The following is a 56,739-nucleotide window of genomic DNA, read 5'->3' as shown; positions in this document are numbered from 1 at the left end:
TCCCGCCGATGTCCATCAGCGGCGGGTCGACCGTCGCGCAGACGGGCGCGACGTCCGGGCAGCGCGAAGCGAATCTGCAACCCGCCGGCACAGCGGTCAGCGGTGGTATCTCGCCTTCGAGCAGCTGCGGGTGGAACGGCGCGAGCGGATCCTTCGGGGGAACCACGGACAGCAGGGCGCGCGTATAGGGATGGACGGGCGAGCGCACGACCTTGTGCGCCGGGCCCTCTTCGACCACCCGCCCGAGGTACATCACCGCGATACGGTCGGCGTAGTGCGCTGCCACGGCCAGGTCGTGGGTAATCATCAAGACAGCCATGTCACCGTCCCGCCGCAATCCGTCGAGCAGCGACAAGACCCCTGCCCGGGCCGACACGTCGAGCATCGAGACGGGTTCATCCGCGATCAGCAGCTCGGGTTCGAGCACCAGGCTCGCCGCGATGGCGACCCGCTGACGTTGGCCCCCCGAGAGCTGGTGCGGAAACCGATTGGCGAATAGCGGCGCCGGCGACAACCCGGTCCGCTCCAGGGCCGCGTGCACCCGTTCCAACCGCTCGGCACGGTTGGCGCCGAGTCCGTGTACGAGCAGTGGCTCCTCGATGATCTGCCGGACCCGGAAGCGGCGATCCAGGGACTCGTAGGGGTCCTGGAAGACCACCTGCATCCGGCGTCGCGTCGGCTTCAGCGCACGTTGGGTCGCGTGCGTGATGTCCTCGCCACCGAAGAACACCCGCCCGGACCGGGGCTCCAAGAGGCGCAGGGCGGTCAACGCCAGCGTGGACTTTCCGCTCCCGGACTCACCGATGACGGCGAGAAGCTCACCCTTCCGCAGGGTCAAGGACACGTCGTCGACCGCACGTACGCCAGCCCCACGACCGTAGGCCGTGACGACGTTTTCGATGCGAAGGAGCTCACGCTGGTCGTCGGTCATGTGCTCTCCCCGGGGTAGTGACAAGCCCACGAGCGCCCCTTGCCGGCCGACTGCGGTTGCGGGACATCAGTCGCGCATCGGGCTTGGCTGTGCGGACAGCGAGGTTCGAACGCGCAGCCTGGAACGACCTGGTCCAGCCGGGGAGGCGCCCCGAGAATGGTCACCGGATCCGGCCCGTCGGAGTGCACGTCCGCGGTCGCTGCGAACAGCAGTCGCGTGTAGGGGTGTTGGGGCTGGTGGTAGATGTCCGCGGGCGTCCCGGACTCAACGACCGTCCCGGCGTACATGACCTGGATGCGGTCGCACGTGCGCGTGACCAACGGCAGATCGTGGGTGACGAGTACCAAAGCGAGGTCCAGCTCGCGGGTGAGCCGGTCGATCAGGGCAAGCACCTGCGCTGCCACCATCATGTCCAACGCGGTCGTGGGTTCGTCTGCCAGCAGCACGCGCGGATCGCACGCCAGGGCCATTGCCAAGGAGACGCGCTGGCGCATGCCCCCGGAGAGTTCGTGGTTGAACTTGCGCAGAACACCTTCCGGCAGCCCGACCAGGCGAACCAGGTCGCTTGCCCGGTGCACGGCTGCCATTCCCGAGGCGACCTCATGCAACTCGAGCGCCTCGACAATCTGCCGCTGCACTCGGATCACCGGATTCAAGGCGTTCATGGCGCCTTGGAACACGATCGCCAGGTCTTTCCATCGGTGGGCGCGGAAGGCCCGTTCGCCCCCAGCAAGCAGGTCCGCGCCCATCACCTCGATTCGTCCGGAGACGCTTGCCGTCGCGGGGAGCAATCCCATGAGCGCCATCAAAAGGGTCGATTTGCCACATCCGGATTCGCCAACGATGCCGAGCTTCTCGCGCGAGTTGACCCTCACATCCGCACCGCGCACGGCGTGCAGCTCGCGTCCGTCCGGGAGGTCGAACCAGACATTGACGTCACGCGCGTCGACCAGGGGTTGGGGTGCAGACGTCATCGCCGGTCCCCCCGCTCGGCGCGCACGCGGAACGTACGGGGTGATACGTGGGCGATGGCAGCTCTGGGATTGGCGGCGTCCTGCAGGGCGTTTCCCAGCAGGCTGCTGCCGAGCACCACAAGCGCCACGCAGACGCCGGGAGGCACGATCGCCCACCAGGCGCCGCTGCTGATCGCCGTACGCTCAAACGCCATCTCGATGAGCCGACCCCAGGAGACGGTGCCCGGATCACCGAGTCCCAGGAAGGACAGCGCCGCCTCGTAGAAGATCGCCACGGATACGGTTAGCACCGTTGTCGCTCCCAGCAGTCCATAGACCTCGGGAACGATGTGCCGGAAGGCAATTCGCCAGTGACCGCAGCCGATCGCCCTCGCACGTCGGACGGACGCGCGCTCCCGGAGGCTCAGCACCTGGGCGCGTAGCAGCCGCGCGGTGGACGTCCACATCAACAGTCCGATGACCAGCACCATGTGCACGACGCTGGGTCCCCACACCGTCGCGACGACGATCATGAGCGGCAGGGCGGGAACGACGATCATGTAGTCCGTCAGGCGCATCAGTGCGCCGTCGACCCAGCCGCCCGCGTAGCCCGCGAGCACCCCGATGCTTCCACCGACGATCACACTCACCACGGATGCGGCGAAGCCGACGAACAACGACACGCGGGTCCCGGCGATCAGCAGGGTGAGCATGTCGACCCCGGCGTCGTCCAGACCCAGCGGGTGAGCCGCGGACGGGTGCGCGTACACCTCGCCCACCCGCTGGTGTACTCCGTAGGGCGTCAGTAACGGACCGACCAGGGCGAGGATCACAAAGGTCGCCAGGATCGTCGCTCCGGCGACAGCGGCCGGGCGACGGCGCACGCTCGCGAGGAGCCGGCGTGGCCGGGTGGGCTGGCTCGTTGGCGCTGCCACGGACGCAAGGGTTGTAGTAGCGCTCATGCGGTGCGAATCCTTGGGTCGAGGCGTAGATAGAGCGTGTCTGCGAGCAGGTTGCACAAGATGACGGAACAGGTCAGCAGCAGGAAGGCTCCCTGCAGCATCGGATAGTCGCGGGCCCGTACCGCTCCGTAGATCGCCAGGCCGACTCCTGGCCAGGAGAACACCGTCTCGATCAGGATCGCCCCTGCCATCAGCGTGCCCAGGGACAGCGCGATGAGCGTCGTGATCGGCAGCATGGCGTTACGCAAGGCGTGCCGACGCACGACTGCCCAGTTGCTGAATCCCTTCGCGCGGGCCGTGAGGACGTAGTCCTCACCGAGCGTCTCAAGCATCGATGATCGAATGATGACCGCGTACTGGCCGTACGAGGCGAGGCCGAAGGTCAACGCGGGAAGCAGGAGGTGCGCGATGCGGTCGCGCATCATCGTCCAGAAGTCGGCGTCGACCAGGAAGACGTCGCTCATGCCCCCGGAGGGGAATAGACCATTGGTCAGAAGGATCAGCATCAGCGCCAGCCACTGGGCCGGCATCGCATAGAACGCCAATGCGGTGCCGAGACCAGCCGCGTCGACAGCGGTTCCCCGCCGCCACGCGCCAAATAGACCCGTCGCGAATCCTATGACCAATGCGATCAGCGTCCCCACGACAACCATTGGCATGGTGTTCACGACGGCCTCGGCCAGGTTCGCCGCCACCGGCTTGCGGTTCTCGAACGAGATACCGAGGTTCCCGTGGGTCAGTTGCCGCAGGTAGCTGAGGTACTGGTTGGGCAGCGGCTTGTCGAGTCCGAACTCCGCGCGGATCTGCTGGCGCTGCTCAGCCGTCATGCCGGGAACTTTGACGACGCTGGCCGCATCGCCGGGAACCGCGCGAAAGAGAAAGAAGTTGGCACTGACGGCCACGAAGACGGTGACTACGGCGACCGCCACACGGCGCAACAGAAATGCCAGAGCTGCGGGCATCATGGCTCCTTTGGACCGACGGGTCAGCCGAGCCGCACGTCGTCGATCTGGTGCCGAGACGTGTGGTCGATGACGAAGGGAGAGCCGTTGAAGCCCTTGACCTTCTTGTTGACGGCGATGATGTTCGGGTTCGCGAACTGCGGGATCCACGGCTTTTCCTTGTCGAGGAATTGCTGCGCCTTCACGACGGCGTCACGTCGCGCGCCAGAGTCCAACGTGGTGGCCTGCTGGTTGTACAGCGCCTCGTAGTCCTGGGAGCAGTAGGCCCCTTCGTTTCGGTTGCCGATCTGTGCGCAGGTAAAGAGCGAGAGCATGAAGTCCGGGTCCCGCTTGGAGACCCAGTCGTCCATCGCCAGGTCGTACGACGGTGCCTTTTCGCTGGGAGTCACGAGCAGCTGGCCGAACGCGTCACCGTCGACGATCTTGGGAGTTACCTTCACACCGATCGCGGCGAGATCCGCCCGCACCAGGTCGACCACACGGTCGTGACCCGTGAGGCCGGTCGGCTGTAGCAGCTCGTAGGCCATCGGGTGACCGTTCGCGATACGAATGCCGTCACTGCCTCGTGCGAACCCCAGGCCATCGAGGATCGAGTTGGCCGAGGCCACGTCGAGGCCCTCTGCCCCCGTCGCCGGGTCGTACCAGGGGGCCAGGGACGGGGGGATGACGGACGTTGCCGCGGCGCCCATGCCGAGCGTCACGACGTCGACGAGCTTCTTGCGGTCGATCGCCAGGTGGAACGCCTCGCGGACCTTTGGCTCGAGCAGTTCTGGGTGCGCGCGCTGCCCGCTGCTCGAGTTGAAGATCAGAAAGTCCTCATCCATGCCGGAGGTGGTGAGTAGGTCCAATGAGGGCTCGGCCTTCAATGTCTTGGCCGCCGTCGCCGGTACGTCGTAGGCAACGTCGATCTGCCCCTGTCGCAGCACGGTGACCATGGCGTCGGCGCTGCCGAAGAACTGAAGCCCGAAGCCTTTGAGCTTCGGCTTGCGGCCATAGAAGTTGGAGTTCGCCTTGAAGAGCGCGAAGGCGCCTTTCTTCTGGTCGGTGAGGATGAACGAACCACCAGAGACCAGGGGTGCGTCGTTCGTGAAGTTCTTCAACTGACTCGCGTCACCCGACAGGGGCTCCTGCCACACCTGACGGGGAAGGATGGGAACCTGACTGATCTGGGAGAGCGCCGTCGCGAGGGGGGCGTCAAGAGTGACCGTCAATTCATCCTTGCCACCGGCCTCGACCTTCGTGACGTGCTGGAGGTAGGAAGCCAGGCGCGCGGTGGGACCGTCCTTGTGGGCCAGGATCTGCTGAAAGGTCCACGCCGCGTCTTCGGCCGTCAGATCTTTGCCGTCGCTCCACTTGGCACCGGGCCGTGTGTGGAAGGTCCAGGTAAGTCCGTCGGCGGACGCGTCGTACGAGCTGGCGAAGTCGCCCTCGATCTCGGACCCGGTGCCGTACTGCACGAGGTGCGGGTACACGTACCTGAAGATCGCGAGTTCGAAGACGTTGGACGCGACGAACGGGTTGAGGGTGCTGATGGTCGACCCTGTGTCCCCGATCCTCAGCACCCCGTCGCTCGCGCGTTCACTGGCGCCGGCGCCCTTACAAGCGCTCAACAGCAGTAGAGCCGTTGCGGCGGCGGTACAGGCGGTCGACCGCTTGCGCTTCATGCGATTCTCCTCAGCGTCGAGGTGGGCTCCGTCGGGACCGCTGGCCCGGCGTCACGTCGTACGATGTCGGCCGGGCCTTGAAAAGTCAATAGCTTTTATGTTTGGATTATTGAAGTTAGCCGGCCCGGCGCGCGACAACTCACTCGGGAGCAAACGTGCAGGTAGTAGTGCAGCGTCAGCTGCCTCCGCAGACAGATCTGGTCGCGGTCGTGATCGACAAGTCGGTGCCCGTAGAGCACCTGGCGAGCGCCTTGCCAGCCGAGATTCAGGCCCTGGCCGCCCATGAGCTCTCCCACCCCAGGGCAGATCAGACCACCGACCTGCTGCGCCTGGCCTCGACGCAGTCAGCCGTTGACGTGCTTCTGGTGTATCCCGATGAGTCCGGACCTGGAGCAGTCCGCGAGGCCCTCTTCTCGGCCGCGGCGAAGGGCCGCCTGCGCGGCAAGGTCGCGGTCATCGTTGGTGCGCACCTCCCAGCCGCTGCCGAGGGCATCCTGCTGGGCGCCTACCGCTTCAACACGGCCGGCCCGGGTACGCCCGACGCGCCGACGCACGCGGTGCTCGTGGCCCCCGCGCTGAGCGAACAGTCGTTGGCGGACACGCGCGCCGAGGTCGAGAGGGCGGCGGCGCTGGCCGAGATGACCAACTGGGCCCGCCGGCTGGTCGATACGCCGCCCGGCGAGAAGACTCCCACGGTCCTGGCGTCGACGATCGTGGAGGCGGCCGCGGCGGTCGGCGTTCAGACCCGCGTGTGGTCACCCGAAACGCTCGCGGAACACGGCTTCGGAGGAACCTTGGGGGTGGGCCGAGGCAGCGCCAACGAGCCCAGGCTCGTCGAACTCACCCTGCGGGCCGGCGAGGGATCGCCGATCGTCCTCATCGGCAAGGGGGTCACGTTCGACGCCGGCGGGCTGTCGATCAAGAACGACCGGACCCAGTCGTGGATGAAAGCCGATATGGGCGGCGCGGCCGCGGTCGCCGCGGCCGTCGTGGGGGCGGCCCGTCGCGGGCTACCGGTGAACGTGACGGCCCTCCTGCTCCTGGTCGAGAACATGCCCAGCGGCACAGCCATCCGCCCAGGCGATGTGGTGCGCCACCCCAACGGGCGCACGACCGAGGTGACCAACACTGATGCCGAAGGACGCCTACTCCTCGCGGACGCCCTCGCCTACGCGGCCACGTTCAACCCGGCCGCGGTGGTCGACGTCGCGACCCTGACCTCAGCCCTGCTCGGCGGAGACCTGTGGATGCTCTTCTCCAACGAAGACGGGCTGGCGAACGAACTACTCGAGGCCGGTGATCGAGCGGGAGAGCCGGGATGGCGCCTGCCTCTCCTGGCAGCCATGACACGCCACCTGGACTCCACCGTTGCCGACCTCAAGAACTACAGTTTCGATCACGCGCGGGTGGACACGCTGGCTGCCGCCGCATATCTCAGTTCCTTCGTGGACGCCTTCCCCTGGGCCCACCTTGACGTCGTGGGCACGGCCTTTCACGCCAGCACGGACCGTTGGCCCGCCGGGGCCACGGGATCGCCGACACGGGCACTGATGAACTTCCTCGTCGGGCGCGGCGAGCGCGGGGGTGTTCAGTGAGGACGTTGCTCGCTCCGGCACTCCCCCAGGGCGGTGTGGTTGGCGTGCCAGCCCCTGCCACCCCGTATCACAACCGGTCTCAGCTACTGCGTGGCATCAAGTTCTGGGAATCCCGTGGCTACCGAGTCAAGGTCGCCGAAGGAATCGCCGCTCGTGACGGGTATCTCGCGGGATCCGCCGAGGGCCGAGCGCGCGATCTCATGGCATGCTTCGAAGACCCGCAGATCGACGCTATCCAGTGCCTTCAGGGTGGCTACGGGTCCAACCATCTACTGCCCTTTCTGGACTACGACGTCATCGCGGCCAACCCCAAGCCGCTCATCGGCTACTCGGACATCACGTCGTTGCACGTGGCCATCCGACAGCGCACGGGCCTTGTAACCTTCTACGGGCCCGGCCTCATCGCCATGAGCGCCCCCGAGGCGACCTCGTTCACGCAGGATCGACTCATCAGCGTTCTGCGCGACGGTGGGCAGGGCCCGGTTCCCGCCGACCCCGACGATCCGTTCCTCTTGACCTTGCACGGAGGCCGGGTGACCGCCCCGTTGGTGGGCGGTGACCTGTGGGAGTTGCGAGAGACGCTCGCCACCCCCTGGGAGGTCGCGACCGACGGCGCGCTGCTCTTCTTCGAGGAGGTCAACGTCCCTACCTGGCAGATCGACGGCATGCTCGCGCAGCTGACTCACGCGGGAAAGCTTCAGCAGGTTGCCGGTGTGGTGGTCGGACAGATGGCGGGCTGCGACTGGGCACGCGACCGCGCATCGTATCCGAGCACCAAGTCCCTCGAGGACGTGCTTGAGCACTATCTGTCGCCGTTGGGAGTGCCCGTCCTCTACGGGTTGCCGTTGGGCCACGGCACCAGCCTTGCCACCATTCCACTGGGGGTGCGGGCCACGCTCGATGCCGGCAAACAGGAGCTTATCATCGAGGAGTCAGGCCTGACTGCGCGGTCAGCACAGGCAGATTAGGAAGCGGGAAATGGCAGTCGACCGGCCCAAGAAGCAACCTCCACACGACGATGTGGTCCGGAGCGTTGAGGACCAGGCGTTCGCTGCGTTCTACCCAATCAACGCTTCGCGCGCCTTCCAGGAAGTCGTCGATCAGCTGACCTACGTGATCCGTGCCGGGATCTATCCGGTGGGTAGCCGTCTGCCCACGGTCGAGGCGCTCGCACGACAGATGAACGTGAGCCGACCGACCGTCGGAGAGGCGCTGGGCGTTCTAGCTACATACGGGGTCGTGGAGACGAGAAGAGGTGCCACCGGTGGCACCAAGGTCATATCTTCCGCCATCCCAACCGATCTGATGCGACTCTCTGGACGCCGCTTCGACGTACCCTTGCGCCAACTCGCTGAGGCTCGCCGCGTTATCGAGATGGAGCTGGCACGATTGGCAGGTCTCCACGCCACCGAGGAGCACTTCGCCGAGCTGCAGCGAGCGATCGACCTGCTCGAGCCGGCACGCGGGCGACCCGCGGACTGGGTACACGCCAATGACCTGTTCCACTACACCATCGCGAAGGCAGCGGACAACGAACCTCTCGCCGTCTATTCGCACGAGCTGATGGAGCAGTTGGCAATCGTGCTTGATGGATTCGACGAGAGCTACACGGACTTCGAGCACACGGTCCACATTCATGAGGCGACGCTCGCGGCTCTTCGCAGCCGGAGCGAGAGCCGCATCAAATCGGTCATGGATGAACACCTCCGGGAAATCGAGGAGGTTGCCACCTGGTTCGACTCGCTCAGTCCGGAGGAGAAGGCGAATCGGCCCACCATTCCGTCGGTCCACCGTCGGCCCGGCGCCAGCGGCCCGACCCGGCACCGCTGAACCACGGCAGCGGAAGTCCCGACCTGCGCTACTCGCCCCGTGGAACGCTGAGCGGACACCGTCCACTTACGCCTCATGGCCGCGACGCGCCCGTGCACCCGTCGCTTGCTCCCATTCCGCTCCCCCACCGATTGACGCCCGCGCGCCGGCAACGGCCAGCCGACAAGGGATAACGAGCCACCACCGAACCGTGGGGCCTGTCCGACATCGGTGCCGCGCGCGAGGTCGAGATGAACGGAGAGCGCATCTCCGCTCCAACCGGTCTGGTGTTCGTGTCGCACGACACGCCCGGCCAGGGCGGGCTCGACGACAAACTCCGCAAGCTGATCATTTCGGAGCTGGACGCCGGACGGCCCGTAGCCGTGATGCGCGCCGCCCCGGCCAAGGACGACAACGGCAACCCGAAGGTTGCCGGGCACGGCAACATCATCGTCGGGTACAACCCGACGAACCGGCGGTTCCTCGCCGTCGACCCGGCGTGGTCGCGCGGCGCCGACGCCCAGGAGGGCGCTGTCAGGCCGGCCATGAACGAGTCCTACAAGGACTGGAAGACTCGATCCTCTATGTGCTCACGTTCGAGAAGTCGTACGGCCGGGCCAGTTACCTGACGCTCGGCGTGCCGGCCCCGACCGGCACCGGCACGCTGCGCACCGCGGCGCCCACCGCCGACTACCACCTCTCCGTCACCCGGCCGGACGGCCGCCGCGCCGGCTGGAACGCCGCGACCCAGGTGTACGACGTGTCCGGCCGGGACTTCTCGTACCGGGCGATGACCGGTGCGTCGCTCACCGGTGACACCCCGATGGGCCGGGACCCCGAGAAGCTGTACGTCGCCGATCCGCGCGCCGGCACCTACCGGTACGAGGTGGACGGCGTGACCGGCGGCGACTTCGCGCTCACGCTCGCCGACGAGGGCGGGAACACCGCCACTCGGCGCGCCACCATAAGCGGCAGCGTGACGGCCGGCGGGACCGTCAAGGTGGAGGCCGTACGCGCCGCCGACGGTACGACGACGACCACCACCGTGCCCCAGTTCACGCCCGAAGCGGTGTTCACCGCCCCCGAACGGATCGTCACCGCCCAGGACCTCCAGGTCGACGCCCCGTCGTCCTTCGACGCCGACGGCCGGATCGTGGACTGGGCGTGGGACTTCGGCGACGGCTCGACGGGACACGGACGCAGAGCGAGCCACGGCTACCAGGCACCGGGCGAGTACGACGTGCGCCTCACGGTCACCGACGACGGCGGGGCGAGTCGGAGTGTCACCCGGCACGTCAGCGTGGCGCCGACCGAGGAGTACCCGCCCACCGTGCAGATCGCACCGGCGGACGGCCCGTTCCACCGGGACGCCTTCGACGTGGCCGTATCGGCCACCGACAGCGACCGTGGCGTGCGGAGCATGACCTACCAGGCAACCGGCGCGACGACCGTGCCGGAGACCACGGTGGACGGCGGTGGGCCGGTGAACCTACGGATCGCCGCCGAGGGTGCGACCACCGTCACCGTGCGGGCCGTCGACCGCGACGGTAACCGGTCGGCCCCGGCCAGCATGGTGGTGGGCGTCGACACGGTACCGCCGGTCTCGCGCGTCACCACCCCACTCGCCGGTGGCTCGACCGCCGGGCTGGGCATCCTGGCCGGTTCGGTGTCCGGCACGACGGCCGGCGCGAAATCGGTCGAGGTGTCGCTGACCCGTACCGCCGACGGCAAAAGTTGGGACGGCTCGGCGTGGGTCGCCGGTGAGCGGTGGCTGCCCGCATCCGTCACGAGCGGGCCGGACGGCCGCTGGAGCATCGCCAATCACCTGCCGTCCGGGGGCGACCTGCCCAAGTGCGGCTACCGGGTGCGCAGCCGGGCCGTCGATGTTGCCGGAAACGCCGAGACGCCGGGCCGGTGGCCGTCGCGGGTGGCCCGTACACGGTGGCCGCCGGCATGCCGTTGCAGCTCGACGACGGCAAGTCGACCTCACCGACCGGGGCGCCCCTGACGTACTCCTGGGACCTGCCCGACGCCCAGAATCCCAACACCGATGTACGCCCGACCATCACCCTCAACCAGCCGGGCCTGTACCTGGTGTCGCTGACGGTGTCGGACGGCGCTCGCCGGTCGGTTCCGGACTGGGCGGTGATCACCGTGGTCGAGCGGCCCATCGCCGAGCAGGGCGGTACGGTCAACGCCGGTCGGGCGATCCCGGTCGTCTTCACGGTCAAGGGCGAATACGGAATGGACGCCTTCTCGGCGCCGCCGGTCAGCGTGCCCAGTAGGGCCGACGGCTCGTCGACCGGGCCGGCCGTCCCGGCGGAGACGCCCGGAAACAGCGCCCTCACCAGAAGCGGAACCGGCCGCTACCAGTGGGTGTGGAAGACCGACAAGGCGTGGGCCGGCACGACCCGCACGTTGGTTCTCAAGCTGAAGGACGGTACCGAGCACCGGGTGGTCTACCAGTTCCGCTGAACGGCGTTGCCGCCGCTGGCTGTCCTTCGACGACGGTCAGCGGCGGCACCGGCCATCGAGCGAAAGCCGCAGTCACAAGCCCAACGTCTCCGCCAGCCCGCATATGCGCAGCACCCGGTCGACGGTCGACTGCGGCCGGGTGACCCGCACCCGACAACCGCCCGCGGATGCGCTGCGGTGGGCACGTACCAGCGCCTTCACACCGCTGGAGTCCATGAACCGGACATCGGCGAGATCAACCTCGATCGCCCTCGGGCGCGTGGCGATCAAGACGGTCAGCACCTCGGACAACGGGGCGATGGTGGCCATGTCGATCTCGCCGCCAACCCGCACGCGAACCATGCCGTCCGAGGTCGTCGCGCTGGTGATGCGCAGCGGCTCGGGTACGAAGAAGTGATCGGGGATCATGCTTTCCGCCTTCCCCGGTGATGGCCGGGATTGAAGTTGCCGCACGGCGGACGCCGCGCGACGCCGGGAAGGCAAGACCCTGGGAAAGCTCCGATTGCTCGGTATGCCGCCTCGACATGGCGCTGTCGCCCACCACGCTACATGCGACCTCGGATACGGCCCAGCCGATCGCGACACGCAATTCATCGGTGACGATGACATCGGCTTCGCGGCCGAGGCCAGGAGCACCAGCCACGTGTGCGGCAGGTCTGGCCCGTCTCGCCGGGCCCACCCGACAGCAATGCAAGAAGGCGGGGCTCGGGAACCGCGCCGTGCTTTCTCCATCGCCATCAGGAGTGGCCGGCAGTACGGACGGCGCGTGTCCGCCCCCGGGAGGGGCGGAGCAGATACGCGTCAGCGTCCGCCTCGGCGGGCGCCGACCCGGCTACGTGCGGAGAACGCCGCAGCGCCCGAGGGCCGGGCGGGCACCACCGTCGCGGTACCGCCGCCACGGCCGTTTGTCGAGTCTGCCGGCGTCGCCGACCTGACGGTGCTCCGCGCCGCGGCGCGTGGCTTCGCGTTGCGACCGACGCGGCCCTGTCGCGGCTTGTCCTTCGGGGTCGCATCATCGGCCGGTGGCGAGACGAACGACCGCTCGCCCGGAGCGAGTTGCGTCAGCAGCGGGTCGCCGGGGCGCAGCCGGGTGGTGGTCGCCGTGATGCCCGCCTTGCGGGTCAGTTGGCCCACCTCGGCGACCTGGTCGTCGGTCATGAGCGTCACGACCGTGCCTTCGGCGCCGGCGCGGGCGGTTCGGCCGGATCGGTGCAGGTACGCCTTATGCTCGACCGGGGGGTCGGCGTGGATGACGAGGCTGACGTCGTCGACGTGGATGCCGCGGGCGGCGATGTCGGTGGCCACCAGCGTGGTCGCGGTGCCGTCGGAGAAGGCCAGCAGGTTGCGGGTGCGCGCGTTCTGGGCCAGGTTGCCGTGCAGCTCCACCGCCGGTACCCCGGCGGCGACCAGTCGGCGCGTCAGGGTCTTCGCCCTGTGTTTGGTGCGGGTGAACACCACCGTGCGACCTGGCGCGGCGGCGAGATCCAGCAGGATTTCGAACCGGTCGTCGTCGTGTACGTGCAGCACGTGGTGTGACATCGCCGCGACCGGGGACTGCGCCGAGTCGACGCTGTGGGTGACCGGGTTGGTGAGGAATCGTCGCACGAGGACGTCGACGCCGGCGTCCAGCGTCGCCGAGAACAGCAGCCGCTGCCCGGATTTCGGGGTCTGGTCGAGCAGCCGCCGGACGACGGGGAGAAAGCCGAGGTCGGCCATGTGGTCAGCTTCGTCGAGCACGGTGATCTCGACGGCGTCGAGACACGCGTGGCCGGTTTTCACGTGGTCGGCGAGCCGGCCGGGGCAGGCCACGAGGATGTCCACGCCCGCGCGTAGGCCGGCGATCTGGGGGTTCGGGCCGACCCCGCCGAAGATGGTCAGCGTCCGCAGTGACAGGGCTTCGGCCAGCGGCGCGATCGACGCCTGGATCTGGGTGGCGAGCTCGCGGGTGGGTGCCAGAATCAGCGCCCGTGGCCGGCCGGGCCGTCGCGGCGAGCCACTGGCCGCCAGCCGGGTCAGCACCGGCAGCACGAACGCGTAGGTCTTGCCCGAGCCGGTCCGGCCCCGGCCGAGCACGTCGCGCCCGGCCAGCGCGTCGGGCAGCGTCGCCGCCTGAATCGGGAACGGCGTGGTGACCCCGGCGGCGGCGAGCGCCTGGGTCAGGACAGCAGGCACGCCGAGGTCGGCGAACGTGGTGGATGAGGGCGAAGGTGTGGTGTGAGGGCGGCGGGCCGCCATGAAATCTCCGAACGTTAAAGGGTCGTCCTGCCCGGCGCAGACCGGAACGGTCGCGGCGCGATGGAGTCGACACCGAAGACGGCTCGAGGCAGAACTGTGCGAACCGTAGATTCATTATACGCGTACCCGGGTAAACGCCCTCGGCGGTCCGTGGACGGCCATCTCCTCCCGGCGAGTCGGAGCCGAACGCCAGCGCCACCCCGGCCAGCGCGCCGCGCCTGCGTCGAAGCGGTAACGGCCAAGCCGGGCCGCCGCCAGATCCCGTGTGGAGGTGCGCCATGGCGTGGATGGAACAACACGGCCCGCACTACCGGGTCCGCTACCGGTACGCCGGCCGCGCAGTCCTGGACGACATCGCCGAACCCCTCAAAAGCCAGCGCCTCGCCCACCAACTGCGCGGCATCCGCGGCGACTACGCCCACGCCACCGAACCCACGCAGGCACCCCTACTGACAGCCCTCCAACAGCGCTGGCTCCACTCCGGCGATCATTGGCCAACCGCGGCGAAGAACTGTTCGATACGCCGTTCGTCGGCACCGGCGAAGATCTCCTCCGGCGGCCCCTGCCGCAGCACCTTGCCGTCCTCCATGAAGACCACCCAGTCGGCGACCTCGCGGGCGAACCGCATCTCATGGGTGACCACTACCATCGTCATCCCCTCGGCCGCCAGGTCCCGCATGACCGCGAGGACCTCGCCGACGAGCTCCGGGTCGAGCGCCGAGGTGGGCTCGTCGAACAACATGACGCTGGGCTCCATGGCCAGCGCACGGGCGATCGCCACCCGCTGTTGCTGTCCACCGGACAGTTGGTGTGGGTACTTGTGCGCGTGCCCTTCGAGACCGACCTTGGCCAGCAGGTCCAGCGCCTGCCGCTCGGCCTTCGCGCGGTCGGCCAGCCGAAGGTACACCGGGGCGAGAGTCACGTTCTGCAGCGCCGTCTTGTGCGGGAACAGGTTGAACCGCTGGAACACCATGCCGATGTGACGGCGCTGGCGAGCGATGTCCCGGTCACCTGCCGGCCGCAGCCTGCCACCCTCGACCCGGTACCCGACCTGCTCTCCGTCGACGTCGATGGTGCCGCTGTCCGGTACCTCCAAGCGGTTGAGCGTGCGGATGAACGTGGTCTTGCCCGACCCGGACGGGCCGATGACCGCGACCACCTCGCCGCGATGCACGTCGAGGTCCACCCCGTCGAGCACCGTGGTGTCGCCGAAGGACTTGCGTACATCGCGGACCCGCACCACGACCTCGCCCGCGTGCGGGTGGCGCTCCCGGTGAGCGCGGGGCGCGTCGACCACGGATACGTCGGACTGCCGGCTGTGGGCGGCCTTCGTCCGCTCGCCGCGCCGCCGCACGTCCAGCCAGCGCTCCGCGAGAGCCCGGATCTGGTCGAAGATGGTCACGAGGAGTACGTAGTACAGCGCGACGGCGAGCAGGGTCTCCAGCACCTTGAAGTTCTGGGTGTAAAGGCGCTGCCCCACCAGGAGGATCTCCGCCAGGGAGATGGCGCTGACCAGGGAGGTCAGCTTGAGGATGGTGACGAACTCGTTGCCCAGCGCGGGGAGCGCCACCCGGAACGCCTGCGGGATGACGACATGCCGTTGCACTCCCCCGTACGGGATACCGAGGGCTTGGGCCGCTTCGCCCTGTCCCCCTTCGACGGACTGCAGGCCGCCCCGGTGGATTTCGGCGATATAGGCGGTTTCGCTCAGCACCATCGCGACGAGCCCGGCGACGAACGGGTTGGACAGCATCGGCTGGAGCGAGGGCACCGCCTGCGGCGCGTTGTACACGAAAATCAGCAGGACCAGCAGCGGCAGGCTGCGGAAGAACCAGACGTACGCCGACGCGATCCACCGGATCCACCGCACCGAGGAGCGCTTCATCAGCGCGACACCCATGCCGAGCACCGTTGCGATCACCCAGGAGAGCACCGCGAGCGCGACGACCACCAGCGCCGCGCGCCACAGGTTGAGGTCGACGAACAGCTTGAGGGTGTACCGCCAGTCGAAGGCGAATCCACTCCGGCTCGGCTTGGTGGGGCCCACGTCACCGAGCACCTGCTTGACCAGGGCGTCGTCCACGGGCCGCAGGTTGTACTGGGCCAGCAGCTTGTCGTACTCGCCGGATGCCTTGAGCTTGTCGAACGCCTTGACCACGGCGGCCTGGAGGTTCGTGTTCCCCTTGGCCACGGCGATACCGACCGAGGTCGGGTAGATCAGGTCGGAACTGGTGATGGCCAGCCGGCCCCCGGACTTGTCGATGACGCCCTTGGCCACGGCCGCATCGGTGGCCTGGGCATCCACCTGGTTGGAGAGCAGCGCCTGGCTCGCTTCGGGGTCGGTGCTGAACTCCCGGACGTCGATCGGGCCGCGGCCCTTGGACTGGCAGTCCGCGCTCGCCTGTCCGCGGAGTTGTTCAACGATCTGGCCGCCCTTGATCACCGCGACCCGTTTCCCGCACAGGTCCTCCACCGTCCGGGGCCCCGGGCCGTCCACCCGGGAGACCAGGGAGTTGCCCGTGGTGAAGTAGGGCACGTAGTCGACCTGCTGCGCCCGTGCCTTGGTGATGTAGAGGGCGGAGACGACCACGTCGAACCGGTGGGACTTGAGCCCGGGGATCAGTTCCTCGAACCGGGTGTCCACGAACTTCGGCTGCAGCCCCATCTGCTTGGCCAGCGCCCGGTCGAACTGCGGGTCGAAGCCCTGCGGTACCCCGTTGTCGAGGTAGTTGTACGGCGGGTACGTCAGGTCGACGCCGATGGTCAGCGCACCCGAAGCGATCACCGGCGCCTGCCCGCTGCCGGACGTGCCGCCATGTCCGCCGGTGGAGCATGAGACGAGTGCGAACAGGGCAGCGACGATGGCCAGCAGGCCCGCGCCGCGCGACAACCTCGTCCAGGGCATGGACGGTCCTCCCGAGGTGAACATCCGGTCACTGACCCACCGGCTTTTGTTGAACAATCACGGTCAGCGCGGAAAGACTGCCATGCGCGCGACGATATGAAAAGACCCACGATCCGCCCGAAACCAAGTGTTAACAGTTCGGGGGACAGACACCGGCGTCCTAGAGACTGTTGAACAAACCTGTTGTACTCTCCTCGTCGTGTCTCTGCCGACCGATCTCCCGGACGGTTCGCCGTTCGACGGCGCACTGCTCGCCGCCGAACGCGCGGCGGCGATCCTGCGCGAGCGCATCCTGGATGGACACCTCCCGCCCGGTTCGCCGTTGCGGGACGTCGCGTTGGCGGCTGAGCTGGGCATGTCACGCAACAGCCTGCGCGAGGGCCTGCGACTGCTCGGCGCGGAAGGTCTCGCGGTGCACCAGAAGCACAAGGGCGCCGTGGTCCGGACACTGTCCACCGTCGACATCCGCGACATCTACCGCGTTCGGCGCGCCCTCGAGCTCGGCGCCATCGAGGAGAGCGCGACGGCCGACCCCTCGATGCTGCGGACGCTCGAGGAAGCCGTCCGAACGGAGGAACGGGCGCTGACGGATGGTCAGCGCGTGGTCGGCACCGCGGGACTGCGCTTCCACCAGGCTCTGGTGGCCCTGCTCGGTAGCGAGCAGATCGATCGTTTCTTCCGGACCATCCTGGCCCAGTTGCGGTTGGCCTTCTTCGCCATGCCCGACGAGGTGGACTCACACCGGCCGTGGATCCCGCAGGACCGGGAGATCTGCGAGCTCGTACTCAGCGGCAGGCGGGAGCAGGCGAAGGCCGCCGCCCGCCGTTACCTGGACGAGTCCGAACTGATGCTGCTCGACGCCGTCCACGCCGCCGAGCGACAGGCGGCCCGCTCAGGGACCGTATCCCCCACATCCCCCGCCCCGACCCGATCCCGAGAGGTATGACGTGCCGGACAACCCCCGAGCCACCAGCCCCGCCGCCGCCTACCAGGCGACCAAGGGCGGAGCGCTCGACGTCGACCGCGAGTTCTACGGAAAGCTCGCCGCGACGCACGAGCAGCACGAACTGGTGGACTCCTTCGTAATCCCGATCCGCTCCGGCAAGGCCTGGACCGTGCCGCAGGGGCACCTCTGCCGCATCGTCACCATCGAAGGCCCGCAGGTCGGCGACTTCAACGTGTGGAACCTCAACGACCCGCGGGAACGGCTGTGGGCCGCCCGGACCCGTCAGCTGCAGCGCGCGCACGTGAGCACGTACGACCGCCTGTGGTCGAATCTCCCGTTCCTGCGGCCGCTGCTGACGATCACCAATGACAGCCTCGCCGACTACGGCGTCGACGAGCAGGGCGGCCGGATCCACGACCTGCTGGGCACCCGCTGCGACCCGTACGTCAACCGGATGCTCAGCGGCGAAGACTTCGACTTCCACTGCCACTCGAACCTCACCCGCGCGATCCTCCCGTACGGTCTCACCGAGTTCGACGTGCACGACGTGCTGAACGTCTTCCAGTGCACCGGGCTCAACGACGAGGACAAGTACTTCATGAAGGACTGCCCGGCGAAGCCGGGGGACTTCTTCGAGTTCTTCGCCGAGATCGATCTGCTGTGCGCGCTGTCCACCTGCCCGGGCGGCGACCTTTCTGTCCCGCTGTGGGGCCCCGACGCCCGCGACCCCATCGACGTCTGCCGCCCGCTCGGCGTGGAGGTCTACCGCCCCGCTCCGGAACTGCTGGAGGGGTGGGAGCCGCCGCAGCGGGCCGCGTACCGGAACCTGCACGGCCTGCGGCAGCCCCAGTGGGGCCAGGCCGGCTGAACTGCTCGAGAGCGTTGAGGGGAACCATGACCGACCAGCCGGTAATCGACCTGAACAGCGACCTCGGAGAGGGCTTCGGCAACTGGCCGCTGGGTGACGACGAAGCGCTGCTGGACATCGTGTCCAGCGCCAACGTGGCCTGCGGCTTCCACGCGGGTGACCCGTCCGTGCTGCGCCGGGTCACCGAGCAGGCCGCGGAGCGGGGCGTGGTGATCGGCGCCCAGGTCGGCTACCGCGACCTGCCCGGCTTCGGCCGCCGGTTCATCGACGTGGACCCGGCCGAACTGGTCAACGACGTCATCTACCAGATCGCGGCGCTGGACGGCTTCGCCCGCATCGCGGGGTCCAGGGTCCGCTACGTCAAGCCGCACGGGGCGCTGTACAACGCGATCGTCACCCATGCCGCGCAGGCGGCTGCGGTCGTGGACGCGGTCAAGCGCTACGACCCGAGCCTGCCCGTGATGGGCCTGCCCGGCTCGGAATGGCTGCGGCAGGCGGAAGCGGCCGGGCTGACCACTGTGAAGGAGGCCTTCGCCGACCGGGCGTACACCCCGGAGGGCACTCTCGTCTCCCGGCGGCTGCCCGGCGCCGTGGTGCACGAGCCCGACGAGGTCGTGAAGCGCAGCGTGCGGATGGCCACCGAAGGGACCGTGGTGGCGACCGATGGCAGCGTGGTCAGCGTCGCGCCCCGGTCGTTGTGCGTGCACGGAGACACCCCGGGGGCGGTCGAGATCGCCCGCCGGGTTCGCGCCGGCCTGTTGGAGGCCGGGGTCACCGTGAGCCCGTTCGCCTAGGTCCTGCGGTCCGACGATCAAGACATGCTGACCATCAAGCCGGCCGGCGACCGGGCCATGCTGGTCGAGTTGGCTGACCTGGACCAGGTCACCAGCCTGTACCAGGCTCTGCTGCACAGGTCGCCGGCCGGGGTACGGGAACTCGTCCCGGCCGCACGGACGGTGCTGGTCGCCTACGACCCCGAGGTGACAACGTTCGACCGGCTGACGCGAAGCATCCGGGAGTACCGGATCGGCGAGACGGCCGCGGTGACGGGACCGCTGGTGGAGATCCCCGTGCGCTATGACGGGGCCGACCTCGACGCGGTCGCCGAACTGACCGGGCTGGGCCGCACCGAGATCATCCGTCGGCACACCACGCCCGAGTACGTCGTGGCGTTCTGCGGGTTCGCGCCGGGATTCGGCTACCTCACCGGTGTCGACCCGCTGCTGCGCCTGCCCCGGCACAGTTCACCACGGACCAGGGTGCCCGCCGGTTCGGTCGCCGTTGCCGGTGAGTTCACCGCCGTCTATCCGCGGGAGTCACCGGGAGGCTGGCAACTGCTCGGCCGTACCGACCTGGTGATGTGGGACGTGGAGCGGAATCCGCCGGCCCTGCTGGCTCCGGGTACCAGGGTGCGGTTCGTGGAGGTGCCCGAGTGATCGAGGTCGTCGCCCCTGGACCGCTCAGCACGGTCCAGGATCTCGGGCGTGCCGGCTACGCCGCCCTCGGCGTCCCCCGCTCCGGAGCTGCGGACGAACGCAGCTTCCGGCTCGCCAACCGGCTGGTCGGCAACCAGGAGACCGCCGCCGGCATCGAGGCCACCTTCGGCGGTCTTCGGCTACGATTCCACGCGCCGACGACGGTCGCTCTCACCGGAGCCCCGGTACCGGTCACAGTGGACAACCGCCAGGTGGGTATGAACGCCCCACTGCGGATCAGAGCGGGCAGCCGACTGGTCATGGGCTCGCCAGCCGAGGGGGTACGCACCTACCTGGCCGTGCGCGGTGGAATCGCCGTGCCGCCGGTACTCGGCTCCCGATCCACCGACGTCCTCTCCGGGCTGGGCCCCGCCGTACTGAGTATCGGCCAGACAATTCCCATCGGGCAGGAGACCGCCCATTGGCCGAATGTGGACCTCGCACCGACGCCGCCGATTCCCGCGGAGGTCACACTGCGGGTTTCATGCGGCCCACGCGAGGAATGGTTTACGCCGGAAGCACTGACGACTCTCGTCTCACAGCCCTACCAGGTCACCACGAACAGCAACCGGATCGGTCTCCGGCTCGCCGGTCCCGTACTGGACCGGGCGCTGATCGATGAACTGCCATCGGAAGGGATGGTCGGAGGCGCTCTGCAGGTTCCGCCGAACGGCCAGCCCGTGCTGTTTCTCGTCGATCACCCCGTCACCGGCGGTTACCCCGTCATCGGAGTCGTCCTCCACGACGACCTGCACTTGGCCGCACAGCTCAGGCCGGCGCAGCAGGTCCGCTTCCGCTACGTTTCCACCTGATCGTGCGGCGCCGCGCCGCATCGCCCCGCCAGACGACTTCGGGCGTCAGCCGCCTACCAGCCAGTTCGACGCCGAAGTCGGCGAATGTTCCGTCTGCCGAGGGTTTCCCCACGTGTTCGCGGAGCACGCAGCGTTCACCAATATGCGGCCATGCCATGACTCAGGCTGTCGTCGGCAGCACCTGCGCCAGGTCGGGGGGGGCCGGCGACGCTTGAGATGTCCGTGGCGGCCGAGGTCCTGCGCTGTTTTCGCCCAGCGTACGTATGTCGGTCCGCAACGTTTGGACCGCCAGCGCCGCACTACGACTGCTTGGCCAGGCGGGCCGGGGTGTGCTCGATGCCGCCGCACCAGACGCGGCTGACCGACCGCACGGCGCGGATGTCGTGCAGCGGGTCGCCGTCGACGAGCACCAGGTCGGCCCGCCGGCCCGGCGCGATGACGCCGCGGTCGGTGAGGCCGAAGTGTTCGGCGGGCAGTACCGTCGCGGCGCGCAGCGCGTCGATGGTGCTGAGGCCGGCGTCGACGAGCAGTTCCAGCTCGTGGTGCAGGCTGTCGCCGAACGTGAAGTTCCCCGGCGCTTCGGCGTCCGTGTTGGTGTCGGTGCCGGCCAGGACCGGTACGCCGGCGCGGTACGCGGCGGCGACGCTCGCCCGCGCGCTGTCGTAGCTTGCGTCGGGCATCGCCCACTCCGCCAACATCTCCGGGGATGTCGACGGCGCCGTCAACGCCTCCATCATGACCAGCGTGGGGATCAGCATCCGGCCCGCGGCCGCCATCCGGTCCGCCGCATTGCGGTCCAGTGGCCGGTCCAGCGGCGTGTGGGTGAGCGCGTCGACCCCGGCCACCTGCGCCACCTCCGCGGCCTCGTACGAGAGGGCGTGCGCCACGACGAGCCGCCCGAGCCTGTGTGCGGTGGCGACGAGCGCGTAGACGGTGGCCCGGTCGAGGCTGGGCCCGGGCAGGTCGATCAGGACCTTCAGGAAGTTGGAGCCCTCGGCGAACCGTTCGGTCACGAACCGCTCCGCTTCGCCGGCGGTACGGATCAGGCCACGCTCGCCGATCTCCGGGATGTGCGAGTGGATGCTGCCCGGGGCGAGCGCAGCGGTGCCGGCGCTGCGGATGTCGGTGAGGCCCCGGATCCCGCGCATCGAGTCGACGAACTCGGGTGGAGCGTTGGCCATGTCCAGGGCGGTGGTCACCCCGAAGCGCACCAGCCGTTCGAGTGCGGGCCGCCCGTCGAGGTGCAGGTGGGCGTCGGTCAGCCCGGGCAGGAGCACCGCCCCCGCGCCGTCGACGACCACCTCGGCGCCCGCGGCGTCGGATCCGATGCGGTCGCCGTCGAGCACCACCGTGCCGGGCTGGAGAAGTTGCCTGCCGTCGAATACGCGGACGTTGCGCAGTGCAGTCTTCATGGGTCCGCAGCTGCCCACTTTCCGCACCTATGAACACCCGTCGGGCGATGGAAGGGCGGCTGCTGTCGCGACGAGGCCTTCGGGCGGATCGCGGCGCGTTTCGGCGCCAAGTTCGGCACCAAGGGAAGTGCCGGGTGAGGTACCGGGTGGGGCACCGGCCCCGCCGTTGACGTTGCGGGGCCGGTGCTGCTGCTACGAAACCGCGGTGATCGACCAGTCGTACCCCAGCTGAGAGCCACAACAAACCCGCGACCAGTCATCGGCGCGCAGGCTTCTGCCGCAAAGCGGGCGTCTCCAGACACGCTTGCAAGGACTCATCACAAGCGCCTTAGCCCGGTGTTGTCGTGCTCCGCTGTCAGCAAGCGGTATAAGGCTCAAGGCAAAGCTGCCGGAAGACCTGACCGAGCAGCGGGTGACGGTCTTCGGTGGGGTCGACCTCTGAACAGGGCCGACCCCGGCGGGGATGGTCAGCGGACGACGTCGTAGACCAACTTCTGGATTCCGTTGGCGTAGGACTCGCTGTCGATGAGCTTGAGGTTCTGCTTGTCCCTGTCGGTGTCGCTGAACAGCCGCTTGCCCGCGCCGAGCAGGACCGGGAAGACCAGCAGGTGGTAGCGGTCGATCATGCGCGCATCCGACAGGTTGCGGTTCAGGGTGGCGCTGCCGTGGATGATGATCGGCCCGCCCTCGGTCTCCTTGAGTGCGGCGACGTCGTCCAGTGAACGGAGGATGCTGATCTCGCCCCAGTTGGACACCAGATCCTTCTCCTGCAGCGTGGTCGACACGACGTACTTCGGCATCGCGTTGTAGCCGGCGAACTCCGCGGTCATGTCCGGCCACACCGGCGAGAATGCCTGGTAGCTGACGCGGCCCAGCATCATAGCCGCGGCCTCGTCCTGCTCTCGGCCTTTGATCTCGTATGCAGCCTCGTCGAACTCGATGTCGTTGAAGGTCCAGCCCGAGTTGCGGTAGCCCGGTTCTCCGCCAGGGGCCTCGATGACGCCGTCGAGCGAGACGAACGCGGTGGCGATCAGGGTACGCATTGGTTGCTCCTTGGTTGGTCTGACGTGCTGTCGTCAGTGCGTCGAACGGGAGCCGCCGAATTCGACACCTCGCGCCGAGAAAATTCTGACGCGCCGATCCTGCCTGCCCTGGGCAGGACTCGTAGACCAGCCCTATCACCATCGGCGGAACCTGCCTGAGCAGATCGAATTCGCCGAGTACCCACAGCTGAGCTACGGGCGGACCAACAGCTCTCCAACCGTACTCTTCTGCCGCGTGCCGCTCGTCCGTACGGAAGGTCATTCCGCTGCGCCCCATCCGCGGGCACTCAAGTCGGGCGCGGACGTGTCGGTCACCGTGCGCTTGGACGCCAAGGTCGAGACCGCGATCTCCTCGAGCCCCGAGGACGCCTGGACCACGATGGAGTGCACCGACGCCGTCTACGACGAACAGACCAGTCGTTTCTCCCGCTCGATGTCACATCCGCGGCCCGGCCGGTGTCTCCATGGCGTGACGACCTACCAACCCGTCGGCACCGCCACCGACACAGGAGGAGACATGGAGCATACGACCCGCATCCCCCCGGCCGAGATCACCGGCGTCAAGGGAGCGCTGATCAAGCGGATGATCGAGAAGAAGCTGGGCAAGGTGCCGACGGCGGTGGGCGTCTACTGGCACAACCCCAAGGTGCTGTTCGCCAGCTTCGGCCTCGGCGGCAAGCTGCAGAAATGGGACGCCTGCGACGAGAACCTGAAGTCGTTCGCCCACATGGCGGTCGCGTCGCTAGTCGGCTGCACGTGGTGCCTGGACTTCAACTACTTCGAGACCCGCAACAAGGGGCTCGACGTGGAGAAGGCGCGCGAGATCCCGCGGTGGCGGGAGGCGGACGTCTTCACTCCGCTGGAGCGGGACGTCCTGGAGTACGCCGAGGCGATGAGCCAGACACCGCCGACCGTGACCGACGAGCTGGTGGACCGGCTGCACGCCGAGCTGGGACCTCCCGCCGTCGTCGAGCTCACCTCGGTGATCGCATTCGCGAACATGAGCACGCGTGGCAACGTGGCGCTCGGCATCGAGTCCGACGGCTTCGCCGCCGCGTGCGGCTTAAAGCCGCTGGCCGAGCGACCGGGAGTAGCGTCCGCGTCATGAGCGAGGACCCCTTCGTCGCCCACCGCAGCCTGCTGTTCACCGTCGCCTACGAGATGCTCGGCTCGGTCGCCGACGCCGAGGACGTGGTGCAGGAGACCTGGCTGCGGTGGGCAGCCTTGGTCGACGCCGAGCGCTGCGAGGTCCGGGACCCCCGGGCGTACCTCGTGCGGATCGTGACCCGGCTCTGCCTCAACCGGCTGCGCACGCTCGCGCGGCAGCGCGAGGATTACGTGGGCGAGTGGCTGCCTGAGCCCCTGCTGACCAGCCCGGACGTCGCCGAGGACGTCGAGCTCGCGGAGAGCGTGTCGATCGCCATGCTGGCGGTACTCGAGACGCTGCTACCGACGGAGCGCGCGGTCTTCGTGCTCCGCGAGGTCTTCGACGTGCCGTACGACGAGATCGCCGAGGCGCTGGACAAGTCGCCGGGGGCGGTGCGTCAGATCGCGACGCGGGCCCGCAAGCACGTGGCGGCGCGCCGGCCGCGGATGTCGGTGAGCCGCACCGAGCAGGAGCAGGTGGTCGAGCGGTTCCTCGCCGTGCTGACCACCGGCGACGTGCCCGGACTGCTCGAGGTGCTGGCTCCCGACGTGCTCGTCGTGGGCGACGGCGGCGGCCTGGCCCCGACAATCCCGAAGCCGGTCCGCGGGGCCGCGAAGCTCGCCCCGGTGATGGCCCGATTCGCCGAGGTCGCGCCCGGTGCCAGGGCTTTCATCGTCGACCTCAACGGTGGCATCGCGGCGCGCATCGACCCCGGCGGCGAGAACGACACGGCCGTGTCGTTCGTCATCGAGGACGGCCGGATCACCCAGATGTATGCGATCCGCAACCCGCACAAGCTCGAACGGCTGGGCGAGGTGGCCGAGCTTCGACGTTGAGTCCAAGCGTACGCCTGCTCGCATCTGCCGCCGAGCGAGCGCCGGTGCGGACAACGCACCGTCGCCGGTGGAGGCGCTGTCGCGAGGTCACGTGCGGCCGCGGGGCGTGCCGAGAGCGGTGTGCCCGCGGGCCGGCGCCAGGGTTGTACACACGTGGTTCCGGAATGGCGGCTGGCATGGCTGCCGCGTGGCCGTACCCTCCCCCGGCTGGCGTGGCGGATTAGGGTGGCCGGCATGCCGGACCGCGACACGCCGCAGGAGATCGTCAATCGCCGCACCGTCGGTGCCGAGGTTGTCCTAGGCGGCATCGATCTCCGCTGGTACCCCTACCGCCACCTCGCAGTCGTCTCGCAGCGCCACTTCACAACAACGGGCATGAGCGAGATCTTGGCGGCCGCTGACGTGTTGGCGCAGTCCGGTTGGGAACTGGTGCAGGTTGGCGAGTTCGGCAAGGGCCCGTTGATGTGTGCCATCATGCGACGGCTGTGATCTGGTTCGCCTTGCTCTTGTCGTCGCTTCGCAGTGTGGCCAATGCGCACGTCAGGCCGACGGTGACCACTCCGGACACGACGAAACCGGCCAGATAGTAGTAGGTCCCGAAGTCGGTGAACGGCGAGTCGAAGGCGTTCTTGAAGGCCCCGAGCTGGGCTGACATCGGGATGCCTGACAGCTTCGCGCTACCGACGACCATGAGCACCGCGTACACCAGGGCAACGGCGACAACCGCGGCAGCTTGTGCGCGCCACACTATCCGCAGAACGCCGACGCGCCAGGCACCGACGGCGAAGACGACCGCCAACGCGACGATGACGCCGTCAAGGCCGACCAGCCCCCAGGCGCTCGTGCGCAGGAACGTGGCTACCGTCGACAGGTACCGGATCTGGTCGGCGACCAGAGCGTCGTGGTGAGGGCCGCAGGCCGCAACGGCCGCACAGTGCTCGTGCGCGGTTTCAACATCGCCGGTGTCCGGCTTGAACACGATCCGCGCGTAGCTGGGAGCGAACAGCAGGCCGTACACCAGTGCGTAGCCGAGCCAGACCAGCGCCTTGAACGTGACGAGGACGGCTTTCACGGTCAGCCTCGAACCGCTTGCGGCCACTGGCCGCCCGGGAACTTGGAGTGGTCGCCTACCTGCGATACCACCGTGCGGACGTTGCCCGCCACATCAACGAAACGGTTCCCCATGTCGAGCAGCAACTTGAGCGTGTCGGAGACGATGCCCGCGATGCCGTCCGACAGTTGTTCGACCGCCCACGGGATACCGACGACCGTGTCGGCATCGGCGAGTGCGGCGACCAGCTTGCCGACCGCACCGGTAAGGCCCTTGGCGAGACTGACCGCGTACTCCACGTTGCTCTTGGCGATCGCGAACAGCCAGTCGCTGGCGAACTTCGCCTTGTTGACGCACTCGTCGACGGCGGCCTTCTGGCTGGCGGCGATATCGCTGTAGGCAGAGGAAGCCGCACCGCTCCAGTTGGTCAGGTTGATGTTTTCCTTGGTGGTCGTCTTCGACGACAGCTCCGACACGGGCGTCATAACTGAGCCGATCCACTCAAAGCTGGTCGTGAACAGTGAGATCACCGGTACCTGGTGCTCCAGTGCGTACTGGACCTTCTGGACGAGCTGTTGGAGTCCCTCGCGTACCTGACCAAGCTTGTTGTGGATGTACCAGATAGTCGCGCCGCCAAGCATCCAAGCCCACTTCTTCACCTGGGCCACCAGGGCGTTGAACTTGGCGACCATGTCCCTGACGCCGGCGTGGATACTGTCCATCGCCGAGTTGAACTGCGCCTTGAGCTGTTCGATGTCGCTGACGGGTTGCGTCACGTCGTAACCCTTCCTAGTGGCCGTAGATCTGAGTCAGGTCGGTCACGGCTTGGCCGTCAGAGGCGTCGTAGAGGTCCGCAGCCTTGTCCAGCGCGGCTCCTAGCTGGTCGAACTCGGTAACTGCGCCGGAGAACAGGTGCACCATGTAGGTCCGGAACTCGTTGTAGGCAGCCGAATGCGCAACGGTGCTGACCAGGTCGCCGATGAAGAACGCCGAGTTCGACAGTTCAAGCCGGCTCGCGTTGCCGCGTACCGCGTCCATGTCTCCGGCCAGTCGTCGCCACTTGGCGGCCTCGGCATGTAACGCGTCGGTGACTACCTGGACTTCCTGGTTACTGCCCATCGTCTGCCTCCTGCGCGGCTCGGAACGCCGCGCGTGCGTCGTCGGCGAGGCCGTTCGCGCTGGCCTCGGTGATCCGTCGGGCGTCGGCCTCCACGCCGACGATATGGCGGCCCTGAAGGTGGACCTTCAGGTATCCGAAGGGACTGGTGACCAACATCTGCCGTTCCTGAGCTGCCCGCGTCCGGGCGTCCGCTTCGGCGTACCGCCGTCGGTCGGCCTCGATCTGGTCCAGTTCTTTCCACACGCGTTGGATCCAGCGGTCGTTGTCCTCTGGTTCGTGGGTTCGAGGCTGTGGCTCCTGGGCCTCATGCCCCGAGCTGTGCAGCGCTGCGATCGCAGTCGCTGCCTGGGCCTTCTGGACGGCCCCCAGGTACGCCTCGTACAGTGCCGCGCCGACATCGGATGGCTTCAGCCGTTGTTGCCAGTGTGTACTGAATCCGACATCGATCACGCGGCCGTGGCCGTCGACGGCGAGGTACACGGCGCCCGTGGAGTCGCTGGCCTCCTGAGGCTGACCAGGGCGAAGGTCGGCTCCCGATGCACGTGCAAGCTCCTGCGCATCTTGCCGTAGCTGCTCCGGATCCCCGAGAAACCCCAGGTCACTAAGGACAAGGTCGTCACCCGGTTCCATCGCTCACCCCCGTCAGGTTGTCGCCGATCCCGGGGCAGTCGAGACACGTCTGAACACCATCTGGCGAGCGAAGTAATACTGACCGTAATCGATTCCCCGTGATCGAGCCGCGCCATAATACCTATCGCCGCACAGTCAGGCGAGTAGCTCAATTGCCACGCTTATCGACACGAGCCAGACCATGAATGTCCCAAAACTCCCGACTTCACAGTACGGCGCTATTCATCCAGAAATGATTGTGCGTCACACCGTGGCTCAGGCTCGTCATCTTCTTCCGGTCAGCTTCCTTAGCCGCCAGCACTCGCTCAACAAGCACCGTCGCTCCAGCCTCGTCACCGAGCGTTCACCGCCACGAATGACCGACGGCTTCGCCCTCGCACGGCTCCAGCCTCAGCCCAGTTCATCCCGACGCGGGATGGAACACGCCCGCGCGTGCGGGGACGACACCTCACCGCTGGCATCCGGCGCGGTTCAGCGCCGTCGAACGCGCCCCGCTGCTCCCATCCTGCTCCCCTGTCGTGTCTCCGAGCCGACCCACGGGCATGGCGCCTAAACTGGCGAACCACCGAAAGGATCCAACTACGAACCGCAGACGACCGGAGCCCTGGATTCCAGCCCAACAGGCACTTCGGCCGCCGCCGGCAGGAGGCCATGACCCCGCCGACCAACCCATCGAGGTGGTCCGCGCCATCCGCGACGACATCCGTGCCCACGTCGAGAAACTCATCAGCGACTTCGCCACCGGCTCGGCGCAGCCCTGACCGACGCCTTCCCTCCCGCCCAGGCAAGAACCCCCGGCCCTCAATCCCATTCACAACCGCGCCGTGAGCACCACACTCTGGGCGAATCGCGACAGCTGGTCGACGCCCCACGGGTGGACGGACACAACGCCGACTGACACCCTGAAGGCACCCGGAACCGCTACCCGACGAGGAGCGCCCATGGCCGAGTCGCGTGAATGGACGTACGACGGGACGCAGGGCAAGCTCGCCGCCAGAACTTGGAGCGGGCCGGACCAGCCTACGCACGTCGTGGTCATCGCCCACGGCTACGGAGAACACATCGGCCGGTACGAACGCCTCGCGGGCGCACTGGTCCAAAACGGCGCGGTCGTCTACGCCGTCGACCATGCAGGCCACGGTAAGAGCGAGGGCGAGCCTGTCGTCGTGAGAGATTTCGAGGACGTCGTCTCCGATCTGCACCTGCTGGACGAGACGGCTCGGCGCGTACATCCCGACCTACCGGTCGTCCTGCTTGGCCACTCGATGGGCGGCCTGATCGCTGCGCGCTACGCCCAACGCTATGGACACACCCTCGCCGCGCTCTTCCTGTCCAGCCCGGTAATCGGCCGCTGGGACGCGGTATCGCAACTGCTCGCCCTCGACGAGATCCCGGACGTGCCGCTCGACGTCACCACGTTGTCGCGCGATCCAGCCGTCGGGCAGACCTATGCGGCCGATCCCTTGGTATGGCACGGCCCGTTCAAGCGGACCACACTTGAAGCCCTTCAGCGCGGGCTGGAGACGATCGCCCGTGGGCCGAGCGTGGGCGACCTGCCACTGATGTGGATCCACGGTGAGGACGACCAACTCGTACCGATCGATGGAAGCCGCCCAGGGATCGAACACCTACGTGGCTCCCGCTTCGTCGAGCGGACCTACCCGGGGGCCCGCCACGAGTTGTTCAACGAACTGAATGCCGACGACGTCGTCCGCGACGTCACCGAGTTCATCCACGCGCAGGTGGCGACTCGCTGACCGGCATGCCCAGCGACATGACCGGCGAACACCGACCGGATCCGCTGTCCGGCGCTACCACGCTGCACGTAGCAAGTCCTGCAGGCTGTCGCGATCGACGTGGCATGGGACCTGGCTGATGGACCGGTCAGCGAGTGCATGCTCGACGATGTCTGGCAGCGCGCCCGCCGGTACGCCGACGTCCCGCAATCGCCGCGGTACCGCACGTACAGTGAGGATCCACCCGATGGCCGCGACCGCATCGTCGGCCGCATCGTCGGACGCGGACGGATATTCGAGTCCGCTGCCACAGCCAGCGCAGACAGTCATCACCGGACACGCCTTCATGCAGAACATTCGCCGCGACCACTACGAACGGCGCCACTGGCGGAGCGGCGCAGGTAGACCGCCCAGGTGACCAGCACGCACAGTGCGTAGAAGCCGATGAACGCCAGGTATGCCGCGTCCGCGCTCCTGGTCGCCAGGAACGACTGGCGGAACACCAGGTTGACCAGCACCCCGCCGAACGCGCCGAGCGCGCCGGCGATGCCGATCACCGCGCCGGCGATCCTGCGGGCCGCGTGCTCGTCGTCGGCGTACTTGGCATTGAAGATCGCTGGGATCATCTTGTACGTCGAACCGTTGCCGATGCCGCTGAACACGAACAGGGCAATGAACCCCACGAGATAGAGCGGCAGCGAGCGCTGCTGCGCGGCGAGCAGCACGATGCCGGCGCCACCGGCCATTGCGACGAAGTTGGCGAAGGTGACCTTGGCCCCTCCCAGCCGGTCGGCCAGGGCGCCGCCGACCGGGCGGATCAGCGAGCCGAGCAGCGGGCCGAGGAAGGTCAGGTAGGCGGCCTTGATCGGGGTGCCGAACTGGTCGTGGAACTGCACCTGCAGCACCTGGCCGAAGGCGAAGCCGAAGCCGATGAACGAGCCGAAGGTACCGATGTAGAGCAGTGACATGATCCAGGTGTGTGGCTCGCGGGCGGCGTCGCGCATGGCGTGCTTCTCGTTTCTGGCCTGGGACAGGTTGTCCATGTAGAACGCCGAGCCGAGCGCGGCCAGCACGATGAGGGGGAGATAGATGCCGGCCACGATGCCGGGGTGACCGACGCCGAAGACCGCGAGCACGAACAGGCCGACCAGCTGCACCACGGCGACGCCGAGGTTGCCACCGCCGGCGTTGACGCCCAACGCCCAGCCCTTCAGCCGGTTCGGGTAGAAAGCGTTGATGTTGGTCATCGAGGAGGCGAAGTTGCCGCCCCCTACACCGGCCAGCGCGGCCAGGATCAGCAGGGTGGAGTAGGCCACGCCGGGCCGGAGCAGGAACGCCGCGCTCATTGACGGGACGAGCAGCAGAGCGGCACTGAAGACGGTCCAGTTGCGCCCGCCGAAGCGGGCCACGGCGAGGCTGTACGGGATGCGCAGCGCCGCGCCGAGCAGCGTGGGAACCGCGGTGAGCAGGAACTTGCCGGCAGGGTCGATGCCGTATGTCGGGCCGAGGAAGAGCACCATCACCGACCACAGCGACCACACCGAGAAGCCGATGTGCTCGGAGAGGACCGAGAAGATCAGGTTGCGACGCGCGACCCGGGCGCCGACGGACTGCCAGAAGCCGTGCTGTTCGGGCCGCCAGTCGTCGATCCAGTGTCCGCGGATGGTGACCGCAGGACGGGTGGCGGGCACGGTAGCGGTCATGTCACTCCCCCAGGAGAATCTGATCGCCATCGAGGCGGACGGGGTAGACGGTCACCTCGGGTTGGCCACTCAGCGAGCAGCCGGTGGTGAGGTCCCAGGCGTTGAGATGCAACGGGCACACCACCTGCCTGAGGTCGATCTGGCCGTCGGCCAGCGGCCCGCCCTTGTGCGGGCAGACCGCGGAGGTGGCGCGCAGCGAGCCGTCGCGCAGCCGGAAGACGGCGACCATCTCGCCGTCGACCGCGTACGCGCGACCCTCGCCGACCGGGATGTCGTGGACCGATCCGAGCGGCCTCATGCGCGCACCGGAACCCGGGGCAGCACGGTCAGCGGCAGGGAGGTGCGAAACTGCCCCGGCGTCACCGGGTCGGTCCGTTCCCGCCACGGGTCACGGTAGGCGGCGATCGCGGCGTCCATCGCGGCGTCGAGATCAGCCGCGATCGCTTGCGCGTCGTCGACGACGATCGCCCTGATCTTGTCGATGCCGACCCGCGGCACGAAGGCATAGGTGCGCTCGAGCCAGTTGCCGTTCTCCCGGTAGTACTGCAGGAACCGCCCGGTGAGCTGGACGACCTCCGCGGCCGAGGAGACCGTGGCGAGCAGGTCCCCCTTGCGGACGTGGGCGCCGGCGGCGCCCCCCACATAGATCTCCCATTTGGCGCCGTCGATCGCGACGACGCCGATATCCTTCACGTATGCCTCGGCGCAGTTGCGCGGGCACCCGGTGACCGCGAGCTTCATCTTGCCCGGACCCTCGATGCCCTGGTAACGCTCCTCGAGCGCGATGCCGAGCGCGGTCGAATCGCCGACGCCGAACCGGCAGAAGTCCGAGCCGACGCAGGTCTTCACCGTGCGGAAGCTCTTCGCGTACGCGTACCCGGACGGCATGTCCAGGTCCGCCCAGATCTGTGGCAGCTTCTCCTTGGGGACGCCGAGCAGGTCGATGCGCTGGCCGCCGGTGAGCTTGACCATCGGTACGTCGTGCTTCTCGGCTACCTCGGCGATCCGCCTGAGCTGGGCCGGGGTGGTGACGCCGCCCTTCATCTGCGGGACCACCGAGAAGGTGCCGTCGCGCTGGATGTTGGCGTGCACCCGGTCGTTGATGAAGCGGGCGTCGCGCTCGTCGATGTACTCGTCGCCCCACATCATCTTCAGCAGCGACGCCAGGCCCATCTTGCTTTTGGCGTCCTCGGTGCCGCCGGGCACCAGCGTGGCGAAGACCGCGGAGACCGACTTGAGTTCGTGCCGGCGGATGGCGGCCATCAGCTCCGGTTTGGGCATCGGCACGCCGGGCACGTACCAGGAGGCGGCCGGATCCTCCTCGACCTCGCCGCCGGTAGCCCACCCGACGATGCGCTGCACCAGCGGCCTGCAGGTGCCGCAGCCCTTGCCGGCCCGAGTCTTGTCCATCACCCCACCGACTGTCTTGCAGCCGGCGGTTACGGTCGCGCAGATCGTGCCCTTGGAGACACCGTTGCAGTTACAGACCTGAGCGTCGTCGGCCATCTCGGCGGGGCTCACCTCGGCCGGCGGTCCACCGAGGTCGAAGAGCAGCTCGGCACGTTCCTCGGGCAGCGGCAGCCCGAGGTCGAACGCCTGCATCAGGAACGCCGCCTTGCGCGTGTCGCCGACCAGGGTGGCGCCGACCAGCCGGCCGTCGCGGATGACGACATTGGAGTAGACGCCCTTCCCCGGCTCGGCGAACTCCAGCAGTTCGTCGTCCTCGCGCTCGGGCAGCTGCAGGCCCATCGAGGCGACGTCGACACCGGCCACCTTGAGCTTGGTGGCCACCCGCGATCCGTGGTACGCGGCGTCGGGGTCGGCGCCGGTGAGGTGGTCGGCGAGCACCTTCGCCTGCTCCCACAGGGGGGCGACCAGGCCGTACACCTGACCGCGGTGCTGCGCGCACTCGCCGACCGCGTAGATGTCGTCCTCGTCCTGGACGCGCATCTGGTCGTCCACCACGATGCCGCGCTCGACGACCAGGCCGCTGTCCGCCGCCACCTGCGAGTTGGGGCGGATTCCTGCGGCCACCACCACGACGTCGCACGCGATGACCCGGCCGTCGGAAAGCCTCACCCCGGTGACCGCGTGCCTGCCGAGGATCTCAGTGGTCGTCGCGTCGACCACCACCTCGATGCCGAGCTTCTGCTCCACGATGCGCTGCAGGGTCTTGCCGGCTCTCTCGTTGAGCTGGGCGTTCATCAGGTGGCTCGCGGCGTGCAGCAGGGTCACGTGGTCCAGGTGGTTCTGCAGGCCGCGGGCGGCCTCGAGGCCGAGCAGACCGCCGCCGATGACCACGGCCCGCTCGTGCTCCCGGGCGTACCGGATCATGGCGCGCGTGTCGTCGAGCGTTCGGAATACGAAGACGCCCTGGTGGTAGCCGCGCCCGGGAAGACGGATGCCCTTGATCGGTGGGACCCATGCGCTGCTGCCGGTAGCGATGATCAGCTTGTCGTACGGGGTGGGCGTCCCGTCGGCCGTGTACACCGTCTTGGCGAACCGGTCGATGCGCTCGATCCGGGTGCCGGCGTGCAGGGTGATGCCGTTGTCGGCGTACCAGGACAGGTCGTTGAGAAAGATCCCCGCCTCGTCCTCCACACCGGCGAGGAGGTTCGAAAGCATGATCCGGTTGTAGTTGCCGTACGGCTCGTCGCCGAACATCGTGATGGCGAAGTCGCCGCCGCGGGCGAGGATCTCCTCGACCGTGCGGGCACCGGCCATCCCGTTTCCGACGACCACCAAGCGCTGCTTCATCAGACCTCCACCAGGCCCGGGTCGACGATCACGGTTGCGGTGGCCCCGGCCGGCGCGGCTTGCGGGAAACAAGGGGTCGAGTTCACCTAGTCGGCTCCTCTCTCGAACAGGGCGATCGAGACCGCGCACACCTTGAAGGCGGGCATCCGGGAGTGCGGGTCGAGGGCCGGGTTGGTCAGTGCGTTCACGCCCGGCCAGTGGAATGGGGCGAAGACGGTGTCCGGGCGGATCCCGTCGCTGAACCGGGCCCGCAGCACCGCCGCGCCGCGGCGGCTGCGCAGCTCGACCAGGTCGCCGTCGGCGATGCCGTGCCGGCGGCCCAGATCCGGGTGGATCTCCGCGCGCGGTTCGGGAAGCGCCACGGTGAGCGCCTTCACCCGGCGGGTCTGAGTGCCGCTCTGGTATTGCTGCATGTTGCGGCCGGTGGTCAACACGTACGGGAACTCGCGATCGGGCAGCTCGGCCGGATCGCGGTGCTCGACGCGGTGGAACATCGCCTTTCCGGTGGAGGTCGGAAAGCCGTCGGTGAACAGCCGTGGCGTACCGGGGTGATCCTCGGACGGGCAGGGCCAGAACACGCCCTGCTCGGCGTCGATCCGCTCGTAGCTGATCCCGGCGTAGTCCGCGATCCCGCCGGCGCTGGCCCGGCGCAGCTCCTCGAAGACCGCACGAGGATCGTCGGTGAAGTACTCCCCGCGCCCGAGCCGGCCGGCCAGCTCGGTGAGCATCTGCAGGTCGGTGCGCACGTCCGGGGGCGGGGGCAGGGCCCGTCGGCGGCGGATGACCCTACCCTCCAGGTTGGTCATCGTGCCTTCCTCCTCCGCCCACTGCGCGGTGGGGAGCACGACGTCGGCGAGCTCGGCGGTCTCCGAGCGGAAAATGTCCGACACGACCAGGAAGTCCAGCGCGCGCAGGCGGTCACGCACCCGGTTGGTGTTCGGCGCGGAGACGGCGATGTTGCTGGCCAGCACGAGCAGCACCCGGACGCCGCCCGGCGTGCCGAGACGATCCAGCATCTCGTACGCGGACAGGCCCGGCCGGGGCAGCTCGTCCGGGTCGATCCCCCACACTCCGGCCACGTGCGCACGGGCGGCGGGGTCGTCTAGCCGCCGGTAGCCGGGCAGTTGGTCGGCCTTCTGCCCGTGCTCGCGGCCGCCCTGCCCGTTGCCCTGCCCGGTGATCGTCCCGTACCCGGCGAAGGGCCGCCCGACCAGGCCGAGCGCCAGCGCCAGGTTGAGGTACGCCTGCGCGGTGTCGGTGCCGTTGCTGTGCTGCTCGGCGCCGCGCGCGGTGAGGATCATCGCCGGGCCGGCGGTGGCGAGCAGCCGGACGGTCTCCCGCAGCCGGACCTCCGGCACCCCGGTCATCCGCTCCACCCGCTCCGGCCAGTACGCATTCGTGGCCGCGTGCACAGCGTCGAAGCCGGTAGTGCGCTCACGGATGTACACCTCGTCGATCAGGTTCTCCCTGATCGCGATGTGCAGCAGGCCGTTGGCGAGCGCCAGGTCCGTGCCGGGCAACGGCTGCAGGTGCAGGTACGCCCCGGCGACCGTACTCGTCCGCCGCGGGTCGACCACGATGTGCTTCGCCCCGGCGGCCCGGCCGGCATCCAGGTACTGCATGGACGGTGGCATGGCATCCGCCGGATTGGCACCGACCAGCAGAAGGGTCTTCGCCCCGGCCACGTCGGCGATCGGGAACGGCAGGCCGCGGTCGACGCCGAGCGACCGGTTCGCCGCGGTGGCCGCGGACGACATGCAGAACCGTCCATTGTAGTCGACAGCTGCCGACCGCAACGCGACCCGGACGAACTTGCCCAGCGCGTACGCCTTCTCATTGGTCAGCCCACCACCGCCGAACGCACCGACGCTGTCCGGCCCGTAATCCTGCTGGCTGCGTCGGATCGCCTCGATGACGAGGGTGAACGCCTCGTGCCAGGTCGCCTCGCGCAGCGGACAGCGCCGGTCACCCGGAACCTCGCGCACCAGCGGGGTGAGCAGCCGGTCCTTGTGGTCGAGCAGGTCGGTCGCGGTGAATCCCTTGGCACACAGGCCGCCGCGGTTTACCGGAAAGCCGAGCGGCTCCAGCTTGACCCGAGGGATCTCCGGGATCAACGTCATGCCGCACTGCAGTGCACAGTAGGGGCAGTGCGTTTCGGTCGCCGTCACACCCCGGATACTCGCGTGCGTTTGTTTACCACCGAGACCGTCGCCGTTGCGTATACGTTCGGGAATCCCTACATCAGGGCCGGAGCCGTTGTGAGGAGGGCGGACTCGTAGCGGCGCAGCACCAGGTCGGCGACGGCCGGCCCCAGACAGAGCGGGGCGTCACGAAATCGGCGCCAGCGCGGTGCAGCGTGCGGTAGAAGAGCCCGTCGGCGAGCAGATGCGCGGCGATCGCAAGGCGCCGCTTCCCATGGGCGACCGCGAGCAGGGTCGGTCGGTGGGTCAGGTGCTGCCTTTCTCACGGTCGGCGGATAATGCTCGTCCCGGCATCGCCGACCGGTCACCATCGTGAGCAGGAGGGTTACGCGGCCGGGTCGTCAACGCGCAGCCGGTAGCCGCGCTTCATCACGGTCTCTATGTGCCGGCCGGAGCCGAGCGCCGTGCGCAGCCGGGCCACCGCCACCTCGACCGCGTGACCGTCGTTGCCCCGCGGCAGGGCGCTGATCAACTGGTCCCTCGACACCACTGCACCGGGGCGGGTGGCGAGCGACTTGAGGATGGCCATCGCGGCCGGGGCGAGAGTGTGCGGGACCTCGTCGATCAGGACGGCGTGGCCACGTACCTCGAGGATGGACCCAGCTACCCGAAGCCGGACCGCCCGGCGGGGCAGTTCGTCGGTCACCGTCCTGATCAACGCGCCCAGCCGGTACCGCTCCGGCATCACCACCGGGACCTTCCGCTCGACGAGCGGGCCCGCGGTAACCGGGCCGACGCACGCGGCAAGCGTGCCAGTGCGGAACCTTTCCAGCACGGCGGCCTCGGCCTCGCCGGCCAACCGCAGGAACGCCTTGACCGCGGGCGCACTGGTGAACGTGACCGCATCGATCTGCCCGGCGGTGATCTGGTCGACCAGCCGGTGCACCGGGACCGGGTCGGGCGGCAGCACCCAGCGGTAGACCGGGACCTCGACCACGACGGCGCCGGCCGCACGCAGCGCCGCGACGAACTCGACCTGCGGTTCGCCGTGCTCCTGCACCACGATCCGCAGCCCGGCGACACCCTGTGCGAGCAGCCGTCGCAACACCTCTTCCGAGGCCTCGGTCGGCGCCGCCCACTCCTCGCTGAGGCCGGCAGCCCGGATCGCGCCGCACGGCTTGGACCCTCGGGCGATCAGCCGCGCCGACCGCAGCACCGAGCGCAGCGCGTCGGCCATCCCCCAGCCCTCGGCCGCTTCGAGCCAGCCGCGGAAACCAAAGCCCGTGGTAGCGATCACCAGGTCGGGGGCCAGCCCGATGCAGGCCACGGTGGCCGCACGCAGGGCGTCGTCATCGGCGAGAGGGACGATCGAGATGGCGGGGGCGGCGACGACCCGGGCGTCGCGGCGCTGCAGAAGCGCACTCATCTCGTCGCGGCGACGCTCGGCGGTCACCGCGACGGTGAAGCCGGTCAGTGCGCCCGCGCCCATCCGCTCCCCATCTCGCGCTGCTACCCGCCAGACTGACGAGGCCCCATTTCCGCGATGTAGATCAGTTGTTTCGCGCCTGAAAAAACGGCCCCACCAACCCCAGTCGGCGAGACGATCCGAGTAGCTCAACCCGGTCGAACACGGTTCAGCGCTGTTCAACGCGCCCCGCTGCTCCCATCCTGCTCGCCCACGAACCGCGTCTCATGTTGCCGCAGTACGGCATGCTCAGCATTCGCTGTTGAGCTTTGGTAGCTGCTCGGGTAGTTCTGCGAGGCTGTCGATGCGTATGTGCGCCTTCTCGACTTCCGGTTGAGTGGCGTAGTAGTAGCCCCACGGCCCACGGCGGATAAACACGGTGGTGAGGCCGGCGTTGAGCGCCGGCAGGATGTCGTTGTCGAGCCGGTCCCCCACGTACGCGATCTCGGCCGGCGCGCACCCGGCCGACTCGATCAGCTTGGCGAAGAAGGCCGGGGTCGGCTTCTCGGCGCCCCAGTCGTCGGAGGTGGCGATCAGGTCGACGCCGAGACTCAGCTCACGCAGCAGCCGGCCGGCGCGGGCGGTCTGGTTGCCGGCGACGCCGACGAAGTAGCCGTCGGCCATGAGCGCCGCCAGGCACTCACGCACGTCCGGATACAGGTCGCGGGCGTTGAAGTGCTCGGCGAGGCCGGCGTCGGCTCGGCGTCGGCGCTCGACGGCGAGGTCGAAGCCGGGTCGGAAGTGCTGGAAGACCTGCCGGTAGTCCTGGCCTTGGGCCGACGGTGGCCCGCCCGCCTCATCCGGCGAGACGCCACCAGGTTCGACGCGTTCAACGACCGCCACCTCGCCGAGTTGCCGATCTGGCGTACCAGCTCCCGACCCTGTTGGAGTCCCGATGACCCACCCCGCGCCCACCGTTACCAGCGGTCTCGGCGCCACCGCCGGGCCGCCCTGCCGGCGGCTGCTGATCACCGCCCCCGGCACCGTCGAGCTGATCGAGCAGATCCTGCCACCGCTCGGCGACCACGACGTGTACGTGCGCACTGTCGTCTCCGGCATCAGCCACGGCACCGAGCTGGCGTGGCTGCACGGAGCCGCAGCGGCGCTGCACCGCACCTGGCACACCGGGCAGCGCATCTACCTCGATGGGCCGGGCCGCGACTACCCGGTCGCCCCCGGCTACGAGTCCATCGGCCGGGTCACACAGGTCGGCCCCGCGGTCACGGCCGTCGCCGTCGGCGACCTCATCGCCGTCGACGCGCCCCACGCCGATGGGCATCGACTCACCGACACCGCCGCAGCCGCAGGCCTACTGCCGGCCGGCGTCGACCCCGAGCAGGCGGTGTTCTTCATCCTCACCCGGGTCGCACTCGGCGGCGTTCACGACGCGGCACTGTCTGTGGGCGACACGGCGGTCGTCGTAGGGCTCGGCACCGTCGGGCTGCAGGCTGCGCAGATCGCCCGTCGCGCCGGCGCCCGGGTGATCGGCGTCGACCGGTACCCGCTGCGGGTGGAGGCCGCGGGCTCCACGAAGCGATCGGCTGCCTACGCGTCGGCGGCCGGGTCGCCACCGTCGCCTCCTACCGCAACGCGCGGCCATCTGGGCCAGGACCAAGCCGACGCCGGTGGCACCTTCCTACAACGCGGGCAGAGTGAGCACTTGCGTTGCCGGTCGTGTTGCTATCCGTGGTCGGCCGTTTCCCAGTAGCCGGGAAGGTTGCGGCGCATCCGTTCGAGGGCTGCCGCAGTGCGGGCGCGTACCCACAGGCAGCCCTGCTGGTCGTCGCGCAGCACCACGTCGGGGCCGGTGAACCAGCGCACCGCCGTACCGCCGACCGGCGGGGTGGGGTAGTCGGGCAGGGCGAGTTGCTCGTAGCGCTGCTCGAGCTGCTCTGCTTCGGCGTCGTCCTGTGCCTTGTTGTCGCCGAGTTCCCCGCGAGCGTAGATCGACTCCGACAGCACCATCTCGATGCACGCCGCGGAGAACGTGCCCAGCCAGGCGTCCCAGGACTCGGCCCGCTCGTTGCGGAGGTTGAGCTTGACCACCACCGGAGGATCGGGCTTGTCCAGGTCGGCGGTCAACACGCCCCAGTGCGCGAAGCCTTGGCTTTCCACGCGGAAGATCAGCGCCTCGCCCGTCGGTTCGAGGTAGAGTTCGGCCGGGTCCAGCAGCGTGTCCTGGTTGCTGGTCAGGTCGCGGCGGCGCCCGAACAGGCCGTACGCCTCCCGCAGTGCCGCTGGCAGCCGTAGCTCCAGCCGGCGCTCGGCATCGTCCAGTTCGGCGTCGCTCCAGCCGTCACTCTCGGCCAGTGGCGTCAGCCAGGTGGCGGCGAAGTGTCGGACGAACTGCCATGCCGCCTGCCGGTCGTCGAGGCCGGTGGCCAATTCCCGGGCGAGGTCGAATCCGGCCCGCATCCTGCCGACTCTACGCGCGCGGCCGTCCGATCTTCAGCTCGGCCGATCGCTCGCCGGCCCGCGTTTCGGACCGGGCAGCGCCAGGCGGAAGACGTTCTTCCAGACGGTGGCGGTCTGGCGCAGCAGCGAGCCGGTGTTGTAGCGCAGCCCGTAGCGTGCGCAGAGGTCGCGGACCTTGGGGGCAATCTGTGCGTAGCGGTTGCTGGGCAGGTCGGGGAACAGGTGGTGTTCGATCTGGTGGCTGAGATTCCCGGTCATCAGGTGCAGCAGCGGACCACCGGTGATGTTGGCCGAACCGAGCAGCTGGCGCACGTACCACTCACCGCGGCTCTCGCCGTCGAGCCGGTCTTCGCCGAAGACCTCGGCGCCGTCGGGAAAGTGGCCGCAGAAGATGACCGTGTGCGCCCAGACGTTGCGGGCGGTGTTCGCGGTGACATTGCCCAGCAGCGCGGGCAGGAACGACGGGCCGGCCAGCAGCGGAAACGCGACGTAGTCCTTGACCACCTGGCGGGCGGCCTTACGTGCGACGCCACGCAGCTGGGTGAGGGCTTCGGCCCAGCTCTTCTCGCCGCGCCAGGCCCGTTCGAGCTCGACGTCGTAGATGGCGATGCCCCACTCGAAGAAGGCGGCCAGCAGCGCGTTGTAGACCGGCTGGGCCAGATAGACCGGGTGCCAGGGCTGCTCGGGGCTGACCCGCAACGCGGCGTAGCCGATGTCGCGGTCCTTGCCGAGGACGTTGGTGTAGGTGTGGTGCACGAAGTTGTGCGAGTGCTTCCACGCCTCAGCCGGCGAGGCGGAGTCCCATTCCCAGGTGGTGGAGTGGATCTCGGGGTCGCGCATCCAGTCCCACTGGCCGTGCAGGACGTTGTGGCCGATCTCCATGTTCTCCAGGATCTTGGAGATGGCTAGCGCCGTGGTGCCGGCCAGCCAGGCCGGCGGCAGGATCGACACGGCCAGCAGGGCGCGGCCGCCCACCTCCAGGCCGCGTTGGACGGCGATGACCCGGCGGATGTAGCGGGCGTCGGCATCGTCGAGGCTGGCGGTGATCTCGTCGCGGAGCCGGTCGAGCTCCCGGCCGATCTCCTTGATGTCGACCTCGGACAGGTGCCCGGTCGTACCGACCGCTTCGGGCACGGTGGCGCTCATCGCATGGCCTCCCACAGTTCGGTCTACAGGTCGATCTCGACGAGGCCGGCGGCCGCCGACACGCAGGTCTGGACCAGCTCTCCCTCGTCGCCGTACTCGCGGCCGGTGCGCAAATCACGCACCCGACCGGCCCGCAGCCGGGCCACACAGCTGTAGCAGATGCCCATCCGGCAGCCGCTGGGCATCAGCACGCCGGCGTTCTCGCCGACCACCAGCAGCGGGGTGACGCCGTCGGCGTCGACCTGCCGACCGCTGGCGACGAACCGGACCCGACCGCCGTCGCCGCCGGCCGTCACAATGGACCGGAACCGCTCCACGTGCAGCCGATCGCCGATCCCGGCCCGCCGCCAGTGCCGCTCCACCTCGTCGAGCATGCCGGCCGGGCCGCACGCCCAGGTGTGGCGCCGCCGCCAGTCCGGGCAGACGCGGCGCAGCTGCGGCACCGTCAGCCGCCCGGCGGTGCGGGTGTGCCGCTCGTATAGCCGCAGGCCGGCACACCGGGCGGCCAGGGCGCGCAGCTCCGCGCCGAAGATGACCTCGGCCGGGGTGGGCGCGGAGTGCACCAGCACCACGTCCGGCATCCACCCGTGCGCCACCAGACCGCGCAGCATCGCCGCCACCGGGGTGATCCCGCTGCCCGCGGTCAGGAACAGCAGCCGGCCCAGTGGGGGCTCGGGCAGCGTGAACTCCCCCTGCGCCGGCCCGAGGTGTACGACGGTTCCCGGTGCGATCTGATGGACCAGGTACCGCGAGACCAGGCCGGTCGGGTCCGCCTTGACCGTGATCGTGATGCGCCCGTCGGCGCGCTCCGGGGGCGAGGACAGCGAGTAACTGCGCCAGTGCCGTACCCCATCGAGGTCGACGCCGACCCGCACGTACTGGCCAGCCCGATGCCCCGCCCAGCCCCGCCCCGGGCGGATCACCAGGGTGGCCGTGTCCACGGTCTCCGCCAGCACCGCCTCGACCCGTCCGCGCAGCTGCCGCGCCGACCAGAGCGGATTGACCAACCCGAGATAGTCGTCGGGCAGCAGCGGCGTGGTCAGCCAGCCGATCGCCTCCAACAGGCGCCGCCGAACCGCCAGCCGGCCTTCGCGCCCGGCCCCCTCCACCACGGCCCCGCTGGACGGGTTGGACGCGACAGCCAACCGACACCCCCCTTCGCGCGGTGCGCTACCTACCCCTACGTAACCGGTGTCTAACCAGATCCCGGTCGACAGGTCAGGGGCTGCGCGGAGAACGGGGTCCGGAACCGATGACTCCGACGGCCCTGTCGTCCGGACGGCGCCACCGGGGTCAGGAACAGGCGGACGCATTCTCGCGGCCGCCTGGTCGCCGTACACCCGGCGCCACGGCCTCGGTGCACTACACCGGCAGCACCATGCCCTCCCCGTCGGCAGGGCGAGTCTCACCGACCCTCGACGCCTGAGCCGATCACCGGGTCGTCGCCGTGCCGGCGATCGCCGGGCGAGCCTGGGGTTGGCGGTTGGGTATGGCGACCGCGTAGCGACACCAGGGCAAGATCAGTCAGAAGCGCCGAGCCGGAGGAAGCGATCGCTGCGCGAGTCAGTACAGCTTCCACGCACGGTCGGAGGGATGATCCTGGCTGGGATGGTCCTGGGCTTCCCGCAATTCCGCCGGAATGGCACTGGATCCGGCGGTCGCACGAATGTGCGCCACGATCTCCCGCTGCGTGGCGTCCAGTTCAGCCCGCGCCTGCTGCCACCGCGTGTACAACGATTCCGGAAGCGCCACGCCCCGCCCATCGTCGACGGGCCGAAGGTGGAGCACCGGGAACTCCTCGTAGCCGCCAACCACATACCGCGTCATGGTGTCCGTCGCTCCGTCCACGGCCTGAACAGGTCGGTTACCGCAGCGTACCGGGCGGTGTCACGCCCGTTGCACGGTGGCTTGCCGCCCAGGCAGGCGTGCGATGGAAGGCGCGGTCCGCCCTCGGCAAGCGGGCGGAAGGTTCTCCTGACGACGGGACATGCGAAGGTACTCGTTCCAGTGGCGTCCAGCTCGCCACCTCCACGTGCCTCGGGGCGCAGCCCCCGGTCGCCGGGTACCCAAGCAACGGCATGAGCCACTTCCGCTCCCCAGCGAGCAAACCGTTTCCTGCCGTACGCCGTCGATGTCAGTGCCGGGTGGCCTCAACTCCCCGCCGGTGTCGAGGGTCCGGGGCGATGCTGAAGTCGGTCGTACGACACGGCCGGTCGGGGCTCTGTAACCATCCGGTGGGACGAGACGAGGCGAGCGGGGCGTCTGGCACCTGACACGACCCCGCGGTGGGAGTCGCGAGGCGGGGAAGCCTCAATGGCATCGATCCCCGCATTGTCGGTGAGACAGATGCGGGGATCGATGCCAGTCGGTTTACGTGGGGCCGACCATCCCGTCGTTCATTCGTGCGACCGCACGGGTCTGAGGTGCCGGCCGCACGCGCGCTTTGATCAGAGCGGGCGGACGTTCTCGGCCTGCGGGCCCTTCTGGCCCTGCGTGATGTCGAACTCGACCCGCTGGTTCTCCTCAAGCGACCGGTAACCGCCGGACTGGATGGCGGAGAAGTGCACGAACACGTCGTCGCCGCCCCCGTCCTGGCTGATGAAACCGAAACCCTTGTCGGCGTTGAACCACTTCACGGTGCCCTGTGCCATTGCCATTCTCCCTTGTCAGGCGAGGATCTGCACCACGCAGATCCGGAAGCCGTTGGTCTAGCGGCCCCACATCGCCCAACCCGCTGGCGACGCGTCTGCGATCTGCCAACCGGCCGGGATAAGGCGAACCACCTATCCAATAACTTCGTTCACTCTAACAGGTATGCCGGCGGCGCGCAGCCGTCGTGTGACTCCTCCGGGTTCGCCGACACTGGCTACTCGTCGGGTCCGCCCCGCCGACGAGTAGCCGCTGGACCGCAGCGCAGGACGCGGCCCCGCCATTGCCGAGCGGCACGGTCAGCGGCGCAGTTCAAGGACGTAAACCTGCCTGATCTGCGCGTCCTCGGGGGCCCCGATCATGGAAACCTGGTAACTCGCGACGACCTCCAGGCTGTCGTGCGGTAGGTAGGCCCGCCCGGGATCGCCGACCAGGACCCGGGCGCCGCGCGCGGCGGCGCGGTGCAGGAACGGCAACATCCGCTCGGCCATGGACCGGCTGTAGAAGACATCTCCGGCGAGCACCACCTGGGCGTCGTCACCGTCACCGCCGAGCAGATCGCCGCGGCTTACCTCGACAGCCACGTCATTGGCATGTGCGTTCAGCGCTATCGCGGCCAGAGCGTAGGGGTCGATGTCGTTGGCGGTGACGGCCGCCGCACCGGCCACCGCCGCCGCGATGGCCACCAGACCTGAACCGGAGGCCACGTCGAGCACCCGCAGACCGGCAACGACGTCGCGGTGGTCCAAGACGTATCGCGCGACCGCCTGACCACCGGCCCAGGCGTCAGCCCAGAACGGCGGCGGCAACGCCGCTCCCACCTGAGCCTCCAGCCTCGCCCGCAGCACGATCGCGTCCTCGGCGAGGTGCAGGCGGACCTCGGGCACGAAGGGCACCTCCGCGAGGCGTAGTCCGTCGTGACCGGCCACGTCGGGCACTACGAAGGGATCGAGGACGGGGCGGTCGTCGGTGGTCAGGGCAGGTGCCGTCCGATTCATCACTTACCCAGCATGCCGCACGAATCGGAAACTCATCGAACTCGTTGCCGACGTCGGGCTTCTCGTACCCCGCGCGCCAGGCCACGCTGCTGGCGTGCGACGGCTGGAACAGCGCCGACCGGGGCAAGTCCGTTACCGCAGCGGTGGGCTCTGCCGCGAATCCGAAATCGGCATTCTTCATTCCGTCACGGCAGGCACGGCCGTGCGCGGTCCCGATCGACGACGCAGACCGGGGGCACTGCCGTGCGGGGTGTTACCGGCAGAGCGTGTACAGTCCGCAGAACGGTTTCTAATTTTGTGGTTGCCTTCCGCCCGGTTTCGGCCCGGATCGGTCTGCTTGCGGACTCGTCTTGGTTCGCCGCTGCTTGAGACGGCCATCCGGCCCTCGCAGCGCGAGGGCCGTGACCGCGCAGAAGGAGATGTCCTTGTCCACTGGCACCGTGAAGTGGTTCAACGCCGACAAGGGTTTCGACTCCATCAGCGTCGGCCGCGACGGGCCCGACGTGCTCGTACACCACGCCGCGATCCAGACTGACGGCTTCCGCGAGCTCCAGGAAAGCCAGCGGGTCGAGTTCGACATCGTCCCGGGCGCCAAGGGCCCGCACGCGGAGGCCGTCCGCCCGATCTGACTCAGACTCCCGGGCCCACTGTGGTCCGGGCGGCGCCCCACGGCGCCACGGTGCTCGGGCCCCGCATTACTGCCCTGTGCTGCGGGGCCCGACCTCACCATCCGCCGACGGTGGGGCCGGGGTCCACCCCACTTCCCTTGCCGAGGAACCGAGTGCCGGGCGCAATGCGGTGCACGACTTCTCCTTCACGCGTGCGGCGCGTTCCCGTGCCGGCACGTTGACCGGCTACGACCGCACGGCGTTGACCGAGCCAGGATGGTGGCACCACCCTGTGCGGGCGGGACTGGACAATCACAGTCGGCGGCGACGGCGGCGTTGTGAGCGGATGCGGCGAGGTCGCGTTCGCTCCGACCTGTCACCGTTGCCTAACCCTGCTGGACCTGTGCTTTCCGAAGCCGGCAGCCGACCCACGACTTCCGCTGGTCGCCCAACTCGCGGCAGTACATCGTCGACGTCATCATGAACCGGACCGGGCCCGGATCCATCATCCGGGACCACGGCGGCGACGGAGACCGCCGGCAGACAGTCGACGCGTTGACCATCGTGCTGCCCCACCCACTGGCCGCCGGGTACCGGTTCACCCAGCCCTGAGCCCCGACTGCCGGACCCGCGCCGACTCAGCCGGGCCCATGGCTTGCGACGGAACCGGGGTCGGGTGGGGTGCCGGGTCAGCCGTCCACGCCGCCGGTCACCGTCGAGTCCCGGCCGTCGACGCCGCTGGTCACCCGCGCCCTCGGGCTCCATGCCGCCGACGTATTCCAAGGTCATTTAGGCTCGTCGGTTCGCACGTAGTGCTATACGGTCGGCAGGTGAGAATCGAGCGTCACTGGTGGAACGGGGACCGGAGTCCGCGGGGGCGTCGCGACGTCTACATCCGCACCGACGGCCAGCGATGGGAGGTCGAGGCGCAGACCGGCGGCATCGCGGGCCGGTCGAAACTGCACCCCTGTCCGAGTCGGGCGTCGGCGGAGATCCTCGCTGACGCGTGGCTGGGCGGCCGTCCGGAGTGGCGGGAACTGACGCCCTGACCGCGGACGTCAGGAACACTCCTGGCAGACCTCCCGGCCGCCGGGCTGCGCGGCGAGCTGGCTGCGGTGATGCACCAGGAAGCAGCGGGAGCAGCGGAACTCGTCCGGCTGCATCGGCACTACCGCCACAGTCAGCTCCTCGTCGGTCAGGTCCGCGCCGGGCAACTCGAAGTTCTCGGCAGCCTCGGCCTCGTCGAGGTCAACCGTCGGTGACTGCGCCGCCGTGCCGCGCGCCGTGAGCTCCTCCAGGCTGTCGTCGTCACCGTCAACCGCGGGCCGGCGCGGTGCGTCATAATCGATGGGCTTACTCATCGTGATGGCCTCTCCGGCTTCATCCATGGGTGCCACGACGGTAGACCGCACAGGGGCGTTACGGCGCGCCAGGTCCGAAATCTACGCCCGCCCAACGCCGCCTGCCCACCACCGGCCGACCTCGCCACGGTCCGCGGCGCGGCCCAGGAAGATCCTTGATGGATTGACCAGCCGATATCCGCAGGCACACAGCCCCGAACCGGATTTCCGAGCGGCACAGGCAGAAGACGCCATTGTCCGATGCCGGCCACGACGGCGGCACGGCCAGCGGGCATTAGGGCACGCCGCAGCAGGGGCAGTACCGGGCTCGCCCGACAACGGCAGGCCGCGCGTCCTGCCCGGCGCAGACCACGATGATCCTCTCGGTTGACTGGGCCGGCCGAAGGACCGACACCGATGCTCGGCCCTGTTCAGGTACACTTATGAAACACGGCTCGCACCGTTCTGCCTCGAGCCGTGTTCCATGTCGACCACCACGCGCCGCGACCGGTCAGGTCTGCGCCGGGCAGGACGACCCTTTTAACGTTCGGAGACTTTATGGCGGCCCGCCGCCCTCACACCACATCTTCGCCTTCATTCACCACGTTCGCCGACCTCGGCGTACCCAGCGCCATCACCGAAGTGCTTGCCGCCGACGGCATCACCACGCCGTTCCCCATCCAGGCGGCGACCCTGCCGGACGCGCTGGCCGGGCGCGACGTGCTCGGCCGGGGCCGGACCGGCTCGGGCAAAACCTATGCGTTCGCACTTCCCGTACTGACCCGGCTGGCCGCCAGCGGCTCACCGCGACGGCCCGGCCGGCCGCGGGCCCTGATTCTGGCACCCACCCGCGAACTCGCCACCCAGATCCAGGCGTCGATCGCGCCGCTGGCCGAAGCCCTGTCACTGCGGACGCTGACCATCTTCGGCGGGGTCGGCCCGAACCCCCAGATCGCCGGCCTACGCGCGGGCGTGGACATCCTCGTGGCCTGCCCCGGCCGGCTCGCCGACCACGTCAAGTCCGGCCACGCCCGCCTGGACGCCGTCGAGATCACCGTGCTCGACGAGGCCGACCACATGGCCGACCTCGGCTTCCTTCCCGGCGTCCGGCGACTGCTCGACCAGACCCCGAAATCCGGGCAGCGGCTGCTGTTCTCGGCGACGCTGGACGCCGGCGTCGACGTCCTCGTGCGACGATTCCTCACCAACCCGGTCACCCACAACGTCGACTCGGCACAGTCCCCGGTCGCGGCGATGTCACACCACGTGCTGCACGTACACGACGACGACCGGTTCGAAATCCTGCTGGATCTCGCCGCCGCGCCCGGCCGCACGGTGGTGTTCACCCGCACCAAACACAGGGCGAAGACCCTGACCCGCCGACTGGTCGCCGCCGGGGTACCGGCCGTGGAACTCCACGGCAACCTGGCCCAGAACGCGCGCAGCCGCAACCTGCTCGCCTTCTCCGACGGCACCGCAACCACGCTGGTGGCCACCGACATCGCCGCCCGCGGCATCCACGTCGACGACGTCAGCCTCGTCATCCACGCCGACCCCCCGGTCGAGCACAAGGCGTACCTGCACCGATCCGGCCGAACCGCCCGCGCCGGCGCCGAAGGCACGGTGGTCACGCTCATGACCGACGACCAGGTTCCCGAGGTACGCGACCTGATCCGGAAAGCGGGCATCACGGCGACCACCACGCGTCTGCGCCCTGGGGATCCGCTGCTGACCGAGATCGCCCCCGGTGAGCGCTCGTTCGTCAAGCCGCCGGCGGACGCCCCGGTTGCGACCGGCACCGCAGGGCGTGGCCGCTCGGGTCGGCACGCCGGGCGGCGCCGGGCGTCGACCCACACCGCGTCCGGGTCGGTTCCACCGACGTCGTCGTCGCGCTCAGGTTCCCGACGTGGCGTCGTCACGGCGGCGGCACCGGCACCGGCCGGGCCAGGCGGCGCGGCGGCCTTCTCCGCCCGGACGCGCGCCGGCAGCAGCCGTGGCGGCCGCTGATGTGCAGGCCCGCTCCCACTGCCGGGGTGGAGCGTTGTCGGCGCGGCAGACTGCGCCGCGGTGGGAGTGCCATCGACAGGAGTCCGGCGTGCGTCGGTCCGAACCCAGGAGGCCGACCATGACGCCGAACGCTGACGACGCGACCGCCTTCGCCGATCTGGCGCTGCGCCCCGAGCTCCTGCGCGCCCTCGCCGGCCTCGGCTATGAAGAACCCACGCCGATCCAGCGCGAAGCGATCCCCCCGCTACTTGGCGGACGCGACCTGCTCGGGCAGGCCGCGACGGGGACGGGAAAGACGGCGGCCTTCGCCCTGCCGGTACTCCAGCGGATGACCGACCTCGGCGGAAGCGCGCAGCCGACGGCGCTGATCCTCGTACCCACCCGCGAGCTCGCCGTCCAGGTGTCGGAAGCGTTCCACCGCTACGGCCGTGACCTGGGCGTACGCGTCCTGCCGATCTACGGCGGGCAGCCGATCGGCCGGCAACTGCGGGCGCTCGAAGGCGGGGTCGACGTCGTGGTGGCCACGCCCGGGCGCGCGCTCGACCACATCGCCCGCGGGACGCTCCGGTTGCACGGCCTCAAGACCGTCGTGCTCGACGAGGCCGACGAGATGCTCGACATGGGGTTCACCGAGGACATCGAGGCGATCCTGCAGGAGACCCCCGAGGATCGCCAGACGGTCCTGTTCTCGGCGACGATGCCGAAGCGCATCGACGGGCTGGCCCGCCGCCACCTGCACGACCCGGTCCGCATTCAGATCGGGCGGGAAACGCCCGCTGCGGGCGAGGCGCCGTTGGTGCGTCAGAGCGCCTACCTGGTTCCGCGGTCGCACAAGCCGGCGGCGCTCGGCCGGGTGCTGGACGTCGAGGCGCCTACCGCGGCGATCGTGTTCTGCCGTACCCGTGAGGAGGTCGACCGGCTCGCGGAGACGATGAACGGACGCGGGTACCGCGCCGAGGCTCTGCACGGCGGGATGAGCCAGGAGCAGCGCGACCGGGTGATGAGCCGGCTGCGCGGCGGCACGGCCGATCTGCTCGTCGCCACCGATGTAGCCGCCCGCGGGCTGGACATCGAACAGCTCACCCACGTGGTCAACTACGACGTCCCGTCGGCACCCGAGTCGTACGTGCACCGGATCGGACGGGTCGGCAGGGCCGGCCGCGAGGGTGTCGCGATCACCCTCGCGGAGCCACGAGAGCACCGCATGCTCAAAACCATCGAGCGGGTGACCAAACAGCGGATCTCCGTCGAGAAGGTACCCACCGTCGCGGACCTGCGTGCCCGGCGACTGGAACTGACCCGCGCGGCGCTGCAGGAAAGCCTCCTGGAGGATGACCTGGAGCGCTTCCGGGTCGTCGTGGAGAGTCTCACCGACGAGTTCGACCTCGTGGAGGTCGCGCTGGCCGCGGTGAAACTCGCGCACGAGGCCACCGGCGGGGCGGCCGACGAGGACGAGATTCCGGAGGTCGGGTCGGCCACCAGTCGGGAGATGCGGGGTGGCCGGGACTCTGGTAACCGCGGCGACCGGCGAGGGCGTGCGGCCGCGGAAGGGATGACCCGCCTGTTCGTCGGCGTCGGACGCAGGGCCGCAATCCGGCCGCAGGATCTGGTCGGCGCGATCACCGGCGAGGCCCGCCTGAGCGCACGCGAGATCGGCCTGATCGAGATCGCCGACCGCTTCTCGCTCGTGGAGGTCCCCGAGTCCGCGGCCACTGACGTGATCGCCGCCCTGCGGGCAAGCACAATCAAGGGGAAGAGGGCGACGGTACGTCGGGAGCGTGGCGGGGCTCGCTAGCCGTCGGGCATTTCGGGCCACTGCGGTCGACCACCCAGCCACTCACCGGCGCGTCACCGACTTTGGCACCCCACACACCAGGTGACGGGCCGCAGCTGGCGACCGTCGCCGGCAGCGGCGCAGGCTGCTGCGGCTGATGACTCAGACCCAAGCGACGCGGGTTTCCGCCGGATCTGACCGGTCCGGCGGGGAACCCGTCTCTCATGGCAGGCGGATGGTCACCGCCCTCGCGGTCACGCAGACCATCGGGCAGCCCGGACACGAGTAGATGCCCCTGAGCGTGGGTAGGTCGGTCGGTTGACCGGAGGACGGCACTCAAACCCCGGAGGGCCAGATGAAGGCTGTCGTCTACGACGGGCCGCGTAACGTCAACGTCAAGGACGTGCCGGACGCCCGGATCGAACGTCCGAGCGATGCTCTCGTGAAGATCACCACGACGAACATCTGCGGTTCGGACCTGCACATGTACGAGGGTCGTACCGACTTCGAGCCCGGCCGGATCTTCGGCCACGAGAACCTCGGCGAGGTGGTCGCCGTCGGCGACGCTGTCGACAAGGTGCGCGTCGGCGACATGGTCGTCCTGCCGTTCAACATCTCGTGCGGGTTCTGCGAGAACTGCGAGCGAGGTCTCACCGCCTTCTGCCTCAACACCAACCCGGATCCCCGGATGGCCGGCGCGGCGTACGGGTTCGCCGACATGGGCCCGTACAACGGCGGCCAGGCCGAACTGCTGCGGGTGCCCTACGCCGACTTCAACTGCCTGGTCCTGCCCGAGGACGCTCGGGACAGGGAGCGGCAGCGCGACTACGTCATGCTCGCGGACATCTTCCCGACCGGCTGGCACGCCACCCGGTTGGCCTGCGTGAGCCCCGGTGAGACCGTCGTCATCTACGGGTCGGGACCGGTCGGGCTGATGGCCTGCCACTCGGCGATGATCCAGGGCGCCAGCAAGGTCTGGCAGGTCGACTGCCACCCCGACCGGCTCGCGCTCGCGGAGCGGGCCGGTGCGATCCCGATCAACTTCGAGCAGACCAATCCGATTGACAAGATCATGGAGGACACCGGCGGGAAGGGCGCCGACCGGGGATGCGAGTGCGTCGGGTACCAGGCGACCGACGCCCAAGGCTCCGAGCACCCGAACATCACGTTGAACAACCTCGTGAACTCGGTGAAGTTCGCTGGCACGATCGGCGTGATCGGCGTGTACGTGGCGCGGGACCCGAAGCACCCCGACCCGCTGTACAAACACCATGACGGCGAGGTCGCCTTCGACTTCGGCGAGTTCTGGATCCGGGGCCAGACCGTGGGGACCGGCCAGTGCAACGTCAAGAACTACAACCGGCAGTTGCTCGCCCTGATCGTGGCGGGCAAGGCGCATCCGTCGTTCGTCGTCTCGCACGACCTTCCGTTGGAGCAGGCGCCCACCGGCTACGAGCACTTCGACAAGCGCGAGCAGGGCTGGACGAAGATCGTCATGCACCCCGACGGCGGTCGCTGACCGGTATCGACGACACGGGCCTGGGTAGCCGGCCCGTGGCACGACCTTCAATCGCAGGAGGCACGACATGGCACGGGAACTGCAGGGCCGGAAGATCGCGATCCTGGCCACGGACGGCGTGGAGCGGGTGGAGCTCGAACAGCCGCGCGGGGCGCTCTACGGCGCCGGCAGAGCGATCTGATCTCGCTGCACCCGGGTGAGATCCAGGCGCGCCAGTTCGACCTGATCTCCGCCGGTACCCTGGCGGTCGACCGGGTGGTCACCGACGCGAAGGTCGACGACTACGACGCGCTGCTCATCCCGGCCGGCACGGTCAACCCGGACAACATGCGGCGGAACAAGGACCCGGTCGCCTTCGTCAAGGAGTTCGTCGCCACCGGCAAGCCGGTCGCGTCGATCTGCCACGGTCCCTGGATGCTGGCCGAGGCCGATGTCGTACGCGGGCGACGGCTCACCTCGTGGCCGAGCACGCGGACGGACCTGCGCAACGCCGGGGCGGAGGTCGTCGACGAGGAGGTGTGCATCGACGGCCAGTTCACGACGAGCCGGTCGCCCGCCGACCTGCCCGCCTTCTGCGCGGCAATCACCGAGCAGTTCGCGAAGGCCCGCCAGCAGCTGCCGGGTTAGGCCCGACGGGGCGGCACCGTCGGCGACGTTCTGCTTGCCGAGGTTCTCCGGGTCGTCGGGGTCCCGGCTGACGGCGGCCGCCTTGTCGATGTACGAGCCCGCGTCCATCGTCCAGCCCAGCAGCGCGGCGAGGAACGCGTTGCGCTGGTCTGGCCGCAGCCGACGATCCTGATCCGCAGCGGTAGCCATGGCATGATCCCATGACGATAGTTACCAATGCCAAGGGCAGCCGGGGCCCGAGGTGCGCCAGCGCGACCACGCCAGCCGCTGCCCGGCGGACGGGTCACCACTACTCACCCGCTCAGCCTGCCAGGTATGCGCGCCGGGCGCCGGCTACGCCAGGGCCTCGCGACGTTGGCGGCGGTCCGCCAACACGATCCCACCCGTACGCGTTCACGCCCCCGCGGCGCCACGCTGAAGCTCAACGCCCTACTGAGCTGCGGGCCGCTCCCCCATAAGCCGCACCACGTAAGCGTCGCCCCTCGGACACAAACCATTACCCCACGGTGGGCGTCCAACATGTGCTTGGACGCTCGCCGTTTGCGTTTCCGGATGGTAGGTCAACCGCACACCGAGCTGCCGACACAGGTCCGCCTTGTCGTCCGGATCGGCCTCCCGGAGTACCGCCGACCACAACGACGAGCCGCACGATCGCGACCGTCCGGATACGCAACCCGACCTCCCGGTGCGGGCGACGGTCGACAACTCCCGCACCCGCGCCCCGACAGCGTACGGGCCCATGTCCACGGCCAACGCAAACCCGGACGCTAGTGTCGTGGCCCGCACTTGTCAGGACGAGAGACGTGACGGTCAGTTTCCCTATCGCCGACGATGTCGCCGAACAGTTCCCGCAGGCATAGATCCGGTTCGTCGTGGCTGGGGCATGCGTGTGGGCTCGGACCGGCCGGGCGTGCCGGCTGCCGTGCGGCGACTGGAGGATCAGCTGGCCGCAGGTACCTGGCAGGCCCTGGGCGAGACCGATCCACCCGTCGCCTCGTGGCACGAGGCCTACCGACGGTTCGGGACCAACCCTCGCCGCTCACGGCGCAGCATGGACACGCTGAGCCGGCGACTGACCAAGAGCGGGAAGCTGCCCCGGGTGCACACGGCGGTCGACGCGTACAACCTGATCTCAGTCAGCTACGGCACGCCGCCACGGTGTCGCTGGCGCTGATCGACGCGGGCACGCCGGCGGCGACGCTGGAGGCGGCCCGGCCCGCCTGACACGGAGCGTCAGTTCTCCAGCGTCACCGGCTGGACCGCGCGGTAGTACAGGTCCAGGCAGAGCAGCAACTCGGTGTGAGCCACCCCGGTGAGCGTGCGGATGTCGGAGTCGACAAGGTGCATCAGGTCGCGCGAGTCGCGGCAGACCGCCTCCACGAAGATGTCGAACCGCCCGGCGCAGGTGACGACGTACTTGATCGACGGCAGCTTGGTCAGGGTGTCCGCGAGATCCGTGATGCTGTGGCCCGGGGCGCATCGGATCGCCATCCAGGCCTGCATGGCGAAGCCGAGACTGCGCGGGTTGGCGATGGCGGTGATGCGGATGGTCTTCTCTTGGAGCATGCGGGTGACCCGCTTGCGCACCTGGGATTCCGAGATCCCGAGCCGCTCGCCAACGAGCCCGAACGGCAGCCGCCCGTCGGTACTCAACTCAGCCACGATCCGCCGGTCCGTGCCGTCGAGCGGCGCGCGCGCCTCAGCCTGGCCGTTCCCGCCATTGCGCTGTCCCACGTCCCAGACCGGTTCCTGGTAGTGCAACTGCAGGTACGGGAAGACCTCGGCCGACCGGACCCCGGGCGCCCGGACGAACGACTCGTCAACCGCGGTCAGCAGCTCGGCGGTGTCCCGACACAGCACCTCGACCAGCGCGTCGTAACGGCCGGTAGTGATCACGGCGTAGTCGACCGCGGGCAGCTTCGCCAACGACTCGATCAACGGTTTGATGCCGCGCCGCCCATCGACGCGGATGCCGACCAGAGCCGCGACGGTGTACCCGAGGACGGCCGGGTCGGCCACCGTCGTGATCTGGATGACCCGGCTCTCCAGCAGCTCGTTCACCCGCCTGCGGATGGTCTTCTCCGGTATCCCCAGCTCGCGCGAGATCGCGGCGAAGGATCGCCTGCCGTCGAGCTGCAACAGCCGGATCAGTGACCGGTCCAGCTCGGAGAGGTGCGCGCGGTTGTCTGCGTCGCCGGGCGACGGGAAGGTCGCGCCCGGGAAGCCGGACACCAGGTACGCCGATCCGTGCATAGCGGTCACCATAGTTGTCGGGTTGTCCCGTGCCGGCGCCGCGCTGGACACCGCGGTCCCCTGGGGCCCGCCCGCGACACGCTCCATACCGGCTGTCCTCCTCGAGTTCGCGACGCGTGGTCGGCCGGGGGTGGTTACGGACCGCCAGCGACTCCCGCGTACCGAACTCTATCGGCCCGATGATGCCATCATTTCATGGAATCGACGATATCCACCCACCAGAGGCGCGTACAGCGGCGGAATTCGGCCGTTTACCCCGACGAGTAGCCGGTCCAGCGCGCAACTGACGCCTTGTTTCGACCGAACGGGCGAGCTAGCGGCCCAGCAGAGACCGATAGCGCCATGAGGCACGCAACCTCCGACGATTTCATCCCTTGACATGCTGTCTTCTGACTGATTACGGTCTGCACGCGGCGCACGTGAGCAGCGTCCCACGCGCGGTCTACAGCACGATCCGACTGCGGAGCAGCCGCGTCGATTCTCAATATGCCTGTGTGGGTGGAGGGATGTTTCGAATGCCATCTGGAGTGCGTCACGCGGAGGTCGCCGGAGGAGGCCTGGCTGGATTGACCGTCGCCACGGCGCTGGCACAACGCGGCTGGAGCGTTCGCGTCCACGAGCGGGGCCGTGAGCTCCGCGAGATCGGCGCAGGCATCTTCATGTGGGAGAACGCGCTGCGCGCGCTGGAGCAGACCGGCGCCTACGAGGAGGCCACCCACCGGGCCGAGCGGATCAACAGCTGGAAGCTGTACGACGAGCGCCAGCGGCTCATCCAGGACGACTGGATGAAGTCCGACGACGTCCGCCTGTACCTGGTGCTCCGCACCGACCTGCACCGCGCCCTCGCCAACGCGGCGCAGCGCGCCGGCGTGGAGATCGTGACCAGCTCCCTGGTGGCGGGCGCCTCCCCGGACGGCGAGCTGTACCTCGAGTCCGGCGAGTCACACAAGGCGGATCTGATCATCGGCGCGGACGGCGTGGGCTCGCCGGTCCGCAACTCGCTCGGCCTCGACCGCGTCGTGCGGGACCTGGAGGACGGCTGCAGCCGTCACCTCATCCCCCGCATGCCACAGGACCCGGTCAACAACGCGCTCGAGTACTGGAACGGCGGCCGCCGCGTCGGCATCTGCCCGGTCACCCCGGACATGGTGTACGTCTACACCTGCTGCCCCGCGTCCGACCTGGCCGGCCGGGAGAAGCCGCTCAACAAGGAGTCCTGGTCGAAGTCGTTCCCTACGCTGCGCCATGTGTTCGACCGGATCCCCGACGTCTCCCGCTGGGCGTCGTTCTCCGACGTGCGAACCCACAGCTGGGTCAAGGGCCGGGTCGCGCTGGTCGGTGATGCCGCGAGCGCGATGTCGCCGAACCTCGGTCAGGCGGCGTGCCTGGCGATGACCAACGGGTACGCGCTCGGCATGATGCTCGACGGCGCCGTCGACGTGCCGACCGCGCTGCGCGGATGGGAGGCCCGGCAGCGGCCAGTGACCGACGCTACGCAGAAGTACTCGCGCCTGTACGGCCGGGTCGGCACGCGCTGGCCGCGCCCGCTGACCGATGTCCGGTCGGCGCTCATCTGGGCGGCCGGCAAGTCGCGGCCGTGGCAGGCCCGGGTCAACGTAGCCGCACACGAGGGCGCGGAGTTGATCGGCAAGCTGGCCAAGTAGTCGACGCTGACGTTGGGGCGGGAGCGGCGTACGCCGCTCCCGCCCCTTTGCCACAACGTGATCGTGAAGGATTCGGGGCGTCATGACGCCCCGAATCCTTCACGAT

53 protein-coding genes and 1 pseudogene (1 of these 54 only partly in view) are annotated in these 56,739 nt (G+C 68.9%); 26 read left to right on the top strand and 28 right to left on the bottom strand.

From position 1 onward, the window contains the following. The 5 genes in view from HC031_RS26500 to HC031_RS26480 are tightly spaced (at most 23 nt apart) and all read right to left on the bottom strand, a layout consistent with a single transcriptional unit that may run on beyond the window. Positions 1-931: the 5' portion of an ABC transporter ATP-binding protein gene (locus HC031_RS26500; protein ID WP_167928150.1), read on the bottom strand. Its footprint begins 71 nt before the window's first position; 931 of the gene's 1,002 nt are visible here — the first part of the coding sequence; the start codon lies at positions 929-931; its stop codon lies beyond the left edge, outside the window. Then, positions 928-1,905 carry an ABC transporter ATP-binding protein gene (locus HC031_RS26495; protein WP_167928149.1) on the bottom strand — a complete coding sequence of 326 codons (978 nt, stop codon included), beginning with the start codon at positions 1,903-1,905 and terminating at the stop codon, positions 928-930. The genes HC031_RS26500 and HC031_RS26495 overlap by 4 nt, the downstream gene beginning before the upstream one ends. Continuing rightward, positions 1,902-2,819, bottom strand: coding sequence for an ABC transporter permease subunit (locus HC031_RS26490; protein ID WP_205863280.1), 918 nt, complete (start codon positions 2,817-2,819; stop codon positions 1,902-1,904). Before HC031_RS26490 ends, HC031_RS26495 begins: the two co-directional genes overlap by 4 nt. Before the next feature lie 23 nt (positions 2,820-2,842). Continuing rightward, the gene (locus tag HC031_RS26485) at positions 2,843-3,808 is read right to left on the bottom strand and encodes an ABC transporter permease (protein ID WP_167928147.1); all 966 of its coding nucleotides are present in this window, start codon (positions 3,806-3,808) and stop codon (positions 2,843-2,845) included. Between the two features lie 23 nt (positions 3,809-3,831). Further along, positions 3,832-5,472 (bottom strand): ABC transporter substrate-binding protein, encoded by a 1,641-nt coding sequence (locus HC031_RS26480; protein WP_167928146.1) that lies wholly within the window; start codon positions 5,470-5,472, stop codon positions 3,832-3,834. A 155-nt stretch (positions 5,473-5,627) separates the two neighbouring features. Between HC031_RS26480 and HC031_RS26475 the strand changes: the two genes are divergently transcribed. The 6 genes from HC031_RS26475 to HC031_RS26455 all read left to right on the top strand — a co-directional run bounded on the left by HC031_RS26475 (position 5,628) and on the right by HC031_RS26455 (position 11,351). Continuing rightward, the gene (locus HC031_RS26475; RefSeq protein ID WP_167928145.1) at positions 5,628-7,067 is read left to right on the top strand and encodes a leucyl aminopeptidase family protein; all 1,440 of its coding nucleotides are present in this window, start codon (positions 5,628-5,630) and stop codon (positions 7,065-7,067) included. Positions 7,068-7,111: 44 nt separating this feature from the next. Then, positions 7,112-8,035: an LD-carboxypeptidase gene (locus HC031_RS26470; RefSeq protein WP_167928144.1), complete on the top strand. Its 924-nt coding sequence runs from the start codon at positions 7,112-7,114 to the stop codon at positions 8,033-8,035. Positions 8,036-8,045: 10 nt separating this feature from the next. Next, on the top strand, positions 8,046-8,897 hold the full coding sequence (locus tag HC031_RS26465) for a FadR/GntR family transcriptional regulator (protein WP_167928143.1): 852 nt from the start codon (positions 8,046-8,048) through the stop codon (positions 8,895-8,897). A 230-nt stretch (positions 8,898-9,127) separates the two neighbouring features. Further along, positions 9,128-9,505 (top strand): C39 family peptidase, encoded by a 378-nt coding sequence (locus HC031_RS26460; protein WP_167928142.1) that lies wholly within the window; start codon positions 9,128-9,130, stop codon positions 9,503-9,505. Next, on the top strand, positions 9,463-10,884 hold the full coding sequence (locus HC031_RS32660) for a PKD domain-containing protein (RefSeq protein WP_205863279.1): 1,422 nt from the start codon (positions 9,463-9,465) through the stop codon (positions 10,882-10,884). The genes HC031_RS26460 and HC031_RS32660 overlap by 43 nt, the downstream gene beginning before the upstream one ends. Continuing rightward, entirely contained in the window at positions 10,830-11,351 is a 522-nt protein-coding gene (locus tag HC031_RS26455; protein ID WP_205863278.1) for a PxKF domain-containing protein, read from the top strand. Before HC031_RS32660 ends, HC031_RS26455 begins: the two co-directional genes overlap by 55 nt. A gap of 72 nt (positions 11,352-11,423) precedes the next feature. Here HC031_RS26455 and HC031_RS26450 read toward each other — a convergent pair whose 3' ends face one another. The 3 genes from HC031_RS26450 to HC031_RS34990 all read right to left on the bottom strand — a co-directional run bounded on the left by HC031_RS26450 (position 11,424) and on the right by HC031_RS34990 (position 16,491). Next, a complete protein-coding gene (locus tag HC031_RS26450; protein ID WP_167928140.1) occupies positions 11,424-11,759 on the bottom strand; it encodes an STAS domain-containing protein in 336 nt (111 codons plus the stop codon). A 393-nt stretch (positions 11,760-12,152) separates the two neighbouring features. Then, a complete protein-coding gene (locus HC031_RS26445) occupies positions 12,153-13,586 on the bottom strand; it encodes a DEAD/DEAH box helicase (RefSeq protein ID WP_167928139.1) in 1,434 nt (477 codons plus the stop codon). Between the two features lie 487 nt (positions 13,587-14,073). Continuing rightward, a complete protein-coding gene (locus HC031_RS34990) occupies positions 14,074-16,491 on the bottom strand; it encodes an ABC transporter permease subunit (protein ID WP_167928138.1) in 2,418 nt (805 codons plus the stop codon). 199 nt (positions 16,492-16,690) lie between these two features. Here HC031_RS34990 and HC031_RS26435 point away from each other — a divergent pair, with 199 nt between their 5' ends. The 5 genes from HC031_RS26435 to HC031_RS26415 are packed head-to-tail and all read left to right on the top strand — an operon-like array spanning position 16,691 to position 20,592. Next, positions 16,691-17,437 carry an FCD domain-containing protein gene (locus tag HC031_RS26435; RefSeq protein ID WP_205863277.1) on the top strand — a complete coding sequence of 249 codons (747 nt, stop codon included), beginning with the start codon at positions 16,691-16,693 and terminating at the stop codon, positions 17,435-17,437. Position 17,438: 1 nt separating this feature from the next. Further along, entirely contained in the window at positions 17,439-18,305 is an 867-nt protein-coding gene (locus HC031_RS26430; protein ID WP_167928137.1) for a DUF1989 domain-containing protein, read from the top strand. Between the two features lie 44 nt (positions 18,306-18,349). Further along, a complete protein-coding gene (locus tag HC031_RS26425; protein ID WP_338090846.1) occupies positions 18,350-19,099 on the top strand; it encodes a LamB/YcsF family protein in 750 nt (249 codons plus the stop codon). A 24-nt stretch (positions 19,100-19,123) separates the two neighbouring features. Beyond that, entirely contained in the window at positions 19,124-19,741 is a 618-nt protein-coding gene (gene pxpB / locus HC031_RS26420; protein ID WP_240943058.1) for a 5-oxoprolinase subunit PxpB, read from the top strand. After that, complete coding sequence (locus tag HC031_RS26415) at positions 19,666-20,592, top strand: 5-oxoprolinase subunit C family protein (protein WP_420813684.1); 927 nt, start codon at positions 19,666-19,668, stop codon at positions 20,590-20,592. Before pxpB ends, HC031_RS26415 begins: the two co-directional genes overlap by 76 nt. A 299-nt stretch (positions 20,593-20,891) precedes the next feature. Here the strand turns inward: HC031_RS26415 and HC031_RS26410 are convergent, their stop codons facing one another. Together HC031_RS26410 and HC031_RS26405 are read right to left on the bottom strand one after the other, a co-directional pair. Continuing rightward, positions 20,892-22,004 carry an amidohydrolase family protein gene (locus HC031_RS26410; RefSeq protein ID WP_167928134.1) on the bottom strand — a complete coding sequence of 371 codons (1,113 nt, stop codon included), beginning with the start codon at positions 22,002-22,004 and terminating at the stop codon, positions 20,892-20,894. A gap of 467 nt (positions 22,005-22,471) precedes the next feature. After that, the gene (locus HC031_RS26405) at positions 22,472-23,047 is read right to left on the bottom strand and encodes a dihydrofolate reductase family protein (RefSeq protein WP_167928133.1); all 576 of its coding nucleotides are present in this window, start codon (positions 23,045-23,047) and stop codon (positions 22,472-22,474) included. Between the two features lie 283 nt (positions 23,048-23,330). Here HC031_RS26405 and HC031_RS34905 point away from each other — a divergent pair. The 4 genes and pseudogenes from HC031_RS34905 to HC031_RS26390 form a co-directional block, all read left to right on the top strand. Next, positions 23,331-23,504: pseudogene (locus tag HC031_RS34905) on the top strand (IS1380 family transposase); the annotation flags it as partial. A 60-nt stretch (positions 23,505-23,564) separates the two neighbouring features. Then, positions 23,565-24,155, top strand: a complete 591-nt coding sequence (locus HC031_RS26400; protein ID WP_167928132.1) for a carboxymuconolactone decarboxylase family protein — start codon at positions 23,565-23,567, stop codon at positions 24,153-24,155. Beyond that, positions 24,152-25,030 (top strand): RNA polymerase sigma-70 factor, encoded by an 879-nt coding sequence (locus tag HC031_RS26395; protein WP_167928131.1) that lies wholly within the window; start codon positions 24,152-24,154, stop codon positions 25,028-25,030. The genes HC031_RS26400 and HC031_RS26395 overlap by 4 nt, the downstream gene beginning before the upstream one ends. A 234-nt stretch (positions 25,031-25,264) precedes the next feature. Beyond that, positions 25,265-25,519 (top strand): transcriptional regulator, encoded by a 255-nt coding sequence (locus tag HC031_RS26390; RefSeq protein ID WP_167928130.1) that lies wholly within the window; start codon positions 25,265-25,267, stop codon positions 25,517-25,519. Here the strand turns inward: HC031_RS26390 and HC031_RS26385 are convergent. Genes HC031_RS26385 through HC031_RS26370 form a run of 4 tightly spaced genes read right to left on the bottom strand, consistent with a single transcriptional unit; the run spans position 25,503 to position 27,681 of the window. Further along, positions 25,503-26,102 (bottom strand): hypothetical protein, encoded by a 600-nt coding sequence (locus tag HC031_RS26385; RefSeq protein ID WP_167928129.1) that lies wholly within the window; start codon positions 26,100-26,102, stop codon positions 25,503-25,505. The two genes, HC031_RS26390 and HC031_RS26385, sit on opposite strands and share 17 nt — an antisense overlap. Positions 26,103-26,104: 2 nt before the next feature. Continuing rightward, positions 26,105-26,857, bottom strand: coding sequence for a hypothetical protein (locus tag HC031_RS26380; protein ID WP_167928128.1), 753 nt, complete (start codon positions 26,855-26,857; stop codon positions 26,105-26,107). Positions 26,858-26,870: 13 nt separating this feature from the next. Next, the gene (locus tag HC031_RS26375) at positions 26,871-27,200 is read right to left on the bottom strand and encodes a type VII secretion target (RefSeq protein ID WP_167928127.1); all 330 of its coding nucleotides are present in this window, start codon (positions 27,198-27,200) and stop codon (positions 26,871-26,873) included. Further along, a complete protein-coding gene (locus HC031_RS26370) occupies positions 27,190-27,681 on the bottom strand; it encodes a hypothetical protein (RefSeq protein ID WP_205863276.1) in 492 nt (163 codons plus the stop codon). Before HC031_RS26370 ends, HC031_RS26375 begins: the two co-directional genes overlap by 11 nt. Positions 27,682-28,772: 1,091 nt before the next feature. On the opposite strand from HC031_RS26370, the gene HC031_RS26365 reads away from it, so the two are divergent. Beyond that, positions 28,773-29,588 (top strand): alpha/beta hydrolase, encoded by an 816-nt coding sequence (locus tag HC031_RS26365; protein ID WP_167928125.1) that lies wholly within the window; start codon positions 28,773-28,775, stop codon positions 29,586-29,588. 323 nt (positions 29,589-29,911) lie between these two features. On the opposite strand, the gene HC031_RS26360 is transcribed toward HC031_RS26365, so the two are convergent. The 6 genes from HC031_RS26360 to HC031_RS26335 all read right to left on the bottom strand — a co-directional run bounded on the left by HC031_RS26360 (position 29,912) and on the right by HC031_RS26335 (position 38,476). Then, positions 29,912-31,270: a nitrate/nitrite transporter gene (locus HC031_RS26360; RefSeq protein WP_167928124.1), complete on the bottom strand. Its 1,359-nt coding sequence runs from the start codon at positions 31,268-31,270 to the stop codon at positions 29,912-29,914. Position 31,271: 1 nt separating this feature from the next. Next, positions 31,272-31,568 carry a Rieske (2Fe-2S) protein gene (locus tag HC031_RS26355; protein WP_167928123.1) on the bottom strand — a complete coding sequence of 99 codons (297 nt, stop codon included), beginning with the start codon at positions 31,566-31,568 and terminating at the stop codon, positions 31,272-31,274. Further along, on the bottom strand, positions 31,565-34,027 hold the full coding sequence (gene nirB / locus HC031_RS26350) for a nitrite reductase large subunit NirB (RefSeq protein ID WP_167928122.1): 2,463 nt from the start codon (positions 34,025-34,027) through the stop codon (positions 31,565-31,567). The genes HC031_RS26355 and nirB overlap by 4 nt, the downstream gene beginning before the upstream one ends. An 86-nt stretch (positions 34,028-34,113) precedes the next feature. Continuing rightward, entirely contained in the window at positions 34,114-36,147 is a 2,034-nt protein-coding gene (locus HC031_RS26345; RefSeq protein WP_205863274.1) for a molybdopterin oxidoreductase family protein, read from the bottom strand. 406 nt (positions 36,148-36,553) lie between these two features. Next, entirely contained in the window at positions 36,554-37,657 is a 1,104-nt protein-coding gene (locus HC031_RS26340) for a uroporphyrinogen-III synthase (RefSeq protein ID WP_167928120.1), read from the bottom strand. Positions 37,658-37,882: 225 nt separating this feature from the next. After that, positions 37,883-38,476, bottom strand: a complete 594-nt coding sequence (locus HC031_RS26335; protein WP_338090843.1) for an HAD family hydrolase — start codon at positions 38,474-38,476, stop codon at positions 37,883-37,885. A gap of 52 nt (positions 38,477-38,528) precedes the next feature. On the opposite strand from HC031_RS26335, the gene HC031_RS34090 reads away from it, so the two are divergent. Next, positions 38,529-39,341: an alcohol dehydrogenase catalytic domain-containing protein gene (locus tag HC031_RS34090; RefSeq protein ID WP_277349811.1), complete on the top strand. Its 813-nt coding sequence runs from the start codon at positions 38,529-38,531 to the stop codon at positions 39,339-39,341. Here HC031_RS34090 and HC031_RS26325 read toward each other — a convergent pair. From HC031_RS26325 to HC031_RS26300, 6 genes are all read right to left on the bottom strand, one after another. Then, on the bottom strand, positions 39,314-40,048 hold the full coding sequence (locus HC031_RS26325; protein ID WP_167928118.1) for an SMI1/KNR4 family protein: 735 nt from the start codon (positions 40,046-40,048) through the stop codon (positions 39,314-39,316). The two genes, HC031_RS34090 and HC031_RS26325, sit on opposite strands and share 28 nt — an antisense overlap. Before the next feature lie 33 nt (positions 40,049-40,081). Beyond that, the gene (locus HC031_RS26320; protein ID WP_167928117.1) at positions 40,082-41,194 is read right to left on the bottom strand and encodes a fatty acid desaturase family protein; all 1,113 of its coding nucleotides are present in this window, start codon (positions 41,192-41,194) and stop codon (positions 40,082-40,084) included. Positions 41,195-41,217: 23 nt separating this feature from the next. Beyond that, positions 41,218-42,306, bottom strand: coding sequence for a ferredoxin reductase (locus HC031_RS26315; RefSeq protein WP_338090845.1), 1,089 nt, complete (start codon positions 42,304-42,306; stop codon positions 41,218-41,220). A 451-nt stretch (positions 42,307-42,757) separates the two neighbouring features. Further along, entirely contained in the window at positions 42,758-43,021 is a 264-nt protein-coding gene (locus HC031_RS26310; RefSeq protein WP_167928115.1) for a hypothetical protein, read from the bottom strand. 620 nt (positions 43,022-43,641) lie between these two features. Beyond that, entirely contained in the window at positions 43,642-43,845 is a 204-nt protein-coding gene (locus HC031_RS26305) for a cold-shock protein (protein WP_167928114.1), read from the bottom strand. A 297-nt stretch (positions 43,846-44,142) separates the two neighbouring features. Beyond that, positions 44,143-44,841, bottom strand: coding sequence for a class I SAM-dependent methyltransferase (locus HC031_RS26300; RefSeq protein ID WP_167928169.1), 699 nt, complete (start codon positions 44,839-44,841; stop codon positions 44,143-44,145). Positions 44,842-45,266: 425 nt separating this feature from the next. Here HC031_RS26300 and HC031_RS26295 point away from each other — a divergent pair, with 425 nt between their 5' ends. The 3 genes from HC031_RS26295 (at position 45,267) to HC031_RS26290 (ending at position 46,498) form a co-directional block, all read left to right on the top strand. Continuing rightward, a complete protein-coding gene (locus tag HC031_RS26295; protein WP_167928113.1) occupies positions 45,267-45,470 on the top strand; it encodes a cold-shock protein in 204 nt (67 codons plus the stop codon). A 459-nt stretch (positions 45,471-45,929) separates the two neighbouring features. After that, positions 45,930-46,061: a polysaccharide deacetylase family protein gene (locus HC031_RS34085; RefSeq protein ID WP_277349810.1), complete on the top strand. Its 132-nt coding sequence runs from the start codon at positions 45,930-45,932 to the stop codon at positions 46,059-46,061. A 218-nt stretch (positions 46,062-46,279) separates the two neighbouring features. Continuing rightward, positions 46,280-46,498 (top strand): hypothetical protein, encoded by a 219-nt coding sequence (locus tag HC031_RS26290; RefSeq protein ID WP_167928112.1) that lies wholly within the window; start codon positions 46,280-46,282, stop codon positions 46,496-46,498. A gap of 9 nt (positions 46,499-46,507) precedes the next feature. Here HC031_RS26290 and HC031_RS26285 read toward each other — a convergent pair whose 3' ends face one another. Beyond that, positions 46,508-46,810, bottom strand: a complete 303-nt coding sequence (locus HC031_RS26285) for a DUF4193 domain-containing protein (RefSeq protein ID WP_167928111.1) — start codon at positions 46,808-46,810, stop codon at positions 46,508-46,510. Between the two features lie 537 nt (positions 46,811-47,347). Here HC031_RS26285 and HC031_RS26280 point away from each other — a divergent pair. The 5 genes from HC031_RS26280 (at position 47,348) to HC031_RS26260 (ending at position 53,890) form a co-directional block, all read left to right on the top strand. Further along, the gene (locus tag HC031_RS26280; RefSeq protein ID WP_167928110.1) at positions 47,348-48,796 is read left to right on the top strand and encodes a DEAD/DEAH box helicase; all 1,449 of its coding nucleotides are present in this window, start codon (positions 47,348-47,350) and stop codon (positions 48,794-48,796) included. A gap of 118 nt (positions 48,797-48,914) precedes the next feature. Further along, entirely contained in the window at positions 48,915-50,591 is a 1,677-nt protein-coding gene (locus HC031_RS26275; RefSeq protein ID WP_167928109.1) for a DEAD/DEAH box helicase, read from the top strand. 334 nt (positions 50,592-50,925) lie between these two features. Further along, on the top strand, positions 50,926-52,089 hold the full coding sequence (locus tag HC031_RS26270) for a glutathione-independent formaldehyde dehydrogenase (protein ID WP_167928108.1): 1,164 nt from the start codon (positions 50,926-50,928) through the stop codon (positions 52,087-52,089). Between the two features lie 255 nt (positions 52,090-52,344). Then, positions 52,345-52,716, top strand: coding sequence for a DJ-1/PfpI family protein (locus HC031_RS26265; protein ID WP_338090841.1), 372 nt, complete (start codon positions 52,345-52,347; stop codon positions 52,714-52,716). 883 nt (positions 52,717-53,599) lie between these two features. Continuing rightward, complete coding sequence (locus HC031_RS26260; RefSeq protein WP_167928107.1) at positions 53,600-53,890, top strand: phenylalanine--tRNA ligase beta subunit-related protein; 291 nt, start codon at positions 53,600-53,602, stop codon at positions 53,888-53,890. Positions 53,891-53,949: 59 nt separating this feature from the next. Here HC031_RS26260 and HC031_RS26255 read toward each other — a convergent pair whose 3' ends face one another. Then, positions 53,950-55,056, bottom strand: coding sequence for an Lrp/AsnC family transcriptional regulator (locus HC031_RS26255; protein WP_205863273.1), 1,107 nt, complete (start codon positions 55,054-55,056; stop codon positions 53,950-53,952). A 419-nt stretch (positions 55,057-55,475) separates the two neighbouring features. Here HC031_RS26255 and HC031_RS26250 point away from each other — a divergent pair, with 419 nt between their 5' ends. Continuing rightward, the gene (locus HC031_RS26250; protein ID WP_338090840.1) at positions 55,476-56,633 is read left to right on the top strand and encodes an FAD-dependent oxidoreductase; all 1,158 of its coding nucleotides are present in this window, start codon (positions 55,476-55,478) and stop codon (positions 56,631-56,633) included. Positions 56,634-56,739 lie beyond the last annotated feature (106 nt).

This window comes from Planosporangium thailandense, assembly GCF_011947195.1.
GTDB classification, from domain to species: domain Bacteria; phylum Actinomycetota; class Actinomycetes; order Mycobacteriales; family Micromonosporaceae; genus Planosporangium; species Planosporangium thailandense.
Note: the sequence above shows the minus strand (reverse complement) of the source record. Positions and strands in the feature narration are given on the sequence as shown.

What these genes read in the sequence shown, in the direction of transcription:
- HC031_RS26355 (WP_167928123.1), bottom strand. Translation starts at nt 31,568, where the DNA reads ATGAGGCCGCTCGGATCGGTCCACGACATCCCGGTCGGCGAGGGTCGC.
- HC031_RS26390 (WP_167928130.1), top strand. Translation starts at nt 25,265, where the DNA reads ATGCCGGACCGCGACACGCCGCAGGAGATCGTCAATCGCCGCACCGTC.
- HC031_RS26270 (WP_167928108.1), top strand. Translation starts at nt 50,926, where the DNA reads ATGAAGGCTGTCGTCTACGACGGGCCGCGTAACGTCAACGTCAAGGAC.
- HC031_RS26280 (WP_167928110.1), top strand. Translation starts at nt 47,348, where the DNA reads ATGGCGGCCCGCCGCCCTCACACCACATCTTCGCCTTCATTCACCACG.
- HC031_RS26405 (WP_167928133.1), bottom strand. Translation starts at nt 23,047, where the DNA reads ATGCGTACCCTGATCGCCACCGCGTTCGTCTCGCTCGACGGCGTCATC.
- pxpB (WP_240943058.1), top strand. Translation starts at nt 19,124, where the DNA reads ATGCTGACCATCAAGCCGGCCGGCGACCGGGCCATGCTGGTCGAGTTG.
- HC031_RS34090 (WP_277349811.1), top strand. Translation starts at nt 38,529, where the DNA reads ATGACCCACCCCGCGCCCACCGTTACCAGCGGTCTCGGCGCCACCGCC.
- HC031_RS26325 (WP_167928118.1), bottom strand. Translation starts at nt 40,048, where the DNA reads ATGCGGGCCGGATTCGACCTCGCCCGGGAATTGGCCACCGGCCTCGAC.
- HC031_RS26395 (WP_167928131.1), top strand. Translation starts at nt 24,152, where the DNA reads ATGAGCGAGGACCCCTTCGTCGCCCACCGCAGCCTGCTGTTCACCGTC.
- nirB (WP_167928122.1), bottom strand. Translation starts at nt 34,027, where the DNA reads ATGAAGCAGCGCTTGGTGGTCGTCGGAAACGGGATGGCCGGTGCCCGC.
- HC031_RS26445 (WP_167928139.1), bottom strand. Translation starts at nt 13,586, where the DNA reads ATGGCGGCCCGCCGCCCTCACACCACACCTTCGCCCTCATCCACCACG.
- HC031_RS26305 (WP_167928114.1), bottom strand. Translation starts at nt 43,845, where the DNA reads ATGGCACAGGGCACCGTGAAGTGGTTCAACGCCGACAAGGGTTTCGGT.
- HC031_RS26250 (WP_338090840.1), top strand. Translation starts at nt 55,476, where the DNA reads ATGTTTCGAATGCCATCTGGAGTGCGTCACGCGGAGGTCGCCGGAGGA.
- HC031_RS26320 (WP_167928117.1), bottom strand. Translation starts at nt 41,194, where the DNA reads ATGAGCGCCACCGTGCCCGAAGCGGTCGGTACGACCGGGCACCTGTCC.
- HC031_RS34990 (WP_167928138.1), bottom strand. Translation starts at nt 16,491, where the DNA reads ATGCCCTGGACGAGGTTGTCGCGCGGCGCGGGCCTGCTGGCCATCGTC.
- HC031_RS26480 (WP_167928146.1), bottom strand. Translation starts at nt 5,472, where the DNA reads ATGAAGCGCAAGCGGTCGACCGCCTGTACCGCCGCCGCAACGGCTCTA.
- HC031_RS26375 (WP_167928127.1), bottom strand. Translation starts at nt 27,200, where the DNA reads ATGGGCAGTAACCAGGAAGTCCAGGTAGTCACCGACGCGTTACATGCC.
- HC031_RS26275 (WP_167928109.1), top strand. Translation starts at nt 48,915, where the DNA reads ATGACGCCGAACGCTGACGACGCGACCGCCTTCGCCGATCTGGCGCTG.
- HC031_RS26410 (WP_167928134.1), bottom strand. Translation starts at nt 22,004, where the DNA reads ATGAAGACTGCACTGCGCAACGTCCGCGTATTCGACGGCAGGCAACTT.
- HC031_RS26485 (WP_167928147.1), bottom strand. Translation starts at nt 3,808, where the DNA reads ATGCCCGCAGCTCTGGCATTTCTGTTGCGCCGTGTGGCGGTCGCCGTA.
- HC031_RS26300 (WP_167928169.1), bottom strand. Translation starts at nt 44,841, where the DNA reads ATGAATCGGACGGCACCTGCCCTGACCACCGACGACCGCCCCGTCCTC.
- HC031_RS26345 (WP_205863274.1), bottom strand. Translation starts at nt 36,147, where the DNA reads ATGACGTTGATCCCGGAGATCCCTCGGGTCAAGCTGGAGCCGCTCGGC.
- HC031_RS26360 (WP_167928124.1), bottom strand. Translation starts at nt 31,270, where the DNA reads ATGACCGCTACCGTGCCCGCCACCCGTCCTGCGGTCACCATCCGCGGA.
- HC031_RS26495 (WP_167928149.1), bottom strand. Translation starts at nt 1,905, where the DNA reads ATGACGTCTGCACCCCAACCCCTGGTCGACGCGCGTGACGTCAATGTC.
- HC031_RS26340 (WP_167928120.1), bottom strand. Translation starts at nt 37,657, where the DNA reads ATGGGCGCGGGCGCACTGACCGGCTTCACCGTCGCGGTGACCGCCGAG.
- HC031_RS26285 (WP_167928111.1), bottom strand. Translation starts at nt 46,810, where the DNA reads ATGAGTAAGCCCATCGATTATGACGCACCGCGCCGGCCCGCGGTTGAC.
- HC031_RS26400 (WP_167928132.1), top strand. Translation starts at nt 23,565, where the DNA reads ATGGAGCATACGACCCGCATCCCCCCGGCCGAGATCACCGGCGTCAAG.
- HC031_RS34085 (WP_277349810.1), top strand. Translation starts at nt 45,930, where the DNA reads ATGAACCGGACCGGGCCCGGATCCATCATCCGGGACCACGGCGGCGAC.
- HC031_RS26310 (WP_167928115.1), bottom strand. Translation starts at nt 43,021, where the DNA reads ATGACGCGGTATGTGGTTGGCGGCTACGAGGAGTTCCCGGTGCTCCAC.
- HC031_RS26455 (WP_205863278.1), top strand. Translation starts at nt 10,830, where the DNA reads ATGCCGTTGCAGCTCGACGACGGCAAGTCGACCTCACCGACCGGGGCG.
- HC031_RS26460 (WP_167928142.1), top strand. Translation starts at nt 9,128, where the DNA reads ATGAACGGAGAGCGCATCTCCGCTCCAACCGGTCTGGTGTTCGTGTCG.
- HC031_RS26365 (WP_167928125.1), top strand. Translation starts at nt 28,773, where the DNA reads ATGGCCGAGTCGCGTGAATGGACGTACGACGGGACGCAGGGCAAGCTC.
- HC031_RS26260 (WP_167928107.1), top strand. Translation starts at nt 53,600, where the DNA reads ATGCGTGTGGGCTCGGACCGGCCGGGCGTGCCGGCTGCCGTGCGGCGA.
- HC031_RS26450 (WP_167928140.1), bottom strand. Translation starts at nt 11,759, where the DNA reads ATGATCCCCGATCACTTCTTCGTACCCGAGCCGCTGCGCATCACCAGC.
- HC031_RS26255 (WP_205863273.1), bottom strand. Translation starts at nt 55,056, where the DNA reads ATGGAGCGTGTCGCGGGCGGGCCCCAGGGGACCGCGGTGTCCAGCGCG.
- HC031_RS26465 (WP_167928143.1), top strand. Translation starts at nt 8,046, where the DNA reads ATGGCAGTCGACCGGCCCAAGAAGCAACCTCCACACGACGATGTGGTC.